The sequence below is a fragment of the Microbacterium sp. genome (assembly GCF_036823965.1).
Taxonomy (GTDB): Bacteria; Actinomycetota; Actinomycetes; order Actinomycetales; family Microbacteriaceae; genus Microbacterium.
Genome location: NZ_DAITBE010000012.1, coordinates 1 through 56,096 on the forward strand (window position 1 = coordinate 1; position 56,096 = coordinate 56,096).

Here is a 56,096-nt window from a genome sequence, read left to right on the forward strand (position 1 = left end):
GCTACCGCGTGGCCGCGTTCGACACCGCCACCGGAGCGCTCATCACCTCCTGGGCCCCAGAGGCCAACGGCCGCATCGACGGCATCGCCGTGACCGATTCGGCCGTGTACCTCGCCGGAGAGTTCACGACGATCAACGGCACGCAGCGCACCAAGGTGGCGGCGGTCACCCCGTCGACCGGCGCGCTCACGCCGTTCGCCGCCGATGTGCAGGGCGGCTACGGCGCGAAGGCCGTCGTCGTGTCCCCTGACCAGTCCAAGGTCGTCATCGCCGGATCGTTCACCTCGGTCAACGGCTCGACCAACCCGGGGCGTGGGATCACCGCGCTGAACGCGAGCACCGGCGCCCTGATGCCCTGGGCGATGAACAGCACCATCCGCAACGGCGACGTCAAAGCCGTGATCTTCTCCCTGTCTTCCGACGGCGAGAGCCTCTACGGGACGGGGACCGCGTACCAGACTCACCCCGCGGGCGTCCTCGAGGGCTCGTTCCGCGCGAACTGGAGCGACGGCAGCCTGCAATGGATCGAGGACTGCGGCGGCGACACCTACGACATAGCGCCCGCCGGTGACGCGATCTACGTCGTCGGTCACCCGTACGACTGCACCTCGGTCGGGGGATTCCCGTACACCGGGCCGTTCAAGAACTCGCTCGCATTCTCCAAGACACCGACCGCGAAGCGCACCTTCGGCGGCACCGCCGCGGCGCCGTCGCTGCTGCACTGGTTCCCGGATTGGACACCCGGCACCTACACGGGTCAGTCGCAGGGCCCATGGCAGATCACCGCTGCAGGCGACTACCTGCTCGTGGGCGGCGAGTTCCTGAAGGTGAACGGCACGGCCCAGCAGGGCATCGTCCGGTTCGGGAAGAAGAACGTCGCACCGAACACGCAGGGACCGCAGGTGCAGGGCGGCGCATGGACCTTGACTGCGGCGCCCTCCAGAGAGGGGAACGTCCTCTCCTGGAACGCGAACTCCGACCGCGACAACCAGAGCCTGCACTACCAGGTCTTCCGTCAGGACAAGGGCATGACGACGCCCCTGTACGAGACCGACCAGTTGTCGAGCTTCTGGAGCAAGCCGGCGATGTCATACCGCGACGCGACGGCAGTGCCGGGAACCACCTACAACTATCGGATCAAGGTCATCGACGCCTTCGGCAACAGCACGCAGGGCGATTGGACGCCCGTCAGGACCGACCCGAACGGCATCGCACCGAACCAGGCGCCGACGTCGGCATTCACACCGACGCTCAGCGGCCTGTCGGTGACCGTCGACGGATCCGCCTCCAGGGACCATGACGGCACGATCCAGTCGTACGCGTGGACGTTCGGGGACGGCGGCACCGCCACCGGCGCGAAGGCATCGCGCACCTACGCCACCGCTGGCACCTATCCGATCACGCTCACCGTGACGGACGACCGCGGTGCCACGACATCGATCACGACGCAGGTCACGGTCTCAGCCGCACCGGCCGCGGGGCCCGTGGTCTCCGATGCCTTCGCCCGCACGGTTCCGGCCGGTGGGTGGGGTTCGGCAGACGTCGGCGGCGCCTGGACGCTCTCTGGCGGTTCCGCTGCGTTCTCCGTCGCAGGCGGCAAGGGCAGCGTGGCGCTCGCACCGTCGTCCACGCGCTCTGCCCGACTGGGCCTCACGACGACGGACGCGGCGATCCGCGTCTCGGTGGCGGCGGATAAGGTCGCGACGGGAGGCGCAGCCACCGCGACCGTCATCGCCCGTCAGGTCGGCGCGAGCACCTACTCCGCCCGCCTTCGGTTCGAGGTGGGCGGCGGCGTGCGGCTGTACCTCCTGCGCGATGAGGTCGCCCTCGGGTCGTACCTGATGCCCGGCGTCACCTACACACCGGGGACTGCGCTGAACCTGGCACTGTCCGTCACCGGCACCGCGCCGACCACCCTCGCCGCCAAGGTCTGGAAGGCCTCCGATGCGGAACCCGTCACCTGGCAGGTCACCGCGACCGACACGACGCCCGCACTGCAGGCGGCCGGGACGATCAGCCTCATGAACACCGTGTCGTCGGCGTCGACCCTCCCGACGACCGTCTTCACCTGGGATGACCTCACCGTCGTCAAGCCCTGACGGATCGGCGAGGAGCGCGGCGGCAGTCGTGGTGGCCGCGCTCAGATCCGGTCGTCCGCAGCCAGGATGTCGACCTGCCATGGACGACTGTCCGGATCGTCGCGGTCATGGGCGTCGACGGCTTCGGTCATCACGTCTTCGATGCGCTCCATCAGCGCGTCGAACTCCGCGCCGGTGAGGCGCACGGAGCGCTGGGAGAAGGTCGCATGGACCTCGGCCGTGCGACCGCTGATGTACTCGGGCGTCCAGGCGACGACGCGGCGCAGCAGTTCCTGATGCTCCTCCGCGATGGCACTGACCATCACGCCGCTGAGCACCTCATCGGTGACGGGACTCTCCGGTCCGCCGAGGCTCAGCGCCTGCCGTCTGGCGACCCACACCCGGTCGCGGCGGTCGCGCGCACGCTCTGGCGCCTCGTCGATCAGTCCGGCATCCGCGAGCACCCGCAGGTGGAAGCTGACGCTGTTCGCGGCCACCCCGAGCTCCTCGGCGATGTCGGCGGCGCGCAGGTGCTCGCGCCGGCGGAACAGCTGGAGGATCTCGCGCCGCAACGGGTGCGTGTACGCCTTGAGCATCGCCGTCGTCATCCAGACCGGATCGGGCCGCTTCTGCTCCTCGCTCATCCCCCGAGTGTATCCGCACCAGAAGTTGCGCAATAAGACTTGCGCAACTTCTCTTGCGCATCTACGCTCGACCCATGAGCACCGGACCTGTGACGACCGCGACCGCGCCCCACCGCCTGTGGCGCAACACCCGCTATGTGACCTGGCTCGTGAGCGACACGAGCAAGGGCCTGGCTGCCGCGCTGTTCGCGTTCGCCGTCCCGCTGCTCGCACTGATCCTGACGAACGACCCTGCCCAGGCAGGGATCATCGGCGGCGCCGGCATGGTCGCCAGGCTGCTCACGACGCTGGTCGGCGGCATCCTCGCCGATCGGCATCCGCGCATCACCCTGATGCTGATCGGATCCGTCGCCGGTGTCACGCTGGCCGGTGTGTTCACCGCGCTCGCACTCTCCGCAACCCTGACGTTCCCCATCCTGCTGCTGCTCAACATCCTGCTCGCGGCACGCAGCGGACTGTTCGACGTGGCCGGCGAGAGCGCCATCAAGGAGATCGTCCCCGAAGACGCCATGGGCCGCGCGCAGGCCGCGAACCAGGGCAGGGATGCCGCGCTGCAGCTCGCCGGCGGACCGCTCGGCGGTCTGCTGCTCGGCGTCGGCGGCTGGCTGGTCGGCGTCGTGATGACCCTCTGTCACGTGGTCGCCGCGGTCACCGCCTGGTTGCTCGGGCGCGGCGCCGATCCGGCCACCGCCCCCGCGACCACCGCATCCACCGCGATCGCCGCACCCACAGTCACAGCCAGGCCGAACGCCTGGCGGGAGATGCGCGAAGGGTTCGCGTGGCTCCTCTCGCGACCCGACCTCGGCGGCGTGCTGCTCATCATCACGATCATCAACCTCGGCTTCAACTCCGCGATCATCACCGTGATCTACTCCCTGCAGCAGGACGGCTACTCGGAGCTGCTGATCGGCACCGTCTCGGCTGCAGCCGGAGTGGCGATGCTGATCGGCGCGTTCGTGGCGCCGCTGCTCGTCCCCCGTGTCGGCGCCGGCGTCCTGGCGATCGTCGGGCTCGCCGCGGCCGCCGCCGGAGCCGCCGCACTCTCGATGGTGACGGTGCCCTGGGCGATCGCGGTGGTGCTGGGCGCCGCAGTCCTGCTGCTGCCAGCGCTCAACGCGGGGATGATGGGCTACTTCATGGTCGCGACGCCGACGCAGCTGCTCGGTCGCGCCAACAGCGCAGCCGGGGTGCTCGGCATGGGGGCGATGCCGCTCGCACCACTGATCGCCGGGTTCGGGCTGACCCTCGTCGGGCGCGAGGGCACGATCCTCGCGTGTGCCGGGCTCTGCCTGCTCGCGGCCGTGCTCGCGGTCGGCAATCGGGCACTGCGCGGACTCCCGGTCGAATCACGGTGGGCCGAGCACGCGAAGCAGTACGAGGTGCGGTGACAGGACCCCGCGCGAGTTAGAGCGCGCCGGTGAGCGCCGCGATGCCGGCCAGCAGCGAGACCAGCGCGAGCACCAGTGCGATGCCGATCAGCACGGCGTGCACCTTCAGGAACGTCGTGGCCTTGCCGTTCGCGTCCTTGGCACGCGGATCCTTCGCGACGCGCTTGTAGAACTGGGGCCAGACGACGGCGTTGAAGACGGCGTTGAGGAACAGCACGATGGCGAGAGGGATCACCCCTCCACGGTATCGGCTGCGGCGGCGGCATCCGTCCGTCCGTTCTTGGACCCGGACATGTATCAGAAACCTCTTGCCGTGCTCCTGGTGGATGTGATCACAATGGGCTTCATGATCGACGGTGCACCCGGCACCGCTCTCGATCCTGCATCGGATGACGGTCCTGCGCGTTGGCTGCGGGCCGCCGATCTCTTCGACGCATGGCGCGAGGGCGATGGTCGCGCGATGGACGAGCTGGTACGGCTGATGACTCCCGTGCTGTGGCACGTCGTGCGCGCCTACGGTCTCGAGCGGACACTCGCCGAGGACGTCGTGCAGACGACCTGGCTCCGACTCGTCCGCGGACGCGGCTCCATCGCCGATGCGCGTGCGGTCTCGGCCTGGCTGACCACGACCGCGCGGCGCGAGGCCTGGCGGGTCGGCAAGGCGAACGGTCGTGTCGACACGACCGAGTCCGACGACCTGGACGTCCTGCTGCCTGAGCAGCCGTCAGCCGAGGAGCACGCCGCGCTCGGCGAGGAGCGGCGTCGACTCTGGCTGGCGGTGCGACGTCTGGCCGAGCGGTGCCAGCGGCTGCTGCGCGTGATCGCCTTCGAGGATCGCCCCGACTATGCGCGTCTCGCCCAGGACCTCGCGATGCCGGTCGGCAGCATCGGACCGACCAGGGCGCGCTGCCTCGCGAAGCTCCGGGAGATGCTCGATGCGCCTCCGGGTCCTCGGCTGGAGGGACGGACATGAGCGACAAGGATGACGCCGCGATGTTCGCGAGCCTTCGGTCGCTCTGGCGCGATGTCGATCCGATGCCGGCAGACCTGATCGACCGCATGGTCGCGGCGGTCGCGGCCGACGGGCTGAATCGCGAATACGCCCTGCTCACGCTGGTCGAGGGCCAGGTCGGGGCGGTCAGGGGAGACGCGGATGCGCTGACGCTGCAGTTCAGCGACGGCAGTACCAGCATCCTGCTGCACGTGACGACCACGGCATCCGGTCGCCGCCGCGTCGACGGGTGGGTCGACACGGCCGCGGCCGAGATCGTGCTGACGCAGGGCGAGCGGGAGCGGACGACCGCGCCGGCCGAGACCGGCCGTTTCGCGTTCGACGATGTGCCACCGGGACTGACGAAGGTGCGTCTGACGACCACGGTCGGCGACGAGCAGCGCACCCTGTCGACGCCGCTGTTCGAGCTGTAGCGGACCCGCCCAGCGGTCCGCACCGGAGAGGATGATCCATGGAGCAACCCAGAGGCTGGAGCTGGCAGGACCGCGCGGAAGGATCGATCCGCCGCGGTTCGGCGCTCGATCCGAGCACGGAACCGGTCGACGGCATCCGCGCCTATCCGACCGCGTACCTGCCGCAGCGCCTGCTGATCGTCCGCGACGAGAAGGATCTCGAGGCGTACGACCAGGAGATCCGCACGCTTCGCGATGCCGCCGACACCTTCGGCTGGCAGCTCGAAGTCGATGACCCCGAGCAGGCGGCGCGCGAGCTGGTGCCCGGCGTGCCCGGATTCCTGCGTGCACGACTCACGACGCCGGACGAACCGGTGCGCGGCGAGTCGCCGGTCGCTCCGGATGCGTGGCGCGTGCTGCAGCGGGCGCGGCGGATGTCGCGGTCGACGATGCCGCGGACGGGCCTCGAGCACGTGCTGTCGATCGACCCGGTCGGACTCAACCCGTTCAGCCGCACCAACCCGTTCAGCCGGACCAATCCCTTCAGCCGCACCAACCCGGTGCGTGGCGAGGGCGCAGGCGGCAGCGACGACTATCTCGAGCCTGGGCGCGGCGCACGGCAGCCGGTCACCTGGATCGGGCCGGCCCCGCGGCGCAGTCCCGCACCGAAGCGAGGTCGCCGCCCGGTGGTCGCGGTGCTCGACACGGGCTGCGGCGTGCACGACTGGTTGCCCGACGACATCGTGACGAGACACGTGACCATCGACGGCGTGCCGGTCGGGCTGACCGACGACGCCGATCCGGAGCGCTACCCCGACCTGTACGGGCAGCTCGACGGCGAGATCGATGCGGTCGCAGGGCATGGCACGTTCATCGCCGGCATCATCAGGCAGACCGCGCCGGACGCCGACATCCTCTCGGTGCGGGTCGCCGGCGCCCTCGGCGTGATCGACGAGGGCACGCTGCTCGGCACGATCGCGCAGGTCGTCGAGCTGCTGCGCCGCTATCGCGAGGACCCGAAGACGGGGCATCCGATCGACGTGCTGAACCTGTCGCTCGGGTACTACCACGAGACCCCGGTCGACGGGCTCTTCAGCCGCACCCTCCACGCGCTGCTCGCGAAGGCGCGAGAACTCGGCTGCGTGGTGGTGTGCTCGGCGGGCAACGATGCGATCGATCGGCCCTCGTTCCCGGCTTCCCTGTGGCCATGGCCCGGGTCCGACAACGGCATCGCGCCGGACGGCGGCGCACCGCATGTCTCGGTCGGCGCCCTGAACCCGTCGTCGCGCTCGGTCGCCCTGTTCTCGAACGTCGGACCGTGGGTGCAGGTCTACGCCCCAGGGGCTGCGATCGTCAGCACCTCGCCCGCCTTCGTCGGCGGCGCGCAGGCCACGACCAGGGCCGACATCGACGGACTCCGCCGCGAGACGATCGACCCGGACGACTACCGCGGCGGCTTCTCGGTCTGGAGCGGCACCTCGTTCGCGGCGCCGTACGTCGCAGGGCGCATCGCGGCGCAGCTCGGCAGCGTCGCGGTCGCCGGAGTCGGAGCGGATGCCGCGGCCGATGCCGTGAGGGCAGTGCTGGAGGGGCTGCCGGCGCCCGTCGAGTAACGGGGCGGCGCGGCATCCGTCGAGTACTGGGCTGCGCTGGATCCATCGGTCTGGTGGGTCGCTCCGGTTCATCCTGCATGGAGATGTGCGGGATGCAGGGAGGATTCGAGGAATCCTCCCTGCGGGACGGGTTTCTCCCTGCAGAACGAACGCACGGGACGACGGATGCCGCAGATCGGCGAGCGCAGCACTTCCGCACGAGTGCGGGGCACGGCATTCTGGGAGGATGCCCCTGTCCGCGAGCGAGCTGCACCGGCGCGGCGTCGAGGCGGCCAACGCACGACGATTCGCGGCTGCGCGGCGTGCGCTCGACACGGCATCCGATCGGACGGACGACCCCGACCTTCGGGCACGCATCGACGGGACCATGGCGTACGTGCTCGCGCAGACCGGACGTCCGACCGAAGCGGAGGCGCTGTGCCGCGGGGCACTCGACCGGCCGGGGCTGAGCACGGAGACCACATCGGTGCTCAACGGGCAGCTGGGCACGCTGCTGATGCACGCCGGGCGGCTGGCCGAGGCCGAGACGGCGCTGACGCAGGCGATCGATGCGATCGGCGAGGAGAGCACCGAGCTCGCGAATCTCCTGATGAACCGTTCGATCGTGCGGATGCAGCAGCACGACCTCGACGCGGGCGTCACCGATCTGCAGCGCGCCGTCGCGGTGTACGAGGCGACGGGCGACGCGGAGCCCCTCGCCGAAGCGCGGCACAACCTCGGCTATGCCGCACTGCTCGGCGGCGACCTGGTCACGGCGCTGGCTCTGATGACCCGATCACGGCCGACGCTCGCCGCGGTCAGCGACCTCGCCGCGGCGATCAGCGACCTCGACCGGGCCGAGGTGCTGCGCGACGCCGGGCTCACCACCGAGGCCGAGGCACTGCTGGCGCAGGTCGCGGTGCAGTTCGGCGCGCAGCGGATGCGACAGGCGCGCGGCGAGGCCGAGTTCCACCTCGCGCGGTCGCTGCTGCGCCACGATGCTCCAGCGGCTGAACGGGTCGCGCGCACGGCCGCCCGCCGGTTCGCCGCACTGGGCAGTGCGGGATGGTCGGCACGCGCCGAGGCGGTGCGGCTCGAGGCCAGAGCACGCGCGAGACCCGAGGCCACGCCGAACCTCGACGAGATCACGCTGGCGGCGTCCGCGCTCGACCAGGGCGGATTCCGCACCGAGGCGACAGCGCTGCGACTGACCGCGCTGCGCACGAGCCAGGGACGGATGCCGCGGATCGCCGACGACGCACCGGCTCCCCTCCGACTGCGCGCCCACGAGGTGCGGGCAGCGCGCGCGGCATCCGCCGGCCGGACCGGCGCCGCGCTCCAGGCCGCGGCATCCGGGCTCGACCTGCTCACGGCCTGGCAGCAGTCGTTCGGCGCCCTCGACCTGCAGGCCTCGCTCGCGATGCACGGCACCGACCTCGTGTTCGCGGGGCTCAGCGCCGCCGCTCGCAGCCGGGATGCTGCCACGCTGTTCGCCTGGTCCGAGCGGGCGAGGCATCTCAGCCAACAGGTGGCGCCGCTGCGTCCTCCGCACGATGCGGAGCTCGCGGCGGACCTGGCCGAGCTGCGGATGCTTCGTGCCGACCTCGCCGGCCACGACTGGACGACCGACGCCCGCGTGCGGGTCCTGCGCGACCGGGTGCGCGAGCGGCAGTGGTCATCGACCGGTACCGGCGGCACGCGGGGCCGTCTCGACCTCGCCGCCGCGATGTCGCAGCTCGACGAGCAGACCGCGGTGCTGTCGTACGTCTACACGGGGTCGGCCCTGCACGGCGTCGTGGTGACGGCATCCGGCGCCGAGATCGTAGACCTCGGCTGGCCCGGCGTGCAGGCCGCGCTCGATGGACTCCGCGCCGATCTCGACATGGCCGCGCTCACCCGCGGCGGGCTGATGTCGACCGTGATCGACCGTTCGCTCGACGCGCGACTGCAGCTGCTCGACGCCGAGCTGCTGGCACCGGCTCGCGCGTGCGCAGGCGCGGCGCGGCGCTTGGTGGTCACGGTGCCGGGGATCCTCGCCGGCGTGCCGTGGGCGATGCTGCCCGGAATGCACGGCACGCCGTTCACGCTCGCGACCTCGGTCTCGCGCTGGGTCGACGACCCGCCGCCGTCGCGGCGGAGCACCGCCACATCGACGACACCGCAGCAGGTCGGCTTCGCCGCAGGACCACGAGTGCCGCGTGCCGACGAGGAGATCCAGCGGGCGGCTGAGGCGTGGAGCGGGTCGACCACCGCGCCACGACTGCTCGACGGCGAACGCGCCACGGTGTCGGCGGTGACCGCGGTGGCGAGCGATGTCGACCTGCTGCACATCGCCGCGCACGGACGTCATGCCGTCGACAACCCCCTGTTCTCGGGATTCGAGCTCGCCGACGGCACCCTGTTCGGCTACGACGTCGACCTGATCCCCCGCACCCCGAGCACGGTGATCCTGTCGGCGTGCGAGCTCGGACGCTCCTCGGTGCGGTGGGGCGAAGAGGCACTGGGGATGACGCGGGTGTGGCTGCACGCCGGCACGAGCTGCGTGATCGCGGCCCCCGTCGTGGTCGCCGACGACGTCGCGTGCGAGCTGCTCGGCGCGGTGCACGACGAACTCGCAGCCGGCGCCGCACCGGCAGAGGCGCTGGCTGCGGCGTCCGTCACCACCGGTCATCGCGCGCCGTTCCAGAGTCACGGCAGCGGATTCTGAACTTTTTCTCCATTCGGTGTATCAGTGGACCTGGTCGCCGCTCCTGATGTTCGGAAGGTGCTGATGCGAAGGGCTTCGGAGGTTTCGAGGCGCGAGGGAGGCGCAGTCGACTGGGGAATCCGCGATCTGGGGAACGCGGGCAGACAACAACACCGACTTCGGAGGGTGGCCGCGGACCGCGGCACTCCGCAGGGCTTCGACGTTATCGGGGGCGTCGGGGCCCTGCGGAGCATCCGTCCGAATCGGACGGATGACGGCGATCAGTCGGCGATCAGGACCTCGTGGCCGGCCGCTCGCAGCGCCGCGATGGCCTCGGCATCCGCCCCGGCATCCGTCAGCACGGTCGGAAAGAGGTCGACACCGCCGACCGCCGCGAAGGCCGCGACACCCAGCTTGCTGCTGTCCGTCACGACCACCGCGCGGCGCGCGCGTTCCGCCATCATGCGGTTCACGGCCGCCTCGCGCTCATCGTGGGTGCTGGCGCCGGAGAGCGCGTCCATGCCGTTCACGCCGATGAAGGCGATGTCCAGGCGCACGCCGCGCAGCAGCTGCTCGACGAATGGGCCGACGAGCTCATAGCTGCGGGAGTGGATCACGCCACCGGTCACGACGACCTTGATCTCAGGGCGGGTGGCGAGCTGGGCGGCGATGTTGACCGCGTTCGTCACGACCGTGATGCCGGCACCTGCCGCCAGATCGTCGCGGGCGGCGAGGGCGGCGGCGATCGCCGTGGTCGTCGTGCCGCCGGAGAGTCCGACCACCATGCCAGGAGCGACGAGGGCGGCAGCGGCCTGGGCGATGCTCTCCTTCTGCTCGGTTCGGAGGTGGCTCTTGTACCGGATCGGCAACTCGTATGCGACGGTCTGCGCGACCGCGCCACCGTGCGTCCTGGTGAGCAGTCGCTGCTCGGCGAGCGTGTCGAGGTCGCGGCGGGTGGTCGCCGGAGACGCCCCGAACCGGGCGACGAGGTCGTCGACCGTGACCTCACCGCCATCGGCGAGGAGGTCAAGGATGGCGTTGAGCCGCGACGCGCGCTTCATCCCGCCACCGTATCGCTCCCGGCAGAGGCGAACAGACGCAGCAGCCGGGCCGCCTCCGCGGCGAGCGCATCGCGCGCGGGAGTGAGGTACTTGCGCGAGTCGACCAGCGTCTCATCGGCGGCGAGCGTCTCGCGGATCGCCCTGGTGAAGAACCCGTTCAGATGCGTCGAGACGTTGATCTTCGTCATGCCGGCACGCACGGCCGCGGCGATCACGTCGTCGGCGACTCCGGACGAACCGTGCAGCACGAGCGGCACCGGGAGCGCCTCGCGCAGCCGGGCGATCAGTTCCAGATCGAGCGAGGCCGTGCGATCGGTCATGGCGTGCGAGGAGCCGACGGCCACCGCGAGCGCATCCACCCCGCTCGCCTCGACGAATGCGCGGGCCTCATCCGGGTCGGTCCGCACCCCTGGGGCGTGCGCGCCGTCCTTGCCGCCGACCTCGCCGAGCTCGCCCTCGATGAAGACGCCGGCCACCCGAGCGCGCGCCGCGACCTCGGCCGTCAAAGCCACGTTCTCGTCATAGGGCAGGGCGCCGCCGTCGAACATCACCGAGCCGAAACCGAGCGCGATCGCCTCATCGACGAGCTCTGGTCGCTCGGCGTGGTCGAGGTGCACGGCGACCGGCGTCTGCGCGCGCCTGGCCACTGCCAGCGTCGCGAGCGCGATCGGCTCGAGGCCACCGTGGTAGTCGGCGCAGTTCTGCGAGATCTGCAGGATCACCGGCAGCCCGGCGAGCTCCGAGGCCCGGACGAGCCCCTCGGCGGTCTCGAGGTGGATCACATTGAAGGCGCCGATGCCCGTGCCGGCCGCAACAGCGGTCGAGACGAGGTCGCGGGCGGAGACGAGGGTCACGCAGGGTCCTTCCGGAAGGCGGCTGGGTCGGGTCGCGAGACGAGCAGTCGCTGCTCGAGCTCGGTCCAGGTGGGGGAGATGTCGCCGGCGAGCGGCATGAGCACCGCTGCCGCGGACCAGGCCGTGGCTCGGCGGAGGATCGTCTCGGGGTCGCGCTGCCCCTGCGCGAACAGGTGGGCGCAGGCGGCGACCGCGGCATCGCCGGCACCGGTCGGGTTGCCGGCAAGGGGCACGTCGAGTCGCGCATGCAGGAGATCGGACGCCGTGACCGCCAGCATCCCCTCGGCACCGAGCGAGAGCAGCACGAGTCCGGCGCCGCGCGCGATGAGCGAGCGCGCAGCCTCGATCGGATCGCCGATGCCGGTGGCCTCGACGAGCTCGGCGCCGTTCGGCTTGAGCACCGAGGCTCCGGCCTCGGCGGCGAGCAGCAGCGCTGGGCCCGAGGTGTCGACGATGACGGATGCTCCGGCGTCCCGCCCGACCCCGATGAGCACCGAGAGGAGCGCTGCGGGTGCCCCCGGCGGGAGGCTGCCGGAGAGCACGAGCACGTCTGCGCTCGGCACCGCATCGACGACCACGGCGACCATCTCGCCCCACTCCGCGTCGCTCGGGTTGACCCCGCGCTCGTTCACGATCGTGGTGTCGCCGAGCTCGGCGTCGACGATCGCGATGCTGCGACGCGTCGCCCCTGCGACGGGTACGAACGAATGCGGCACACCGCTCGCGAGCAGCTCCTCGGCGAACTCCTCGCCGGTGCGGCCGCCGACCGTGGTGATGGCCCTGACAGCGGCGCCCTGCGCGTGCGCGACCCTGGCCACGTTGAGGCCCTTGCCGCCGGCGCGCGCGGCTCCGGCATCCGATCGATGCGTGCCGCCGACGGTGAGCCGGTCGACGTGCCAGGTGAGGTCGAGCGCCGGATTCGGCGTGACGGTGAGGATCATGTGAGCTCCCTGGCGCGCAGCGCGGCACCCATCAGCCCGGCGTTGCCCGAGAGCTCGGCCGGCACAAGCACCGGGAGGCGATGGAAGCTCAGGCGGGCGGCGAGCCGGGTGCGCAGCTCATCGAACAGTGCGTCGCCCGCGCGCGAGAGCCCGCCGCCGATCACGACGGCCTCCGGTGCGAAGACGGCGGTGAGCTGCGCGAGCGAGAGGGTGAGCGCGTCGAGCGCGGAGTTCCAGATGTCGGATGCCGCGGCATCCCCCGCCGCCGCCCTGGCGATCACGTCTCGGGCGCCGTCCGGGGTGATCCCGGTGGCGTCGCGGTAGCGGCGGGCGATCGCGCCGGCCGAGGCGACGGCTTCGAGGCATCCGCGAGCGCCGCACGGACAGATCGGCCCCTCGGCCACCGGCGAATGGCCGATCTCACCCGCATATCCGCCGGCGGTGTACGGCTCACCGCCGACCAGGAGGGCACCGGCGATCCCGGTGCCGATCACGAGCACCACGGAGTTCTCGTAGGCGCGTGCGCCGCCCAGACGATGCTCGGCCCAGCTGGCCGCTCGCACATCGTGGTCGAACGCCACCGGCAGGCCAAGGCGTGCGCTCGCGAGGTCGCGGAGCGGCGAGTCGTGCCACCCGAGGTTGCTCGCGAACACACCGAGTCCGGCATCCGCATCGACGATCCCCGGCACCACGAGACCAGCGGCCAGCGGCTGCACCTCCGGGTGCTCGGCGCGCAGCTCGGCCGCGAGCAGTCCGAGCTGCTCGATCACGGCGTCGGTCCTGTCGCCATCGACCTGCGGCGTGGGCGATCGGCGCAGCCCGAGCACGCGGCCATCGGCGTCGAACAGCCCCGACTTGATGTCGGTGCCGCCCACGTCGAAGGCGAGCACCGGAGCTCCGGCGCCGATCGAGCGCACGGATGCGTGCACTCGCGGCGAGGAGTCGGTCGCACCCGTCACGTCATCAGGCCTGGTCATCAGCGGTCCCGGTGGTGTGTTCGGTCATGCATCCAGGATGACGGACCGCGTGAGGTTGCGGGGCTGGTCGGGGTCGAGCCCGCGGGCGACGGCACGCTCCAGGGCGACCCGGTGCAGGCGCACGAGGTCTGCCAGCGGATCGATCGGATGCTGCACGAACCGGGCACCCGTCGCCTCGACCTGCGCGGCCAGCCCCTCAGGAGCTTCGCCGAACTGCCAGGTCACGCGACCGGGCGCGGCGATCGCGAGCGGACCGTGACGGTACTCCATCGACGGGTACGACTCGGTCCACGACTGCGAGGACTCGCGCATCTTGAGCGCTGCCTCGTGGGCGAGCCCGACCGTCCAGCCGCGTCCGAGGAACGTGTACTGCTCGGCATCCCGCAGCTCGTCGTCGACGTCGGCTTCGAGCACCGCGGCGGCATCGGCGATCGCGCCGCCGAGGTCTTCGCCGAGAGATGCGCGGAACAGCGCGAGCGCGGTCGTCGCGAAGCGGGTCTGCACGACAGACTGCTCATCGGCGAAGGGCAGCAGCACCGCCTCGTCGACGAGCGAGACCAGGGGCGACTCCGGATCACCGATCACGCCGATCGTCGGAACGCGGCCCTTGATGCGGTCGACGAGTTCGAGCACCTCGGTGGTGGTGCCGGAGCGGGTCAGCGCGACGACGGCGTCGTAGCCGCGATCGACGAAGGACTCGGATGCCGCGAAGGCATCCGTCTCGCCCTGACCGGCTGTCTCCCGCAGCGCCGCGTAGGACTGCGCCATGAACCATGAGGTGCCGCAGCCGACGACCGCGACGCGGGCACCGGAGGCGGGCAGCAGGGCCTGCGCATCGCGGAGATCGGCTGCCGCCGCCCAGGTCTCGGGCTGCGAGGTGAGTTCTGCGCGCATGTGCGCTCCGGGCTGCGGTTCGGTCATCGTGACGCCTTTCGAATCAATCTTTGCGCTTTTGTGATTGTTTGAAGCTTGTTTCGATCATAGTATGACGCTTACGAAGATTCACTCAAGGAACTTCTTGATTTGTATATGAGCCTGACAAATAATCAGTACGGTTCCACCACGCACCGTCGCGTGAACTGCTTTGCGACTGTGCACCCGCGCCCTCCCCTCCCCGAACGACGAGCCAGCTCCTCACCGAGTGACACCCGCCGGACGGATCGGCAACACCACACAGTGAGGAATGCAACACCCATGAAGAAGTCACTGCGATTCGGAGCGGCGGTCGCTCTTGCGGCCACCGCCACGCTCACACTCGCCTCGTGCGGATTCGGCGGCTCGTCCGGCGACAGCGGCGGCGACGCCGGAGGTTCGACCACGATCGACCTCCTGGTCCCGAGCTACTCGGACGGCACCAAGGCCAACTGGGAGACCGTGATCACGGGGTTCGAGAAGGCCAACCCCGACATCGACGTCAAGCTCGAGGTGCAGTCCTGGGACAACCTCGAGAAGGTCGTCTCCACGAAGATCCAGGCCGGCGAGGCACCGGACATCTACAACGGCGGACCGTTCGCCGGTTTCGTGGGCGACGAGCTCCTCTACCCGGTGAAGGATGTCGTCTCGGATGACACCTTCTCGGACTTCCAGGAGTCGTTCCTCAAGAACGCCGAGGTCGACGGCACCGCGTACGCGCTGCCGCTGATCGCTTCGGCTCGCGCCCTGTTCGTCAACAACGCGCTGCTCGAGCAGGCCGGCGTCGAGGCGCCGACCGACTGGGACTCGCTGCTGGACGCCGCGACCAAGGTCGGAGCACTCGGTGGCGGTGTGGCCGGATACGGCATGCCGCTCGGATCCGAAGAGGCACAGGCAGAGGCAGCCGTGTGGCTCTGGGGCGGCGGCGGATCGTTCGGCGACGCGTCGGAGATCACGATCGACACCCCGGAGAACCTCGTCGGCGCCGAGCAGATCAAGAAGATGATCGACGCCGGTGCGACGCAGGCCGACCCGGGCTCCACGCAGCGCTCTCCGCTGATGGACATCTTCATCCAGGGCAAGATCGGCATGCAGGTCGGCCTCCCGCCGACAGTGGGCCAGATCGCAGAGGGCAACCCCGACCTGGACTACTCCATCGTCCCGATCCCGACCAAGGACGGCTCGCCGTTCACCCTCGGCGTCATGGACCAGCTGATGGCGTTCCAGAACGACGACGACAAGAAGGAAGCGATCACCAAGTTCTTCGACTACTACTACTCGGCAGACGTCTACGTGCCGTGGGTGCAGGCCGAGGGCTTCCTCCCCGTCACGAAGTCGGGTTCCGAGGCGCTGGCCGGGGATGAGGCGCTCAAGCCCTTCCTCGACGTGCTGCCGGATGCACAGTTCTACCCGTCGACGAACGCCAGCTGGTCGGCTGCCGACGGCGCGTTCAAGTCGCTATTCGGTCAGCTCCAGTCGCAGCCGGCGGCTGACGTGCTGAAGCAGATCCAGGCACAGGTCGACGCGGGCTGACGCCCGCCGACCGGGAAGGTTCGAGAACATCATGAGCCAGACGACAGAGTCCTCGAACCCCGCGGGGGCGGCCACCGGCCGCCCCCGCACCCCGAGCGGTGAAGGTCCGGCGCGCGGCAAGCCCACCGGCGCGCGCGCCAGAGATCTCCTGCAGGCACTCCCGTGGATCGGTCCTGCCGTCCTGCTGATCTTCGGGGTCGTCCTCTTCCCCGCCGGCGTGATGTTCTTCAACTCCACCCGCGACATCTCCCTCTCCGGGCTCGACAAGGGGTCGGTCGGGTTCGACAACTTCGCGACCGTGTTCGCGTTCGCGGAGTTCTGGCCGATCCTGGGCCGCACGGTCATCTGGGTCGTGTCCGTCGTGCTGTTCACGGTCGTGATCTCGCTGGGGCTCGCGCAGATCCTGAACAAGGCGTTCCCCGGACGGCAGATCGTCCGCATGGCCGTCATCATCCCGTGGGCGGCATCCGTCGTGATGACCACGATGGTGTTCTACTACAGCCTCGAGCCGTACTTCGGGGTGTTCAACAAGTTCCTCTACGACATCGGTCTCTCCGATGACTCAGTCGGCTACGGGTGGACGAAGAACCCCGCCACCGCATTCGCGTGGTCGATCGTGATCGCCGTGTTCGTGTCGCTCCCGTTCACGACCTACACGATCCTCGCCGGCCTGCAGTCCGTCCCCGCCGACGCGATCGAGGCCGCGAAGATGGACGGCGCCGGCCCCACCCGCACCTACTGGTCGATCATCCTGCCGCAGCTGCGCAGCGCTCTCGCGGTCGCGATCCTGATCAACATCATCAATGTGTTCAACTCGCTGCCGATCCTGAAGGTGATGACCGGGTCGATCCCCGGCTACGGCGCCGACACGATCATGACCCTGATCTTCAAATACATCGAGCTGCAGAAGAAGGTCGACGTCGCCAGCGCACTCTCCGTCGTCGCGTTCCTGATCGTGATCCTGATCGTCGCGGCCTACGTGAAGATCGTCAAGCCCATGAAGGAGGTCTGATCATGACCGTGACCGAGACCGAGCTCGTGACCACCACCGGTCGTGGCGGACACGCCCTGCCCCCGATCCCCGGCCGCAAGCGCCGCTACACCGAAGACCAGGTCACCCTGCCCCGGGTCATCCTGCGCACCGCCGCCGGCTTCCTCGTCCTCGCGATCTTCGTGCTGCCGTACCTGATCATGTTCTTCGGGTCCGTGAAGACCAAGCCGCAGATCCGCTCCGTCGACCCCACGTACCTCCCCACCGAGTGGCACTGGGAGAACTACATCACCATGTGGTCGACCCCCGAGACGCCCCTCCCCTACAACCTGATCTCGACGATCGTCATCGCGGTCTTCGCGACCCTGCTGGTGCTCGCCGTCTCGCTCCCCGCCGCGTATTACACGGCACGGTTCAAGTTCCCCGGCCGCATGGTGTTCCTGTTCCTCGTGATCGTCACCCAGATGCTGCAGCCGGCCGTGCTCACGTCAGGTCTGTTCCGCCAGTTCACCACCCTCGGCCTCGGCGACACGTGGGTCGCGATGATCTTCATCAACGCCGCCTTCAACCTGTCGTTCGCCGTCTGGATCATGCACTCCTTCTTCGCCGGCATCCCCAAGGAGATCGACGAAGCAGCCCAGATCGACGGCGCCGGACGCTTCACCGTCCTCTTCAAGATCAACCTGCCACTGGTCTGGCCGGGCATCGTCACCGCGATCGTCTTCACCTTCGTCGCCTGCTGGAACGAGTTCGCAGCATCGCTGGTGATCCTGTCGACCGACAAGAACCAGCCGTTGTCCGTCGCGCTGACGAAGTTCGTCGGTCAGTACGAGACGAGCTGGCAGTACGTCTTCGGCGTCTCGATCGTCGCGATCCTCCCCGTGGTCATCCTGTTCATGCTCATCGAGAAGCGCCTCGTCGGCGGCCTCACCGCCGGCAGCGTCAAGTAAGCCGACGGCACGGCGGATGCCGGTGCGCAGTCGGACGAGCGGCGCACCGACGAGCGCCTCAGCGTGACCGGTAGCGGTCGCGGAGGACGCGCTGCATCCACCGGTTCGAGGACTCGGGGTCACGGAGCGGCCGTCGCGACCCCGGCTCGCTCGGCGCGTAGTCGATGGGACCGAACTCCGCGAGGAAGGTGACCGGGCGACCCTCGGACCGCAGTCGATGCACGATGCGATCCCACCATCGCAGGTGCTGCTCGACGACCTCGCACCATTCCGCGGCTTCCGGGTCGTTCACCTGCGGTCCTTGCGGATGACCGATGCGCGCGTGCACGTGGTCGGACCGCGCGATCGCGAGTTCGATCGCGTCCGACTGATCCTCGAGCATCGACTCCGCCACCACCAGCCAGTGCGAGACGTCGAACGTCACCCGGAGGTCGGGATGACGTTCGAGGATGCGTCGTGCCGCATGCGCGGCGTACAGCATCCGGGATCGGTGCAGCTCGACGAGGATGTCCAGCCCCGTGGTCGAGCGGCTCTCCACGATCCGCTCGGCGAGCCGGTCATGGTCGGCGTCGCTCCAGTGGTCCCTGCCCGCGTGCAACGTGACATGCAGCGGGGTGCATCCACTCCGTGAGACGTCGTGGAGCTGCCGCTCGATCTCGGCGATATGGGTCGCCGGGTCGGGATGCGCGCTGCCGACGAGGAGCGACAGCGCAGCACCGGTGCTCGCGACGACACCACCCAGTCGACGCTGCAGCTCCGGATCGCGGGGCCACCAGACCTCCACCCCGTCGTACCCCTGCTCGACGGCGCGGGCGACGAGGTCGCCGACTGGAGCAGCGGCGACCCAGTCCGTCATGAGCACCAGCGGTGCATCGGTCCTCACAGCCTGTCATCCGTCAGCGTGGGCATCCGGCGCTGCTCGCGACGGAACAGGCTCGGCGAGCTTCCCCGACGTTGCGTGAACTGCCGCGAGAAGTACGACGGGTCGTCGAAGCCGACCTGCTGCGCGATCACGCTCACCTCGAGATCGGTCTCGACGAGCAAGGACTGGGCTCGCGCGAGCCGGGACTCGATCAGCAGCTGCAGCGGCGTCAGGCCGGTGGCGGCCAACGTGGCGGAGCGCAGCTGGGGAACGCCCATCCCCAGCTCGTGCGCGCGGGTCTCCATCGACACCTGCCGGGTCGCACCGCGGGTGAACGCGTCGATGAGGTCAGGGGCCGCATCGCGCATGGTCGAGGTCGCGAGCGCGACGATCCAGGCGTAACTCACCGCCGCCGCCCTGAGCGAGCCGATCGAGCCGCTGTCGGCCAGATCCTCCCGGAGATGCGCGAACGTCGTCGTCAGCGTCTCGGGCGTCCGATCGAGCGGAACCACTGGGACCGTGCGCCGCCACGCGCCGAGCTCGTCGAGCGCGCGGGTCGCGACGCCGGAGAACAGGATCCAGTGCTCAGTCCACCCCGACCGATGCGGCCCGTACCCGTGCGCCACACCGGGGAACAGCCACAGCAGCGCGGGCGCCTCGACCCTGATGTCCCCCGTCAGCGGACTCGAGTACCAGCCGGTGCCCTCGCTGATCACGACGACGGCGTGGGAGCGCAGCTGTCGCCCGCGGAATCCTTCGTGGGTGCCGCCGTACTCGCCGGCTCCCACGCAGGCGATCGTGACGTCCGTGAGCGCGCGGGCCGGGTTCGCGTAGATCGCCCAGTTCTCCATGATCGTCCAAGTGTGGCTCGCAGGCCCCGAAAATACAAGCGAGAAGGAGGGAAGTCCATAGACGGATCGTCCTACCCGCATCGACAATGGATGCATGATCACGTCCAACGGCTATGTGCTCGACGAACGTCCTGAGCGGCTCGGCCGACTCGAGGCGGTTCCATTGGCGCTGCGGGACGACAAGGATGCGCTGTGGGAGCGCCTCCGCAGCGACGGGTACCTCTACCTCAGCGATCACCTCGACGCTGAGCTCGTCCGCGACTTCCGGGCCTACTACTTCGGAAAGCTCGCACCCACCGGGCTCGTGCAGCCGGACAGCGCCCGCGAGGGGATCGACTCGAGCGAAGACGTCGACCTCGCTCTGACCCGCCGCGTGCTCTTCGACGACGTCGTCCCGGGCGACCGCTATGCGGCCCTGACCTCACACCCTGCGATCCGCGGATGGTTCCGGTGGTTCCTGGGCGACGACGTGCATCTCCACAAGCGTCGCATCATCCGCCACACCCGCCCCGGCGAGACGGGCATCGGCACCGCCACCCAGGCGCACTACGACCTCGTCTATCTTCGTGAGGGCACCGACCGCGTGCTGTCCATGTGGATCCCGCTCGGCGACTGCTCGGTGGAGAACGGCGGTCTCGCCTACCTGGAGGGGAGCCACCACCGGGTCCTGGCGCAGGAGCGCGCTGGAACGCTGAGGATGCCGGCCGCCTCGATCACGGCCGACCTGCCTGGGCTGGCGGAGGAGTACGACGCCCGCTGGCTGATCAACGACTACCGGGCAGGCGACGTGATGGTGCACTCGGCGCACATCGTGCACGCCTCGACCGACAACGTCGATCCGGAGCGCCGGATCCGTCTGTCGACCGACATCCGCTATCAACGTGTCTCCGACCCCATCGACTGGCGCTGGCAGGAGCACTGGTTCGACGGCGACGGCCTCTGAACCGGCGACTCGACCACGCGACCCTGTCGGCTCAGGGCGCTGGCTGTGAGGCCGAGATGAGCTGCGCCGGGCTCCACCGAACGCCGAGCACTGCGGTCAGCGCCGCCTGCGCAGCGCCTGCCGCCTCGGTCGCACGCGTGTCGGCGTAGCGCACCGGCACGGTCGCCGTGCCGCTGGCCTGGTAGTCGGTCTCGTGCTGCAGCAGCTCGAGGAAACGATCGCCGAGCACCGTCGCCGGCCCTCCGATGACGACCTCGCCGGGATCGAGCAGTGCACTGATGAGCTTGATCGCCCTGGCGAGAGCGCGCGCCCCCGCGGCGAGATCGTGCTCGTCCGCGGCAGCGGCGAGGGCGACGACCGTCTCCGGCTCCATCCCGTCGGCGAAGTCCTCACCGAGCAGCGCGGAGAGCGATGCCGCAGACTCCAGGCAGCCCCGACGACCGCACCGGCACGCCCGTGCGGTGTCGCCGAACTCGACCTGCACGTGGCCGATCTCACCGGCACGGTCTCTCGGTCCAGGCGCGAGCTCGCCGTCGAGGGTGATCGCCGCGCCCACGCCGCCGCCGAGGTGGATGAAGAGCCGGTAGCCAGACGGAGACTCGTCCATGCCGGCTTCCGCGATCGCTTCGGCGTCGACGTCGTTGACCAGCACGACCGGCGCCCCGAGCAGCGGTTCGAGGCGCTCTGCCAGCGGCACATCGTGCCATTCGAGCTGCACGCTCTCGAGCACCGAGCGCCCGTCGGTCGTCCCGGGGAGCTGCACACCGGCTGCCAGCACACGGTCGCCGTACTCCGCGGCGACGGCGACGACAGCGGCGTCGAGCGACGCGTCGCGCGTCGCGGCGGTGTAGGTGATGCGGCGCGTGTCGATCTCCGAGCCGTCGAGCGCGAACAGGGCGACGCGGGCGCTCGTGGGCTGGATCACGAGTCCGAGCAGCAGATGGTGGCCGGCGTCGACGCTCAGGGTCGTCGCGCGCTTGCCGCCGGTGCTCGCGGCCTGTTCGCCGTCGACGACGAGCCGGCTCGCGATGAGTTCGGCGACCAGCGACGATGCGGTGGCTGCGGTGAGTCCCGTCGCGCGCGCGATGCCTGCCCTGGTCTGCGCTCCCGAGCTGCGGAGCACCAGCTGCAGCGCTCGGCGGAGGTTGGCACGACGAACGGAGGCCTGCGTGTCGCGAGCGTCATCGCTGTTCGGCATCGGCTCCCGTTCCTCCACACGTCGGGCGACGTGATCGACCCATCCCGCGCGGAGGCAGACGCTCGCGCGAAGTTCCTTTATTCACTAAACTTAGTGACCAGATCCGGATCTCGTCACCGTATCGCCGCCTGCGAAGGAGCACCGTGCCCTCCACTTCGATCTTAGGACGCCCGGTCACGACGGCTCGGGCCGTCCGACCCGGCCGATGACCCGGCATCCGCTCATGCCTTCCATTCTCTCGACCGACGCATCGCCCGTCTCCCAGCGCGCCCCGCTGACGAACACCCACGCGCGCAGCATCCGCGACCGCAACCGTGGGCTCGTGCTGCGCACCCTGATGCAGCGCTCCGGCGTCAGCCGCGCCGACCTGGCTCGGGTCACCGGTCTCGCCCGGCCGACCATCTCCGAGGTCGTGAAGAGCCTCATCGATGAGGGTGTCATCCGCGAGTCCGGGCAGAGCCAGGACGCGCGCCCCGGCAAGCCTGCGGTGATGCTCGAGTTCGACCAGCGCGCCGTGCAGGTGATCGCGCTCGACCTGAGTGCACCCGACCAGGTGGTCGGCGCCCTCGCCACACCCGACGGCGCCCTCGCGCATCGGCGCGTGCGCCCGACCGACGGGGACGCCGTGCAGGCGGCGGGCGCGATCGTCGCCGAGCTCGCGCTGCTGGCATCCAGCCCTCCGCTCGGAGTCGGCGTCGGGATGCCGAGCGGCTCACCGGCACTCCTCGGCCTCCACGCCCTGCTCGCCCAGACCGTTGACGCGCCCGTGCACCTGTTCGACGATGCGGATCTCGCAGCGGATGCCGAACTGCAGTTCGGCGGCCTCGACAGCGACTTCCTCCTCGTGCGGCTCGGCACACGCATCGGCACCGCCATCCGCGCCTTCGATGACGACGGCGCTCCGGTCGAGCGCTCGACCGGCGCACGAGAGCTCGCTCACGTGATCGCCGGCGGAGACCCGGGTGACGCCTGCCCGTGCGGGCGCATCGGTTGCGTGCACGCGTGGGGATCGGTCCCCGCAGTGTCTCGGCGACTCGACGAGGCGACCGCAGCCGACCGCGGCAGGGTGCTCACTGCGGCAGGGACCCGCCTCGGCACCTCGCTGTCGGTGATCGCCGCGGCGGTCGACCTGCCGACGATCGTGCTGAGCGGACCGCCGACGGTCGTGGGCGACGAGCTGATCGCCGCTGCTGCGGCTGCCGTGCAGGCCGCATCGCACCCGTCGCGCGGTCCGGAGGTGCGCGGCAGCACCCTCGACGACGCCGTGCTGCGCGGAGCCGCGGCACGAGTGGTCTCGCACGCGTTCAGCGCCCGCTGAGCGGGCAGGTCGGGTGGGTTCGCGCCCCCGCCGCCGCGGAGAGTGCGAGACTCGAGGTGGCGTCCGAACGGATGCCGAGGCAGACCGGGAGGACATCATGAAGGCACTCGTCATCGGAGCGACCGGCAGCATCGGCGGCGTGGTCGCCGACGCGCTCGCAGCACGCGGGCACGACGTCATCCGCGCCTCACGCAGCGGCGATGAGGCCGTCGACGTGAACGACGCGGCATCCATCGCCGCCCTGTTCGGTCGAGTCGGCACGGTCGACGCGGTCGTGGTCGCCGTCGGCTCCGTCCCCTTCAAACCGCTCGCCGAGCTCACGCGCGACGATTACGTCGCCGCGTTCAGCGGCAAGACGCTCGCACAGATCGAGGTCGTCCGGCAGGCGCTGCCGCACCTCGCCGACGGCGGATCGATCACCCTGACCAGCGGCGTACTGGCCCGCGAGCCCATCGCCACCGGTGCAGCCGCTGCCATGGCGAACGGCGCGCTCGAGTCGTTCGCGATCACCGCTGCTGCCGAGGCGCCGCGCGGCATCCGCGTCAACGCGATCTCACCCGACGTGCTGGCGAACTCGCCCGGCTATCACGCCTCGTTCCCCGGGCACCGCCCGGTCACCGACGAGGAAGTGGCCACCGCCTATGTGCGCTCGGTGGAGGGCGTCATCACCGGACGCATCCTCGCGGTCTGACCGCGGCGGCGCTCAGCGCCCCTCGGCCGCTTCGGTGTGGTGACGGATGACCTCTGCCACCACGAAGTTGAACCACTTCTCGGCGAACTCCGGATCGAGGTGGGCCTCCTCGGCGAGCGCACGCAGGCGGGAGACCTGCTGCTCCTCGCGACCGGGATCGGATGCCGGCATCTCATGCTCGGCCTTGAGCTGCCCGACCTGCTGCGTGGCACGGAAGCGCTCGGCGAGCATGAAGATCAGCGCGGCGTCGATGTTGTCGATGCTGGCGCGAAGTCGAAGAAGTTCGGCCCGAGGGTCGTCAGCGGCAGTCATGCCACCACTCTAGAGCCGCGAGCGCTCCTGGCACGGCGATCGTCCCCGCTATCGTGAGCACATGAGCAACGACGAGTCGCCGGCATCCCCGCCCGTTGAGCACGCCGACGACCGCCGGGTCGCCACGGCACCCGAACAGGGCGACTCGGACCCCGCCGCCGAGGCATCCGCTGCTGAGGCACCCGTTGCTGAGGCATCCGCGACCCAGGGCACCCGGCCGCGCTCGGTCATCGAGCCGATGGCGCCGAGCCGCTCGTTCTGGACGCGCATCGACAAGCCCTTCGTCTTCGGGTTCCTCGTGACACTCGGCGGTCTCGCGGCGATCCTGCTGGGCCTCGCGCTCTCGAACCTGTCGACCGTCCTCATCTACATCGCACTCGCCCTCTTCGCCGCGCTCGGCCTCGATCCCTCCGTGCGGTTCCTGGAACGCCGCGGCCTGTCGCGGGCGATCTCGGTGGTCGTCGTGATCCTCAGCCTGATCGTCGTGGTCGCGCTCATCCTGTGGACGGTGCTGCCGATCGTGATCGAGCAGATCGCGAGCTTCGTGCGATCCGTCCCCGGGATGATCGCGGACTTCACCCGCACCGACATCTACGCGACGCTCGAGGCGCAGTTCGGCGACCAGTTCGAGTCGCTGGTGGCCGACGTGCAGAAGTTCCTCACCGATCCAGGCAACATCGCAGCGATCGGCGGCGGAGCGCTGCAGGTCGGCGCCTCGATCGCCACCGCGATCTCCGGCGTGATCGTGGTACTCGTGCTCACACTGTACTTCGTCGCGACGCTCCCCAGCATGACGCACGCCCTGCTGCGCCTCGCGCCGGCCCGTGACCGCGCACGCGCCGCCGACATCACCGACCAGATCACCGACTCGGTCGGCGGCTATGTGATGGGCATGGTCGTGCTGGCGTTCTTCAACGCGGTGCTCGCCTTCGCGCTCTACTTCTTCCTCGGACTGCCGTTCCCGCCGCTGATGGCCACGGTCGCGTTCTGCATCACGCTGATCCCGCTCGTCGGCTCGGTGATCTTCTGGGTCATCGGCACCGGTCTCGCGTTGTTCACCGACCCGATCGGCGCGCTGATCTTCGGGATCGTGTACCTGATCTACATGCAGGTCGAGGCGTACGTGATCACGCCGCGCGTGATGAACCGTGCGATCTCGATCCCCGGATCGCTCGTGGTCATCGGCGCCCTCGCGGGTGGCACGCTGCTCGGACTCCTCGGCGCGCTCGTGGCGGTGCCGGTCGCGGCATCCATCCTCATCATCATCAAGCAGGTCCTGGTGCCGCGGCAGGACGCCAGGGTCTAGCCGGCGCTTCGGCGGCTCCCCTCTCGGACCCGCTGACGCTCCTTCCGCTCGCCGCCGGGCGACAGCTGCACGAGAGTCCGACACGTGCAGGACCATCTGGCCGAATCCATCATGCATCCGTCGCTCTCTCGTGCATCCGACGCGGGTGCCGGGATCGGATGCCGCACGGCGGCTCGGGCGCCGCACAGCTGCCGAACGCGAAAGTGCCCGGACCCATACGGGTCCGGGCACTTCACTGAGAGCGACTCAGCCGAAGACGCGACTCAGCCGAGGTCGTTGTCGGCCAGCCACTGCTTGGCGATGTCGGCCGAGGACTTCTGGTCGACGGTGCTGAGCACGTTGAGCGAGACGAGCTCCTCCGCCGTCAGCTTGGCGCTGATGGCGTTGAGCACGTCGGAGACCTCATCGGCGATGTCGCTCGAGACGATCGGCACCACGTTCGACGAGATGATCAGGTTCTTCGGGTCTTCCAGCGCGACGATGTCCTCGGTCTCGAAGGCCGGGTCGGCGGTGTAGATGTCGGCGACCTGGATCTCACCGGCGAGCAGCGACTCGAGCGTGGTCGGGCCGGTGGCCGAGAACGCCAGGTCGACGCCGTAGACCTCCTTGGCGGCAGCCGGGTTGTACGGACGCTGCTCGAACTCCGGCGGTGCGCCGATCGTGACCGTCGAGGTCACGTTCTTGAGGTCTTCGATCGTCTTGAGGTTGTTCTCCTCGGCGAAGCTCTTGAGCACCGTGTAGGTGTCCTGGTCGGATGCCTCGGCGTAGTCGAGGGCAGTCAGGCCATCGGGCAGCGCCTCGGTGAGGGCGGTGTAGACGTCGTCCGGCGAGGTGACGTCGATCTCGTCATCCGAGAGGTACTCCAGCAGGCTGCCGGTGTACTCGGGGAAGACGTTGATCTCGCCGGACTCGACCTCGGGCATGTACGCGTCGCGCTGACCGATGTTGAGCTTCTTCTCGACCGTGAACCCTGCGCCCTCGAGCGCCTGGGCGTAGATCTCGGCGATGATCTCGTTGGAGTAGTACCCCTGCGAGCCGACGACGATCGTGTCGGAGCTGCCCGACCCGGATCCGGTATCGCTCGACGGCTCGTCGAGCGGGTTGCCGCCGCAGGCGGACAGGGCGAGTGTCGCCGCGGCCACCAGGCCGACGGCGAGGACGGAGCGCTTGCCTCGTGCTGTGAACATGGACTTCTCTCTTCTCTGGGACTTCTTGCTGGTGCTGTGCGTGCTGGGACGGAACGGATCAGGCGGTGGATGCCGCCGGCGCCGGTGCTGGCGTGAGCGGACGGGTGCGGCGGCGGGCCGGACGACCCGTGCGGAGCCCGCGTGGGACGGCGGCATGCTGCGCGGCGGCGAGCAGCAGGTCGACGAGCAGCGCGAGCACGGCGACGATGAGCGCGCCGCCGAGCACCTGGTCGAAGCGACGCAGCGGGATGCCCTGGATGATCGGCCAGCCGAGTCCACCGAGGTTGACGTAGGCGGCGATCGTGACGGTCGCGATGACCTGCAGCAGTGCGGAGCGGATACCGCCGACCAGCAGCGGGAGACCGAGGCGCACCTCGACCTTCCAGAAGATCTGCCATTCGGTCATGCCCATGGCCCGCGCCGCATCGATGACGCGACGGTCGATCGCTTCGAGGCCCGTGTACGCGCCGGCGAGGAGCGAGGGGATCGCGAGCAGCACGAACGTGGTGATCGCGGCCTCGGGGACGCGCAGCACCCCGAGCACGAGCACCAGCAGCACCATGAGACCGAAGGCGGGGATGGCGCGCGCCGCGCCGGAGATGGCGACCGCGATCTCGCGCCCACGACCGGTGTGACCGATCAGCCAGCCCAGCGGCAGGGCGATGATCGCGGCGATCAGCACCGAGATCGCGGTCAGGGCGAGATGCTCGGCGAGGAGCTTGGGCAGGGCGTAGTTCCCCGTCCACTGCTCGGGGGCGAGCATCCAGGCGATGGCGTCGGCGAAGAGATTCATGCGGCTGCCCTCACAGGAACGGCGCGGCCCGCGGAGACACGCTTCGCTGCGGTCGTCCACGGCATCAGCGCTCGCCCGATCAGCAGCAGGATCAGGTCGATCACCAGCGCGATGATCACGACCGCGACGACGCCGGCGAGCACCTCGGCGATGATGCGGCGCTCGAGTCCGTTCGTGAACAGGTAGCCGAGGTTCGTGACGCCGATCAGGATGCCGACGGTCGCCAGTGAGATCGTGCTGACCGCGGCGACCCGGAGTCCGGCGAGGATCACGGGGCCGGCGAGCGGGAACTCGACGGCCCAGAAGCGGCGGAACGGCGCGAAGCCGGTGGCGGTGGCCGCCTGACGGACTCCGTCGTCGACCGAGTCGAGCCCGTCCGCGACCGCCCGCACCAGGATCGCCACCGCGTAGATCGTCAGTGCGATCACGAGGTTCGTCTCACTGATCGCGGAGTAGCCCAGCGTGGCCGGCAGCAGGATCAGCAGGGCGAGCGATGGGATCGTGTAGAGCAGCCCGGTGAGCACGATGATCGGACCGCGCACGAGTCGGTAGCGCCAGGCCACCCAGCCGAGCGGCAGCGACAGCACGAACCCGAGCACGATCGGCACGATGCTCTGACGCAGGTGCACCAGCGTCAGCTCGAAGATCAGCCCGAGGTTGTCGGTGACCCAGTTCACGCCGGTCCGTCCTGCCCGGCGGTCGTGGCTGCATCCGTCACGGGTTCTGCGATGATCGCGCCCTGCGTGCGCCCCTCGGAGTCGACGACCACGGTGCCGTGCGGCGTCTCCTTCAGGCGCAGCGCGCGGCGGCCGCGGTCCGCGCCGATGAACGCTGCCACGAAGTCATCCGCGGGGTTCTCGATGATCTCGCTCGGGCTGCCGACCTGCACGACCCGCGCACCCTTGTCGAGGATGACGACCTGGTCGCCGAGCAGGAACGCCTCGTCGATGTCGTGCGTGACGAACACGACCGTCTTGTCGAGCTCGTGCTGCAGTCGCAGCGTCTCCTGCTGCAGGTCGGCGCGGACGATCGGGTCGACGGCGCCGAAGGGCTCGTCCATGAGCAGGATGTTCGGGTCGGCGGCGAGGCCGCGCGCGACACCGACGCGCTGCTGCTGGCCACCGGAGAGCTGGCTCGGGTAGCGATCGGCGAGCGCCTGGTCGAGGCCGACCGTGTCGAGCAGGGTGCGGGCCCGCTTGTGGGCCTCAGGCTTCTTCACGCCCGTGAGGCGGAGCACGGTGGCGACGTTGTCGATGACCGAGAAGTGCGGCATCAGGCCGGAGTTCTGCATCACGTAGCCGATGCGCCGACGCAACTGCACCGGGTCGCCGACCAGGACGTTCTCGCCGTCGATCTCGATGTCCCCCGAGGTCGGCTCGACCATGCGGTTGATCATGCGCAGCAATGTGGTCTTGCCGCAGCCGGAGGAGCCGACGAAGACCGTGGTCTTGCGTGACGGGAGCACCAGGCTGAAGTCGTCGACGGCGACGGTCCCGTCGGGGAACTGCTTGGTGACGTTGCGGAATTCGATCATGGCTGGTCTCCGGTCGGTCGGTCGACGAGTCGTGCGTCAGCGCCGCGACTGCGGCAGACGGAGGTCACTGCGCGATCTCGACACTCGGGTCGAAGGCGACGTAGCCGGAGAAGTCCGTGCCGACGCGGTCGAACGCGGAGGGATAGGGGGTCGGATACGACCAGGCGAGATCCTTGTGGAGCGTGTCGTCGACCTGGATCGAGAAGTACTGGGCATCGCCCTTCCAGGGGCATCGGTAGGCGGTGGGGCTCTCGACGAGCGCGCCCGGGGTGATCGATGCGGGCGGGAAATACCAGTTCCCCTCGATCTTCACGAGATCGCCCTCTGCTGCATCGGCGATGACGGTTCCTGCGAGTACAGCCTTCATGGTCCTGCCTCCTCGGATTCGGGTATGAGCGTATAAGAGGTCGACGACATTCACGTCGGGGTTGCGCGACGTGCCGTCAATGTGAGAAACAATCCGTTCGATCATCCGAGCGCGCAGGAGCATCCTGCACGTCCACCAGCTGTTCGGGGCGGATGCCGGATCGGATGCCGCGTCGCAGCATCCGATCCCGCGACCGCCCGTGCCGGATCATGCCGAGTTCCGTCCGTAGCCCTCCAGCAGTCGCAGCCAGACCTCGCTCACCGTCGGATACGAGGGCACCGCGTGCCAGAGCCGCGCGATCGGGACCTCGCCGACGACCGCGATGGTCGCGGCGTGCACGAGCTCGGCGACTTCCGGTCCGACGAAGGTCGCGCCGAGCACGATGTCGCGCTCGGTGTCGACGACCAGGCGGGCCTGCCCCGCGTAGCCGTCCTCGTACAGGCTCGAGCCGGCGATCGCGCCGAGGTCGTAGTCGACGACCTCGATCGTGCGGCCCGCCTCGCGCGCCGCGCTCTCGGTGAGCCCGACCGATGCGACCTCCGGGATCGAGAACGTCACCTGCGGCACGGCGGCGTGATCCGCCGTCGCGACGTGACGACCCCAGGGGGCGTCATCCACGTCGTCGCCGTTCGCCCGGGCGACGATCACATCGCCGACCGCGCGCGCCTGGTACTTGCCCTGATGCGTGAGGAGCACCCGTCCGTTCACGTCGCCGACCGCGTACAGCCACTCGGAACCGGAGACGCGGAGCGTGTCATCCGTCTCGATCCACGTACCAGGCGTGAGCCCGACGCGCTCGAGCCCGATGTCGCCGCTCCGCGGGGACCGCCCGGTGGCGGCCAGCACCTCGGCCGCGACGATCGTCGACCCGTCGGCGAGGGTGACCGTGACGCCGTCCGTGCCACGGTGCACCGAGGTGGTGCCGGTGCCGGTGTGCACCTCGACGCCGAGCTCGCGCAGGCCGGCGGTGACGAGCTCGCCGGCGAAGGGCTCCATCGAGCCGAGCAGGGAACCGCGGGCGATCAGCGTGACCGTCGATCCGAGGGCCGCGTACGCCGTCGCCATCTCGACCGCGACGACTCCGCCGCCGATGATCGCGAGCGAGTCCGGGAGCTCTTCCGCGCTGGTGGCCTCGCGGCTCGTCCACGGCGAGGACTCGCGCAGTCCGTCGATCGGCGGGATCACGGCATCCGACCCCGTGCTGATCGCGACCGCGTGCCTGGCGCGCAGCACGCGCGTGCCGCCATCGGCGTCGGTGACCGTGACCTCGCGCTCACCGGTCAGTCGGCCATGCCCGCGGGCGAGGTCGATGCCGGCGGAGTCGAGCCACTTCACCTGACCGTCATCCGACCAGTTGCTCGTGAAGGAGTCGCGACGCTCGAACACGGCCCGCACGTCGAGCGTGCCGGTCACCGCCTCCTTCGAACCGGCGACGTGCTGCGCCGCCCGCAACGCCTGCGCCGAACGCAGCAGCGCCTTCGACGGCATGCACGCCCAGTACGAGCACTCCCCGCCGACGAGCTCGCTCTCGACGATGATGGCGGTCAACCCGCCCTGCACCGCGCGATCGGCGACGTTCTCTCCGACGGGACCTGCGCCCACGACGATCAGGTCGTACTCGTTCGTCTTCTCAGCAGTCATGTCCATAGCCTCTCGTCGCCGGCCGCCATGTTCAAGAGCAACGCCGGATGACGGGCCGGATGTTCCCGGCGCGCCGGGGCGGATGTGTCGGTCGCGCGGCGGATGTCTCGGTCGCGGGGCGGATGTGTCGGTCGCGGGGCGGCCGACGTCTCGGTCGCGGGGCGGATGCCAAGGGCAGCGGGGCCCGGTCCCGCCGTGACCTCGCCCGCGACGTGCAGGAGCATCCGCGGGTCGCAGGAAGAATCGCCGCGAATCGCTCCTGCATCCGGCCATTCCTCCTGCACGTCGCAGGGAGATGTTCCGGATGCAGGGAGGATCCTCGGCATCCGTCCTGCAACCTGCACATCTCCCTGCATGGCGCACGGGATCCGGGCATCGTGTGCGGGATCCGGGCATCGAGGGATGCCGGGACGGATGCGGGGGCGGCTACCCCGCCGCCGGGTCCCCGACCGTCGGCGCGCCCGTCTCGGCGACCGCGCTCTCCGCGGCTGCGCACTTCGGCGCGAGCCGGGGTGCCAGTCCGGCAGCTGCGAGGCCGATCACGGCGGCGAGCGTGAACACAGCGGTGAACGGATCGGCGACCGTCGCGAGGCTCGCGAACAGCACACCGGTGATCGCGAGCGCCAGCGCGCTGCCGAACGAGTCGGCGACCGTCATGGCGGAGCTGTTGAAGCCCTGCGTCTCGGGCGTCGACATCGCCAGGGTCAGGGCGCTCGTGCGCGGGCTCATCAGACCCATGCCGACGCCGGCGACGATCCAGGCGGCGATGATCAGTGCGGCATCCGCCTGGAGTGCCGCAGTCGCGAGCGCCAGGCCGATCCCGATGAGCACGAGCACCGTGCCGATGCGCACCGCCGTGACGCTCGACAGCCGCGCGCCCATCCGGCCCTGCACGGTCGCAGCCACCGACCACGCGAGGGCGCCGCCCGTCAACGACAGCCCGGCGAGGGTGGGCGAGACGGCGTAGCGTTCGGTGAGCAGATACGGGATGTACACCTGCGCACCGAAGAACGCGGCGGCCGCGAGCCCGCGCACCAGGATGACGGCGGGCAGTCCACGACGGGCACGCAGGGTTCCGCGCGGCAGCAGCGGTCGCACCGCGACGAGCGCCACGACCACCGCGGCGACCGCGAGCACCGGGCCTGCACCCGGGATGTCGCCGAGCAGGTTGAGTCCGAGCACGGCGAGCGCGGCCAGCACGGACCAGCCGAGGCGTCCGAGCGCCCATGGCGTCGCGGCGTCGCCGTCGTCGTGCGCCAGGCCGCGCAGTGCCGGCACGACCATGAGCAGCGCCACGAGCACCAGCACGACCACCCCGAGGAAGACCCAATGCCAACTCCACAGTTCGGTCACGGCACCGGCGACGGTCGGACCGATCAGCGACGGCACCACCCACGCGGCCGCGAAGCCGGCGAAGATCGCGGGATGCAACGACCGCGGATACACCCGGGCGACCACGACATAGAGCGCGACGGTCAGGGCGCCGCTGCCGAGGCCCTGTGCGAACCGCCCGCCGACGAGCACCTCCATGGTCGGCGCGAAGCCGGCGACGAGGAGTCCGATGACGAAGATGCCGACCGAGGTGTAGAGCGGCTCGACCGGTCCTCGGCGGTCGGCCCAGTTGCCGGCGGCGACCATGCCGATCACGCCGGTCGCGAGCGGACCGGCGAAGGCCAGCGCGTACAGCCGCTCACCGTCGAGGTCGGCGCTCACGGCCGGCATCACGGTCGTCACGGCCAGGGACTCGAACGCCCCGAGGAACACGAGCGCACACGCGCCGATCGTGATCCAGAGGTACGCGCCGCTCAGGATGCCCGGCTCGTTCGCCGTCGTGGCGCGCATCTCGCCTGTTTCTGTGGTCATGAGTTCGACCGTAGAACCTCAACAATGGTTGAGGTCAAGCCGGCCCTGCGGGCCCGCGGCTCAGCGCACGGGCAGAAAGTGCGTCGGCGTCGGCACCTGAGCCTGATGGCGGATGCCGAGGGGCGCCCCGGTGCGCTCGTCGAGGTCGAGCAGGCTGATCGTGTTCGAGCGCTGACCGGCGACCAGCAGCTTGCCCTCGTGCACGAGGTGGTGCCGCGGCCAGTCCACGCCGGAGTCGGCGAGGGCCGTCGGCTCGAGCGACTCGCCACCGCCGCGCACGCGGAGCGCTGCGATCGTGTTGCTGCCGCGCAGCGCGGTGTAGAGGAAGGCCCCGTCGCGCGTCCGGGCGAGCTCTGCGGGGAAGTCGACGCCGATCTCGGCGATCGGGCTCGCGAGCGCCACCGACACGACGTGCCAGGTGCCGTCGACGGCAGCCGCGAGCGTGAAGACCTCGCACGAGTACTCGGTCACGACGTGCAGGTGGCCGCTCGGATGCACGACCATATGCCGTGGCCCGGTGCCCTGCGGCAGCACGACCTCGTGATCGAGGCGGAGTCCGTCGCCGGTCGGTCTCCAGATCCGCACGAGGTCGAACCCGAGGTCGGTCGTCGCGATGCGTCCGTCCGGGAGGAATGCAGCGGAGTGCGCGTGCGACGCACGGTCGGCGTCGTACGGATCGGATGCCGGTGCGCCGACGCCGGCGGGAAGCGGCGCGTCGGCAGCATCCGCCGACTCCGAACCGTCGTCCCCGAACAGCGCCGCCCGAAGCTCGGCCGCCTTGGCTGCACGGTCGCCGGCCGCAGGGACGAGTCCACCGGCGGCATCCAGTCCGATGCGCACGACGCGACCGTCGCCGTAGCAGCTGGCGATCAGCGAGTGCCCGTCGGGCGCGACCGCGAGGTGGCACACGGAGTCGCCCGCCGCGACCGGCTCGCCGAGCGGCGCCAGCGTCTGCTCGCCGGAGCGCGCGAACGCCTGCACTGCAGCATCCCCTTCGAGCGCAGCGTAGACGACGTCGAGTCGCGGATGCGCCGCCAGCCATGAGGGCGACGGCGTCCGGGTGACGGCCCCGCGATACGACAGGCTGTTCGCCTCACGTCCGGAGTCGCCGGCGAGCAGGCCGATGCCCTCGGCCTGCCCATCCATGCCCTCGCCGTAGCCGCCGAGCCAGAACCGCGTCATGGCGGCGGACTCAGTCGAGCAGGTCGTGGCGGACGATGACCTGGTCGCGCTCAGGGCCGACGCCGATCACCGAGATGCGGGTGTTGCTCATGCCCTCGAGCGCCAGCACGTAGTCCTGCGCGTTCTGCGGCAGGTCGTCGAAGGAGCGCGCGGTCGAGATGTCCTCGTTCCAGCCCGGGTAGTACTCCAGGATGGGCGTCGCGTGGTGGAAGTCGGTCTGGTTGACCGGCACCTCGTCGAAGCGCTCGCCGTCGACGTCGTAGGCCACGCAGACCGGGATGCGCTCGAGCCCCGTGAGGATGTCGAGCTTCGTCAGCACCAGGTCGGTGATGCCGTTGACCCGGGTCGCGTAGCGCGTGATGGGGGCGTCGTACCAGCCGACCCGGCGCGGACGGCCGGTCGTGGTGCCGAACTCGAAGCCGGCCGAGCGCAACCACTCGCCCTGCTCGTCGAACAGCTCGGTCGGGAACGGGCCGGAGCCGACACGGGTCGTGTACGCCTTGACGATGCCGACGATGCGGTCGAGCGCGCCGGGCCCGACGCCGGAGCCGGTGGATGCTCCGCCAGCCGTCGCCGACGACGAGGTCACGAACGGGTAGGTGCCGTGGTCGACGTCGAGCATGGTGGCCTGGCCGCCCTCGAACACGACGACCTCGCCGCGGTCGAGTGCCTGCGAGATGAGGTAGCCGGTGTCGGCGACCATCGGGCGCAGCCGCTCGGCGTAGGAGAGCAGGTCCTCCACGATCTCGTCGGCGGTGATGGCGCGACGGTTGAAGATCTTCACCAGCAGGTGGTTCTTCTGGTCGAGGGCGCCTTCGACCTTCTGGCGCAGGATGTTCTCGTCGAAGATGTCCTGCACGCGGATGCCGACGCGGTTGATCTTGTCGGCGTAGGCGGGTCCGATGCCGCGGCCGGTCGTGCCGATCATGCGCTTGCCGAGGAAGCGCTCGGTGACCTTGTCGAGCGTGCGGTGGTACGCCGTGATGATGTGCGCGTTGGCGCTGACGCGCAGCCGCGAGACGTCGATGCCACGGGCGGAGAGCGCCTCGAGCTCGAAGAAGAGCACCTCGAGGTCGATCACGACGCCGTTGCCGATCACCGGGTTCACGCCCGGGGAGAGGATGCCGGATGGCAGCAGGTGCAGCGCGTACTTCTCGTCGCCGACGACGACGGTGTGCCCGGCGTTGTTGCCGCCGTTGAACTTCACCACCCAGTCGGTGCGCTCACCGAGAAGATCGGTGGCCTTGCCTTTTCCTTCGTCGCCCCACTGCACGCCGACGATCACGATTCCTGGCATGGGTGTCCCCCCTGCTTTCGCCGGGTTTGCACCGGCCGATGAGCTGGCCCTCTTCGGGCGCTCCCATCCTATCGGGAGGCCTGATTGCGCCCCTTCGGTCGAGCTCCGGTCGCAGTTGCTGCCGCCCCAGACCCGATGAGGCGGCAGCAAGTGCGACCGGAAGTCTGGCCGGATGGCTCGGCCGCCGACGTGACGGAAAAGCGACGGATGCTGTCACTCCGGACGATCGACCGATGTCGGAGGCCGATGCGAGGATCGGAGGATGTCAGAAGCCGTATCCGGCGACCCGGGCGTCCGCACCCCCGCCGCCGCCTCGAGGACGCAGGGACCCCTCGTCCTGATCGCCGCCCTGGTGACGGTCGTGCTCTGGGCATCCGCGTTCATCGGCATCCGCGGCGCGGGTCCGCACTACGACCCCGGCGCCCTGGCGCTGCTGCGCATGGCGGTCGGCAGCGTGGTGCTCGCGATCATCGCGGTGCGCCACGGCATCCGGCTTCCCGAGCGTCGGCACTGGTGGCTCATCGCCGTGTGGGGCGTCGGCTGGTTCTGCGTCTACAACCTCGCCCTCAACGCCGCAGAGCGCACGCTCGACGCGGGCACGGCTGCGATGGTGGTGAACCTCGCCCCGCTCATGGTCGTGATCTTCAGCGGGCTGTTCCTGCGCGAGGGATTCCCCAAGCCGCTGGTGATCGGCGCACCGATCGCCTTCCTCGGCGTCGTGCTGATCGGCATGAATTCGTCCACGAGCGAAGGCCCCGACATCACCGGCCTGCTGCTCGCCCTCCTCGCCGCTGTCATGTACGCCGGCTGCACCCTGCTGCAGAAGCGCCTGCTCAGCGCCGGGACGGATGCGACGACGCTCACGTTCCTCGGCGCGGTCGCCGGGACCGTCGCCCTGCTGCCGTGGACGGGCAGCCTCATCGGCGCGCTGCAGTCCGCGCCGCTGGACGCCACCCTGTGGGTCGTCTACCTCGGCATCTTCCCCACTGCGATCGCCTTCACCACCTGGGCGTACGTGCTGCAGCGGAGCACCGCCGGTCAGACCTCGGCGACCACGTACGTCGTTCCGGCGATCGCGATCCTGATGTCCTGGGCGATCCTCGGCGAGGTGCCGACGCCGCTGATGTTCCTCGGCGGCGCACTGTGTCTCCTCGGCGTGCTGGTCACCCGACTGCGGTGGCGAGGCCGCGGCTGACCCCGGCTCAGCGCTTGCGCGCGATCGGCCGTGAGAGGCCGATCGCGTTCAGCGCGTCCGCGGCCAGCTTGCGCTTGAGCTCGAGCGCCTCGCCGATCTCGGCCGCGAGCCGTGGACGCGTCTGGATCAGCTGATCGATGATCGCCAGCGGCACTGACAGGACGGTCAGGATGTCGGATGCCACGGCGACCGTCTGCGTGCGCTCCCTGGTCAGCGCGGTGTGCCCGATCATGTCACCGTGCTCCGCGACGGCGAAGTCGACTCGACCACCATCGGCCTCGATGCCGAGCGCGGCACGACCCGAGACCACGATCAGCACGCGGTCAGGCACGACGCCGGAGCCCAGCACGAGCTCACCGACGCCGTATCGCTCGAGCCTGGTGCCGGCGAGGATCGCCTCACGGTCCTCGTCGCGAAGGTGCAGCGTCGGGCCGACCTTCTCGATGGCCTCGGCCAGCCGAGCGGGCTCGGCGATCGGATCGGTCGCGTCGCCGTCGAGCGCGAACCCACGGCGTCGTGACGCGTACCAGAGCCACGACAGGTACAACGAGAGCGCACGCTGCGCCTCCCCCGGGGCGTTCACGGGAATCGTGACCTCGTAGGCGCCCTTGCCGATGTAATCCACCTCGGCGCGTTCCTCCTGCAGGCGCATCGGCAGCGCCTCGGCGACCTCGGCCAGCAGCGCCATGACCTCGTGCGGCGGGTCGTCGGTCGTGAAGGCGACGGTCGTCGTGGCCGAGTAGGTGCCGCTCGGCGCACTCATGTTCGTGAACGATGCACCGGAGAGCGTGGAGTTCGGCACGATCTGGATGCTGTTGCCGGTCTGGATGTGCACGGCGCGCCAGTTCACCTCGACCACGCGCCCCTTCACGCCACCGGTGTCGAGCCAGTCGCCGATCTTGAAGGGCTGTTCGAACAGCAGCAGCAGGCCTGAGATGACACCGCCGACCGCGTTCTGCAGTGCGAGGCCGATCACGATCGACCCGACGCCGAGCGCCGTGAAGAGCCCCCCGACATCGGCCTCCCACACCCAGGAGAACAGCAGCGCGAGGCCGAGAGCCACCAGCACGAGCCGGGCGATCTCGAGGAAGATCGACGGGATGCGCTTGCGCCAGGAGTCGGGCGCCGCATTCGCGAACAGCGCGACGTTGAACGACGAGAGCACCAGCAGGATCACGAGGAAGCCGAACACCGTCGCGACCACTCGGGTCCAGACCTGGTCTGCCGGTGACTGGATCGCGAATGCCAGCAGCGCGAACAGCGCGCCGGCGGGGATCACGCCGTTGCGCAGCAGCCGCAGCGGTCCGGCGATCGGGCTGTTGCGCCGCCGCAGCCCGTTGATCAGCTCGGTGAGGACGACGAGCAGCACCGGCACGCCGACGGCGATCGCGATGACCCACCAGCCCCACCCGTCACGGAAGGCCTCGTCGAGCATGTCAGGCCACCTTCCAGACCGTCTCGGCCTTGCCGTGGGTCTCGATCGTTCCCGCCTCGACGAAGGTGAAGATCTCACGCGAGCGGTCGTACACGGTCTGGCTCACGTAGATGCCGGGTTCTCCTGTGACCGAGCGCACCCGGTAGGCGAGGTTCACGGCGTCGCCCCAGAGGTCGTAGGCGAGACTCGTGCGTCCGACCAGGCCGCTCGTGACCGTGCCGGTGTCGACACCGGCACGGAGGCCGATCGCCGAACCGTTCTGGGCGTTGAACCGCTCGATCACGCCGAGCAGGTTGCGGGCGAAGTCGACGCTGCGCCGCACGTTGTCGACCCGCGGCACGACCAGTCCGGACGACGCGAGGTAGCCGCCGCGGAGCGTGCGGACCTTCTCGACCCCGGCCTTCTCCGCCGCCTCGTCGAAGCCGCGCATCAGCGTGTTCAGATGGCCGATCTCCTGATCGCCGGAGAGTCCGCGGGCGTAGTCGTCGAAGCCGATCAGCTCGGCGAACACGACCGACACGTTCTCGTGCGCCTCGGAGATCGTCTCGTCGCCCTGCTTGTACTTCGTCGCGACGCTCTCGGGCATGAGCGTGAGCAGCAGCTTCTCGTTCTCGGCCTGCTGGTCCTCGATCAGCTCCTGCTTGATGCGCAGGCTCGACGCCATGTCGTTGAACGCGCTGCCGAGGTCGCCGAACTCATCGCGAGAGCCCTGCGGCACCTGCACGTCGAGATCGCCCTCGGCGACACGATGCACGGCGCCGACGAGTCGATGGATGGGCCTCGTGAAGACCTGCGCCAGCAGCAGCGACAGCAGCGAGACGCCGAGCAGGATGCCGAGCAGCGAGAGCAGCACGATCCTCGTGAACTCGCTCACCGGCGCGAAGGCCTCTGCGGAGTCGATGCGCGCGACGATCACCCAATCGAGACCGTCGATCTCCAGGGGTGCATAGGCGGTCACGCTGTCACCGCCGAGATAGTCCCGTCCGGTCGTGGTGCCGCTGCGGCCGGTCTGCGCCTCCGCGACGGCCCTGGTGTTGATCGGCTGGAGCAGCACGCTGCCGCCCACCTCGATGATCCGTTTGGCGACGCTCGGCGGCGTGCCGCCGTTGATCGCGAGCTGTTCGTAGTGCTCCGGGTCCTCGATGAGTCGTCGGGCGTTGCTGCGCATCAGGTCGTCTCGCCCGACCAGGTACACCTCGCCGGTGTCCCCGAGCCCCTGCGCCTTCCAACCCTCCGATCCCGTCGTGAGGTCGTTGATGGTCTCGATCGACACCTGGAACGCCATCACGCCGGTGATCCGGCTGCTGTTGCCGACCGGCGACAGCACCCACATGGTCGGAACGTTGAGCGACGGGATCCAGCGCTCGAAGTCGGTCAGGACGACCGTGCTGACCGAGTTCGTGGCGATCGCATCCACGTACGCCTTCGCCAGGGATGTGTCGCGGTACGGTCCGGCGAGGAGATTGGTGCCGAGCTCGGCGCCCTTGTAGGCGGAGAACACGACGTCGCCGTCGAGATTCATCAGCAGCGCGTCCTCATAGCCCGCTTCGTTGACGAGGCGCGTGTAGTAGTCGCCGTAGCGCTCGCTGGCGATGGCGTAGGCACTGCCGTCACCGGGGTCGTTGTCGTTCAGGAGGGTGTCGTAGTCCTCGTCGAAGTCGGTGTTCTCGACCGTGAACTTCGTCTGCAGGTACTGTCCGGCCGGGGATTCCGGGATGAACGCACTGTCCCCGTACTGGTCGCCGGTGCGGGTCTCGAGCTCCGGGATGAACGTGTCGGTGTAGTACGCCTCGAGCTGCGCTCGCTCCTCGGGCGTCACCTCCCGCTGCTGGAGCTCCTCGAAGCCCGCGTTCACCTCGGTGGACAGTGTCTGCGCGCTGAGGTTGCGCGAGTGCAACGAGGCATCCCGCTTGATGCCCTCGATCGCGTCCGTGATCTCGGCGGCGCGCATCGAGCGGATCGTGATGAGCTGATCGACCGCCGCGTCGTGCAGCGACTGCCGACCGTTCATGAAGCCGATGGCTCCGACGATCACCGACGACACCAGGCTCACCGCCAGGAGCATGATGAGGAGTTTCGACTGGATGCTCAACCCGGCGCGGACCCGCTTCGGTCGCCCTTCGCCAGCGCTCTTCGTGGTGCTCACACCGGTGTCGCTCATCCGCCGCCCTCCGTCGCCACGCCTCGAAGAGGCGCCCCTGGTGAGGAGGCTACCGATATACCGGGCCGTCGATCCAGCGTTCTTCCGAGAATGTCATCGCAGCGACACGAACCGCGATGAATCGACTCAGCCCGGAAGCAGCGCCATGATCTCCCGGTGCACATGCCGGAACCACTGCTCGGCGGCATCCCCATCCCTCGACACCATGGCGGCCCGCATCTGCCGGTAGCACTCGCCGCGTGACTCCGCCGTGCCCAGCATGACGTCGGTGCCACGCAGGTTCCTGGTGACCAGCAGGTCGGCCGCGTACATCCCTGAGACGAAGAGCGGATTGCCGGACTGCCTGGTGAGGAACCCGACGAACATGCGGGCAGAGAGCATGAGGTCGGCCGCGTGATCGACGTCGGATGCCGCGATCATGCGATCGAGCAACGAGACGGCCTCGAGCATCGCGTCGTCATCCATCCGTCGCACTGCGAGTTGGATGGCGACTCCTGCTTGGATGCCGGTGTATTCGAGCGTGTGCGCGATCGTCTCCGCGCTGACCGCGGTGACCTTGGTGAAGCGGTTCGGCGACACCTCGACGAGCCCGAGCCAGGAGAGATGCTGCAGCGCCTCCCGCACCGGAGTGCGGGAGATGTCGAGCGCCTCGGCGATCTCCTTGTCGCTCACCCGCTCTCCGGGGGCGAGCCTCCCGGACACGATCGCATCACTGATCGTCTCGAACACACGGTCGCCGAGCACTGCGCCCTGGCCCAACGGACCCAGCCTCGCCCGCAGGTGCGAATCGACCATGATTCCTGCCTTCCCCGTCATCCGTGCGCCCCCAGAGCGCACCCGAGCCGTCGATGAATCGGGTGATCACGACAGCATCGGGTATGAGCCATGTATAGCGATATGTTGCCGCTTTCGAAAGCGGCATCCGCATCCGAAAACCGCAATCGCATCCCGCGACCGCACCGCTACAGTGGCGACGGAGGCGAAATGAAGACCTGGTGGCCCTACGCCCGCATCGCGGCATCCATCCTCGCACTGGCGGCGATCATCGCCCAGCTGGCGAGATCGATGCAGAACGCGCTCGAGTCGAGCACCGAGTGGGGCTCGCACGTGCCGACGGTCGCGGCGAACTTCCTCAGCTTCTTCACGATCGAGGCGAACCTCCTCGCAGCCATCGTGCTGGCAATCGGTGCGATCTGGGCGCTCCGGCACCGTGGGTCGGACACCCCGGAGCCGCGCTGGTTCGCGATCCTGCTGGTCTGCGTGAGCACCTACATGATCGTCACCGGCATCGTCTACAACATCCTCCTCCGCGGGGTGGAGCTCCCGCAGGGCGCGACCGTGCCGTGGTCGAACGAGGTGCTGCACGTCGTCATCCCGCTGTTCCTGCTCGTCGATGTGCTGTTCGCGCCTCGGCGCAGGGCGCTCGGGTGGAACGCCATCTTCATCACCGCGATCTTCCCGATCGTGTGGGCCGTCTACACGCTCGTCCGCGCGAACCTCATCGTCGCGCCGGCCACCGGCGATCCCTGGTGGTACCCGTATCCCTTCCTCGACCCGCACCGCGTCCCCGGCGGGTATCTCGGCGTCTCCGGCTACATCATCGGCATCGCGATCGCGGTGATCGGCGTCGCGGCCGGCGTCGTCTGGATCGGCCGCCGCCGCGGCACCCGCGCCCCCTGACGCATCCTCCACCCGATCCCGCAGACGGGGGCGGCGGCCGGGCCGACCTCGGAGCCGATGCGGTTACGCTGTTTCCGGGGGCTGGACGTGACGTGCGCCTCCGGAAGATCGAGGGAGCCACCAGATGACCGAGCCCTACGCGTCGGACCAGCAGTCCTCGCAGGCCCCGCCGCCTCCGCCCGCAGCCCAGCGGCCGGTGGCCCCGGCGACTCCGGCACCGGCGAACGGCACCCCGAGCTCCGCGGAGATGGCCAGAGCCGGCGAGGTGCTGTCGATCGTCTCCGACGCGTATTCCGCCAAGATGGTCGGCCAGGAGCGACTCCGCACGAGCCTGCTGGTGTCGCTCATCGCCGGAGGGCACATCCTGCTCGAGAGCGTGCCGGGCCTCGCCAAGACCACGGCGGCGAGCACCCTCGCCGACACCGTGAAGGCGCAGTTCAAGCGCATCCAGTGCACACCGGACCTGCTGCCCAGCGACATCACCGGCAATCAGATCTACGACGCGGCGACCGGATCGTTCCGCACCGTGCTCGGCCCGGTGCACGCCAACTTCGTGCTGCTCGACGAGATCAACCGCTCGAGCGCGAAGACCCAGAGCGCCATGCTCGAGGCGATGCAGGAGCACCAGACCACGATCGGCGGCGAGGTGCACCACCTGCCCAAGCCGTTCCTCGTGATCGCGACGCAGAACCCGATCGAGCAGGAGGGCACCTACGAGCTGCCCGAGGCGCAGATGGACCGCTTCCTGCTCAAGGAGATCGTGGAGTATCCGAGCCCGGCCGAGGAGTTCGAGATCCTCGGACGCATCGACTCCGGCGTGCTCGACCCCGACCGTCACGTCACCAGCGCGATCACGCTCGACGACGTCCGCCTGCTGCAGGACGTCGCGAGCCGCATCTACGTCGACCCCGCGATCCGCAACTACATCGTGTCGATCGCCTATGTGACCAGGAACCCGGCTCCGTACATCGGCGAGGACCGCGCCAGGTTCATCAAGTACGGCGCGAGTCCCCGTGCGAGCATCGCGTTCCTGCAGGCGTCTCGCGCCCTCGCGCTGCTGAAGGGCCGCGCGCACGTGCTGCCGGAGGACATCCGCGAGCTGCGGCACCTCGTGCTGCGCCACCGCGTGCTGCTGACGTTCGAAGCCGATGCTGAGGGCGTCCGCAGCGAGGAGATCATCGACCAGATCTTCGCCTCGGTGCCGACCCCCTGACCCGTCGATCCTTCGACCCTCCGACGAGCTCAGGGACCCATGGCCAGTCTGATCGCGCAGGTGAAGAGCAAGCTCTTCATCCATTCGTCGCGCACCTCGATGCATGCGCTCGACGGCGCCTACGCATCGCTGCTGCACGGGCGCAGTCTCGACTTCGAGGACCTGCGCAAGTACGAGTACGGCGATCAGGTGCGCGACATCGACTGGCGGGCGACCGCGCGGCTCGGCACTCCCCTGGTCAAGCGGCACAGGGCGACCCGCATGCACACCATCCTCTTCGTGGTCGACACCGGCAGGTCGATGGCCGCGCTGGCCGCCGATGAGCAGTCGAAGAAGGACCTGACGATCCTCGCGACAGGTGCCCTCGGCGTGCTGACCCTGCGCCATGGTGACGACTTCACCGCCGTGTACGGAGACGCCGCGCGCGTGCGTCGTCTCGCTCCCGGGCGCAGCGAGGGTGCGCTCGAGCACGCCCTGCGCACGATCGATCGGGCGATCGACGAGAGCTCGCACCCGAGCGACCGCGACGCCCTGCTCTCGTATGTGACCCGCACGATCTCGCGCCGCATGATCGTGGTGGTCGTCACCGACGAGGCGCCGATCACCGACGAGACCGAGCGGATGCTGCGCCGACTGCGCGTGCAGCACGACGTGCTCTGGCTCACGGTCCGCGATGCCGAGCCGGTGCTCGACCACACGACCGACCGCAGCCGCCGAGACGTGGACAGCCGCTGGGAGGTGCCGGACTTCGTGCAGGGCGACCTGGGCATCGTGCAGGAGCTGGCGGCGCAGACCGCGGCGGATGCCGCGCACCTCGCCGAGACGCTGCAGCGCATGGAGATCAGTCACGCCGTGCTCGACGGACAGGCGGATGCGGTGGCGCAGCTGCTGCACCTGCTGAACCGGAGGTCGAATGCCCGGTTCTGACGAGCTGTACCCCCCTGCCCAGTACGGCTGGGGATGGATGCTGCTGGCCATCGGCGTCCTGATCCTGCTGATCACGGCGGCCTGGCTGGTGATCATGCTGACCCGCCCGCGGCGCAGCATGATCATCGCCGATGCCGGGCAGCGGCCGGTGCTCACCACCGATGTGCTCTCGCAGCTGCGGACGGAGTACTTCGAGCGCATCCAGCAGATCGAGACGGACTACCGCGAACGACGGCTGTCGCCCCGCAACGCCAACCTCGAGCTCAGCCGAGTCGTGCGCACCTTCGTCAACGAGTACAGCGGCCTCGAAGCCCCGGTGCTCACGCTCGAAGATCTCAAGGCCCGTGGCGTGCACCCCGCGCTGCTGGATGCGATGGGCCGCCACTACTACCCGAGCATCTTCCGCCAGGGGCCTCCGGTCGACCCGATCGCCGGCGCCGAAGCGGCGCGGACGGTGGTGCGCACATGGCACTAGCGAACCTCTGGGTGCTCCTCGCCGCGATCGGGGTGGCCGTGATCGCGATCGCGCTCGGTCTCGTCCTCGGACTGCGCCGCGGTGGTCACGCCGACCCCGCGGACGCCGCCCGCATCGCTCGCGCCGAACGACTGCGAGCACTCCCCTCCTTCCGCGAGGCACTCGTCCGCCGCACCGTCGCCCTGACCGGCATCCTCGCGATCGGGGTGATCACCGTCATCGCCGCGGGCGTCGTGGCCGCGCGCCCGATGTCGTCGCAGACGATCCAGCCGGTGAACACCAGCCGCGACATCATGCTGTGCCTCGACGTGTCCGGCTCGATGAGCGAGGTCGACGTCGAGGTGCTGAGCGTGTTCGAGGAGCTGCTCGAGGACTTCGAGGGGGAGCGCATCGGGCTGACGATCTTCAACAGCTCGCCGGTGCAGATCTTCCCGCTGACCGATGACTACGACTTCATCCGCGGACACCTCGAGACCATGATGCAGAGCTTCGACTACGTCGACGAGATCCCGGAGCACTGGGTCGGCACGCTGAACGGCAATGGCGCATCGCTGATCGGCGACGGGCTCGCCGCGTGCACGATGGGCTTCGACCGCCCGGACGACCAGCGCTCGCGCTCGGTGATCTTCGCCACCGACAACGAGATCAACGGCGCCTCGATCGTCACGCTCGAGGAGGCAGCCGCGTTCGCCGCCTCGAAGGACGTGCGGGTGTTCGCGTTGAACCCCGTGCAGGGCAAGGATGCCGATGTCAGCGCCGAGCTGACCGCTGCTGCTGAGGCGACCGGGGGTGCGGCCTTCGGACTCCGCGACACGACGACCGTCGCCGACATCGTCGACCAGGTGCAGGAGCAGGAGGCGACGGAACTGCGCGGCGAGGCGCAGATCGTGTGGACCGACACCCCGAACCTCTGGATCGTCGTGCTGATGGCCGGGCTGCTCGCGTTCATCGTGGTGCTGTGGAGGGTGAGACTGTGATCGTCCAGCCCGTCCTGCATCCGCTGCTGCTCCTGCTGCTGTTCGCCCCCGTGATCGCGCTGGTCGTCTGGGTGATCGTGCGACCTTCGCCCCGGAACGCTGCAGCTGGGTCCCTGCGCTCGTCGAAGGGGGCGCACCGCGGGCTCCGCTCGCACCGCACGGTCTGGTCGCTGCGCCTCGTCATGGTGCTCGCCTGCCTGGTGATGCTGCTGCGCCCTGGCATCCCGGGAGGCGCGACGCAGACCCTCGCGACCGACACCGACATCCTGCTGGTCGTCGACACCACATCGAGCATCGTGGCCGAGGACTGGGCCGACGGCCAGCCGCGCCTCGACGGCGTGCGCGACGACGTGGCGGCGTTGATCACCGAATACCCCGGCGCCCGGTTCGCGCTGGTCACCTTCGACGCGGCCGCGCAGCTGCGGATGCCGCTGACCACCGACACGACCGCGCTGGTCGGGTCGCTCGGGGTGCTGCGCCCCGAGGTCACCAGCCGATCGCGAGGCAGCTCGATCGGCATCGCGGCGCCGCTGGTCGCCGAGACGCTGAAGGCCGCGGCCGAATCGTCGCCGGACCGCTCGCGCATGGTGTTCTACTTCGGCGACGGCGAGCAGACCGCGACCTCGACGCCGGAGCCCTTCAGCGCGAGCGCGAAGTACACGGATGCCGGCGCGGTGTTCGGCTACGGCACCGCCGAGGGCGGACCGATGCGGATCACGAGCGGCGGACTCGGCACCGACGACTCCGGCTACATCGAGTACCAGGGCACTGACGCACGCTCGACCATCGACGAGGCGAACCTCGAGGCGGTGGCAGAGCAGCTCGGCGTCGAGTACCAGCACCGCACGGCCGACACCCCGCCGACGCTGCCGGAGGCGCCCTCGACCACGACCAGCTACGCCGAATCCGGCGAGGTCGGCAATGTCACCGAGCTGTACTGGATCGCGGCCCTGCTGATCGTCGCGCTGCTCGGCTTCGAGCTGACGAGAGCGACCATGCTGATCGCCCGGCTGCGCGGGCTTCGCGCGCCGCGCCCTTCGCCCCGGCCGGACGGAGGTGCACGATGAGCCACACCGAACCGAACCCCGCGGCCGCGCTGCTCGCGGCGAACCGTCGGCGCCGGAGCATCCGCCGCTGGATCGCGATCGGCACGCTGCCGCTCACACTCGCCGCCCTGCTGTTCGTCGGCAAGATCCTCAGCATGTACGCCTTCGCCCACCAGGCGATCACCTCCTACGTCGTCGACGACTACGCGGGATCGGAGGCCTCGGCTCGCGGCCAGGAGTTCCTGAACTGGTTCGAGCCGTACAAGGCGCCGTTCAACGTCGGCACAGCGCTGGCCGGAGCCGAGCAGCTGCCGGAGGCCAGGGCCGAACTCGAAGAAGCCCTCGCACTCGCCACGGGACTCGAGGTGTGCGGCGTGCGCATCAACCTCGCCCTCGTGGTCGAGCGGCAGGGCGATGCCGCCAGAGCAGACGGCGACGGGCCCGGTGCCGCGACCCTCTACGGCGAGGCCCTCACGATCACGCTCGAGACCCCTGACGAGTGCCGCAGCGACGAGGCGCAGCAGCAGTCCTCCGACCCGCAGCGCGACATGGGGGACACGCTCGACGACACGGAGCAGCGCCTCACCGAGAAGCAGCAGGATCAGCCGCCGCCGCCGGAGGAGCAGCCGCAGGAGCAGGAGCCGCAGCCGTCCGAGGACAAGCTGCAGGACCTGCAGGACAAGCTCGACCAGGGCACGCAGGAGCGGGACCAGCAGCAGGACGACGACGATCCTGGGAGCTCCGGGACGGACAAGCCATGGTGATGGACCACGAGAAGCAACGAGCGCGCTACGTCGCCGGCACCGAGGGTGCACCGCCTGTGCCGCCTCCCGGTGGGTACCGCGGCGCGCGTCGCGCGGATGCGCCGTCGTCGTGGGTGCCGCCGGTGCCCACGGTCGAGACCCTCGACGCCGAGGAGAAGCGATCTGCGAACGCGATCGGGTGGATCGCACTCGTCGGCAGCATCCTGTTCGTGGTGATCCTGTTCGGCACCCTGATCGCCGGAGCCACCGACGCGCTCTACGGCGTCACCATGCTCGCCCTGCAGCTGCTCGTGGTCGGCGTGATCGTCGCCGCCCTGATCTCCGCACGAGGACGCCGACTGGGCGCGGTCGCGCTGATCGTGACCATCCTGTTCAACGTCGCGACCGTCGGCGGCATGAGCGCGCTGCAGACCTCGGCATCCGGCAACTACGACGGAGCGAAGTCCGACGAGCAGAAGCACGCGGAGGCCTACCCCGGCATCAAGGGCACCAACCCGCAGGATGTGCTCAGCCAGCAGTCGCTGGAAGCGGTGCGGGCGGATGCGGACAGTCTGTTCGCCGACATCCGGGAGCGGCTGACCGACGAGTTCGGCTACACCTGGGTGCAGGTGGGCGACGAGGATCTCCGTCCGGAGCGCAACGGCTACGGCGGCGAGTCGATGCTGTATGAGTACACGTCGGTCGGCTGGGCCACGAACGAGCCGATCCAGGACTACGCCCGCAAGCTCGAGGTCATGCAGGTCATCGACGACGTCATCGCCGAGCACGGGCTCTTCAGCCTCTACAGCTTCAACGAGCCGGCCGTGTCGGGCATCGATCCGACCATGATCGCGAAGCTCTACGGCAGCGACGATCCACGCACCCAGCACACCTGGGAGTACTACACCGAGAACTACCCCGACCCGCTGCGGTTCTACGCGAACATCTACGATCTGTCGAACGATCCGAGCGGCGACTTCCGGGCGAACCGCGAGGCGCAGAGCGCACGCACCGGGGAACCGCTCGAGGGGCTGCAGCTGTCAGTGCTCGGCAGCGCCGTGCTGAGCGAGGCCGATCGCGCCGAGTTCGAGCAGAAGCTCCAGGACTACCCCGGGTTCTGACGCGTTCTTCGGGCAACTGGCCCCCTTCGGGTCGCTCGGCCTCCTCTTCGGGTCGCTGAGTCCCCCTTTGGGTCGCTGAGCCCCCTTGGGTCGCTGAGCCCCCCTCTTTGGGTCGCTGAGCTTGTCGAAGCGTCGGGCCCTTCGACAAGCTCAGGGACCCAGGGGGGCGGCTCAGGGACCCAGGGGGGCGACTCAGGGACCCAGCGGAGGGCGACTCAGGGACCCAGGGGAGGCGACTCGGCGTCAGGGTGCGAGACGCAGCAGCATCCGTGCCACGACGAACCGCGCCTGACCCCGCGAGGTGCGCGGGTCGTAGCCCAACTGCTCGATCAGGGCGGTCAGCCGCTCCTGCACACTGGAGTGATGCCGACCGAGACGCACGGCCGCGGCACGGACGCTCTGCTCGTCGACCACCGCGTCGAGCAGCTCGCGACTGCGATCGTCGAGGGCGGCGAGCGCAGCGGCATCCGGATGCAGTGCTCGTGATTCCGCAGCCTCGGCGATGAGCAGCACGGCGCCGAGATCGTCGGCGCCGACCACCGGTTCCACGGCCGTCGTCAGCCGGACCGCGATGAGCGCTGCCGTCCAGGAATCGGGGAGATGCGCGGCATCCTGCGCCGTCCCGACCCCCACCCGCAGATCGCCGGCGGCGGTCCAGACGTGCTCCTCATCGGTGTCGGCCGGGATGATCGTCGCGCGGGTCAGACCGTGCCTGGTCGCGACCACGGCGGATGGATGCTGCGGCAGTGGCGCCGGGTCAGGTGGCGAGGCGACGACCCGGAGCGCGCCGGCCGACAGCCGGAGCCGCTGGAGTGCGGCCGCCCGTTCCTCCGCACTCGTGAACGTGCTGATCGCGACCTCGACGGCGCTCTCCGCATCGCCGGCACGTCGCGCCCGCAGGATGCCGAGCGCGAGGGTCAGTCGCTCGAGGATCATCGCGTCGTTCGTATGCGGGTCGCCTTCGCGCTCGATCCAGGCGACCGCATCGGGTCCGCTCTCGCGCAGCATCCATCGCCCGCCCGGGTCGACGGGCTCGATCCGGACCCCGTCGGCCCTGACCCGGATGATCCGGCGCGAATCCCGCTGCCCGACGGTCGCTCCGCTGAGCACAGCGGCCCCGCGGAGCATGCTCTCGACGCCGACCGAACGCGCGACCAGCGTGTCGAAGTAGGAGACGACCTTGAGCGTCTCGCTCGCGTCCGGATCGAGGGCGGTGAGCCGCCCCAGCAGATCTTGCATGTCGGGCTCCATCGCACGGGGATTCCACCCTACGGGGTCGGCCGGCGACCGCGAGGGTGGAGCGGATCAGCCGAGCAGGCGGTTGACCCAGTCGTCGCGCGCCGCGACCATTGCCTGCGCGACCGCGGAGTGCGGGGCGAAGCCGTCGAAGCCGTGGAATCCGCCGGCCCACACGTGGAGTTCGGCCTGGACCCCGGCTTCCCAGAGCTTCGAGGCGTAGGCGACGTCCTCGTCACGGAACACCTCGGCGCTGCCGCAGTCGATGAACGCCGGCGGAAGGCCGGAGAGGTCGGTCGCCCGAGCCGGCGCGGCATAGATGGAGACCTCGTCGGTGCCGACCCGATCGCCGAGCAGCGCAGTCCAGCCGGTGACGTTGGAGCCGCGGTCCCACACGCCGATGCCGTCGACCTGCTTCGTGGACACGGTCTCGTCGCGGTCATCGAGCATCGGGTAGATGAGCAGCTGCCCGATCAGCGCCGGGCCCTTGCGGTCACGGGCGAGCAGGGCCGTGCCGGCCGCGAGACCGCCCCCTGCGCTGCCGCCGCCGATCAGGATGCGGCTCGCCTCGATGCCGAGCTCCTGCGCGTGCTCGGCCGTCCAGACGAGGCCCGCGTAGCAGTCCTCGACGGGATACGGGTCGGGGAACTCCGGCGCCAGGCGGTACTCGACCGTGACGATGACGCCGTTGAACCGTTCAGCCCAGTCGAGGAAGCCCGCGACGCCGAGCCAGCGGTTGCCGAGGATCATGCCGCCGCCGTGCGTGTGGAAGAACCCCGGGCCCGTGCCGGTCCGGCCTGCCTTCGCGACCACCGAGACGACGATCTCGTCGCCGTCGTGGCCGGCGATCGTCACGTCCCGACGGGTGAAGCCGCGCTCGTCGAGCAGCGCGAAGACATCCTCCGTTCCTGTCACCGGCGATTGCCGCAGCAGTGGGATCATCTCGGGCGTGAGGGTCGACGGCATCTGGTCGCCGATGAGGGCGAGGGCTGCTTCCAGCTCCGGGTCGAACGGCGGGCAGGCCAGGGTCGTTTCAGCCATCAGAACTCCTTTGTTCTCGTGTTCTCGCCGTCTGCGTGGCGGCGTCCCGCCAGCATCCTGCACGTCCAAGTCGAGCGTAACCCGCCGCCCGGTACCGCTTCGGCGCGGTTCATCCGCCGGTTGGCGGGCTCACGGTGTCCCCTCGTTCCGGTCGCAGTTCGTGCTCCCCCGCTCCGTTCCGGTCGCAGTTGATGTCGCCCCGGCGCGGATCAGGCGGCACGAAGTGCGACCGGAACACCTTCGACAGGCTCAGGGACCCAGCCAACCCAACCGCCCAGCCGGCTCGGGGAAGCGACGAGCTCAGGAGGCGAGCGACAGGCCAGCGGCGAGCGCGAAGCCGAGCACGGTGGCGAGGCCGGTGGACTCCTTGGCCTTGGACTGCGCCTCGGGGATCATCGAGTCGACGAGCATCACGAGCAGGGCGCCCGCTGCGAAGCCGCTCGCCGCCGCCCGGAAGTCATCGCCGGTCGCGCTGGCGAGCAGGAAGCCGGCGACCGTGGCGAGCGCGCAGATCACGGCGACCCCGGCCCACAGGAGCAGCACGCGCGACTTCGCCATGCCGCCGTCCAGCAGATCGGATGCCGAGCCGATCGACTCCGGCAGGTTCGAGACGAGGATCGCGATCACCAGCGCGACGCTGACCGGTTCACCGGAGGCCAGGCCGATGCCGAGCACCAGCTGCTCGGGGATGCCGTCGAGCAGCGCGCCGACCGCGAGCTGTCCGCCGCCGGCCTGCGACTTCTTCTTCGCGGCCCGAGCGTCGAGGATGCGAGCGGCGATGTAGTAGCTGAGCGCGCCGGCTGCGACCCCGCCGACGAGCGGGATGGGCCCTGCGAGGTCGAGACCCTCTTCCCACAGCTCGAAGGCGATCGACGCCATGAGCGCACCGGCGCCGAAGCCGAGCACGATGCCCAGCCAGCGCGGCGGCCACTTCCGAAGGAGCGCGAGCACCGCGCCGACGAACAGGGGAGCCGCGGCCACCGTCCCCCACAGCACTGCGTCGCCCATGCGCACCTCCGTCTCGCGACCACTCTCCCACTCCTGCGCGAGAACCCGATTGCCGACCCGCCCCTTTGTGTGCGAGCCACCCCGTTGCATACGTCGCACACGGGCCGGCTCGCGGGCAAAGGGGCCGCTCGGCGCGGATGTGCTCGCGCCGCCCGCGGATAGACTGGGAACCATGTCCAAGGTCCTCCAGTCTCTTCCCGTCGGCGAGCGCGTCGGCATCGCCTTCTCCGGAGGACTCGACACCTCCGTCGCCGTCGCCTGGATGCGCGAGAAGGGTGCGGTGCCCTTCACGTACACCGGCGATCTCGGCCAGTACGACGAAGACGACATCGCGTCGATCCCCGGCCGCGCGCTCGAGTACGGGGCCGAGGCATCCCGCCTGGTCGACTGCAGGACCGCCCTGGTCGAAGAGGGCCTGGTCGCCCTCTCCTGCGGCGCCTTCCACATCCGCTCCGGCGGCAAGACGTACTTCAACACGACACCCCTCGGCCGCGCGGTCACCGGCACGATGCTGGTGCGCGCGATGAAGGAGGACGGTGTCGACATCTGGGGCGACGGCTCCACCTACAAGGGCAACGACATCGAGCGGTTCTACCGCTACGGCCTGCTCGCCAACCCGCGCCTCCGCGTGTACAAGCCGTGGCTCGACGCCGACTTCGTCACCGAGCTCGGCGGCCGCAAGGAGATGAGCGACTGGCTCGTCGCCCGCGACTTCCCGTACCGCGACTCCGCCGAGAAGGCCTACTCGACCGACGCGAACATCTGGGGTGCGACGCACGAGGCCAAGACGCTCGAGCACCTCGACGTCTCGCTCGAGACCGTCGATCCGATCATGGGCGTGAAGTTCTGGGATCCCTCCGTCGCGATCGAGACCGAGGACGTCACCGTGACCTTCGAGGCGGGTCGCCCCGTCGCGATCAACGGCGTCGAGTACAGCGACCCGGTGGCGCTCGTCATGGAGGCGAACACGATCGGCGGACGCCACGGCCTCGGCATGAGCGACCAGATCGAGAACCGCATCATCGAGGCGAAGTCGCGCGGCATCTACGAGGCACCTGCCATGGCGCTGCTGTTCATCGCGTACGAGCGTCTCGTCAACGGCATCCTCAACGAGGACACCCTCGCGACCTACCACGAGCAGGGCCGCCGCCTCGGCCGCCTCATGTACGAGGGACGCTGGCTCGAGCCGCAGTCGCTCATGCTGCGCGAGTCGATCCAGCGCTGGGTCGGCCTCACGATCTCGGGCACGGTCACCATCCGCCTGCGCCGTGGCGACGACTGGACGATCCTCGACACCGTCTCCCCGAACCTCTCGTACGGCCCGGAGAAGCTGTCGATGGAGCGCGTCGGCGACGCCGCCTTCGGCCCGGTCGACCGCATCGGCCAGCTCACCATGCGCAACCTCGACATCGCGGACTCCCGCTCGCGCCTCGAGCAGTACGCGGGCCTCGGACTCATCGGCGGAGCGACCGGCGAGCTCGTCGGTCGCGTGACCGCCGGGGAGTCCGGCGAGATCACCGGCGCGGTCGAAGACGTCAACGAGCAGCTCGCGGATGCCGTCGACACGGCTTCCGAGCGGGCTGCGTTCGACTCCGGCACGGACTGATCCTTCGGCAGCTCGGGAACCATCGAGCAGAAGGGGCGGATGCTGCGGCATCCGCCCCTTCTGCGTTCCCGGGCGACGCGAGAGGATGCTGTGAGTCCTCCGAGTTATCTTGCACACTACTGTGCATGATACGTACGATGGAGGCATGACCTCCCGTGCACCCCGCCGTGACGCCGTCGAGAACCGGATCGGCATCCTGTCTGCGGCCCGCTCCGCGCTCGCGGTCGATCCGCACGCCTCGATCGACACGATCGCCCGCAGCGCCGGGCTCTCACGGCGAACCCTCTACGGGCACTTCGGCGACCGCGAGGCCCTGATCCGCGAGCTCATCGCGCACGGGGCGCAGCGCTTCAACGCGATCGCCGCATCGGTGACTGACCCCGATGCCCGGATCGCCCTCGCCCGCCTCGCCGCTCGGCTGTGGCAGGAGACCGCGCACGTGCAGGTCACCGCCGCCCTCGCGCTCGACGAATCGCACGTGGACCACACCGCTGAGGCGCTCGCTCCGCTGCGCCGCACCGTCGCCGATCTCACACGACGCGGGCAGGACGAGGGCGTCTTCCGCACCGACATCGCCGCGCCGACACTCGCCCGACTGATCGAGGAGATGGCGCGCGTCGTCGTGTCGCGCACCGACGCATCGCTGCCGGATGCCGCGAACGTCGCCGTCAGCGCTGTGCTCTCGGTCGCCGGACTCTCCTGGCGAGAGGCCGACGAACTGCTGCGGACGCATCCCGAGATCCTGTCCCCCGAGACCATGGAGGCGCACGCATGAGGATCACTCTGCATGAGGTGAGCAAGGGGCGCGGCGGGCAGGCCCTCCCCACGACGAGCCTCGAGTTCCACACCGGAGCCGTCCGGTTCGCGATCGCGGAGACCGAGCAGCGCCCGACCGTGCTCGGCCTGATCGCGAGTGGGCGGATGCGGCCGGAGACCGGCCGGGTGACCATCGACGGCGTCCCGAAGACCAAGGAGATCCGCCGACGCGTCGCGCTGGTCGATGCGCCGGATGTCAGTGATCCGCACGCCGACATCACACTCGCCGGCGTCGTCGGCGAGGAGCTCATGTTCGCAGGCGTCGGCGCGACCCCGCTGCACGCGCGGCGCTGGCTCACGCAGCTCGGCTTCCACGAACTCGCCTCGGTTCCGATCGGTAACATCGACCCCGCCGCTCGAGTGCGCATCCTGTGCGAGCTGGCGGTGCTCCGCGAGGGCGTCGACGGCGTCGTGCTCGTCTCGCCCGACCGTCACGGCGGCAGTCCGGACGGGTGGTGGCGCATCGCAGGCGAGTTCGCCGACCGCGGCTACGCGATGCTCGTGATCGTCGGCGGCTCGGCTGCCGTTGCGCTGGAGCGGATGCAGGAGCTCGGCGCCATCAACGCCTCCGGCCCGATCGAGCCGCTCGTGCTGCCGGACGAGCCCGAGGCGGATGACGCCGGCGCAGACACCGATGACGACTCTCTCCGCCCTTCGACGGACTCAGGGACCGACGCTGACGAATTCGCCCCCGCGACGGTCGAGGACACCCCCGACCCCTCGGATGCTGCGCCCGACCCCGGGGTTGCTGCGCCCGACCCCTCGGATGCGGCGCCCGACCCCTGGGTTGCTGAGCCTGTCGAAGCACCCGATACCGAAGCACCCGATACCGACCCGGCCGAGACCGACACCACCGAGAACGGAGCCACGCGATGAAGGTTCCCTCCATGATCGCCGCCGAGCTGCGGCGACTCACCGCGAGCAGGATGGGCGTGATCGCGCTCATCGCACTCGTGTGCGTGCCGATCCTCTACGGCGGCCTCTACCTGTGGGCGAATCAGGACCCGTACGCGAAGTTCCCCGACGTCCCGGTGGCGCTCGTCGTGGCCGACGAGGGCGCCCCGACGCCGACGACCGGCAACGAGGCTCCGACCGGCGAGACCGTGAACTACGGCGAGGATGTCGCCGAGAACCTCATCGAGGGCAACGCCTTCGACTGGCAGCGGATGACGGCAGACGAGGCATCCGACGCGCTCCGCGATGGCACCGTCGACTTCACCGTGACGGTCCCGACCGACTTCTCGGCTGCGCTCACCTCGGCGGCGGGCGATGCCCCGCACCAAGCCCGCATCGAGCTCGAGACCAACGACGCGAACAACTACCTCGCATCGTCGATGGGCACGCAGGCCGTCGAGAAGATCCGCAGTTCGGTGGCCGAGATGGTCGGCAGCGAGGCGGCCGAACGACTGCTCACCGGATTGAGCGATGTGCGCGACAACCTGGTGACGGCCGTGGACGGCGTGACGCAGCTGACGGACGGCGCGAACACCGCGGCATCCGGCAGCACCACGCTCGCCGACGGCACGGCGCAGCTCGCCGACGGCACAGCGCAGCTCGCGACCGGCGCACAGACCCTCGCAAGCGGAGCGCAGACGCTCGCGGGCGGCGCGCAGCAGGTCAGCGACGGCAACCGTCAGCTCGCCGACGTCGCCGACCGTGCCGGCGATGCGGTCCAGCAGGCTGCGAACGCCCTGCCCCAGGTGCGCACCGACATCGCGAATGCGCTGACCGAGCAGGGCCTCACCCCCGAGGAGGTCGACCAGGTCCTCGCGAAGCTCGACCCCCTCGGTGCCCGCCTGCAGGAGGGCAACGCACAGGTGCAGGGTGCCGTCGGCAAGGTCGACCAGCTCGCCGCCGGCGCGGCATCCCTCGCCTCGGGCGCCACCGAACTCGCATCGGGCGCCGGCACGCTCGCATCCGGCGCCGGCACCGTCGCGACCGGAGCCGCCTCCGCGAACGCGGGTGCGGCGCAGTTGCGGGACGGACTGCAGACCCTGGCATCGGGCACGGCCGAGCTGCGCGACGGACTCTCGAGCGGCGTCGATGCCATCCCGGCATCC

52 protein-coding genes (1 of these 52 running past the window's edge) are annotated in these 56,096 nt (G+C 69.7%); 26 read left to right on the forward strand and 26 right to left on the reverse strand.

The features are described from left to right. On the forward strand, positions 1-2,099 hold a 2,099-nt coding region (locus V7Z82_RS16340), incomplete at its 5' end, for a PKD domain-containing protein (protein WP_334152743.1). Positions 2,100-2,140: 41 nt separating this feature from the next. On the opposite strand, the gene V7Z82_RS16345 is transcribed toward V7Z82_RS16340, so the two are convergent. Beyond that, positions 2,141-2,722, reverse strand: a complete 582-nt coding sequence (locus tag V7Z82_RS16345) for a helix-turn-helix domain-containing protein (protein WP_334152745.1) — start codon at positions 2,720-2,722, stop codon at positions 2,141-2,143. A gap of 74 nt (positions 2,723-2,796) precedes the next feature. Here V7Z82_RS16345 and V7Z82_RS16350 point away from each other — a divergent pair, with 74 nt between their 5' ends. Further along, positions 2,797-4,110, forward strand: a complete 1,314-nt coding sequence (locus tag V7Z82_RS16350) for an MFS transporter (RefSeq protein WP_334152746.1) — start codon at positions 2,797-2,799, stop codon at positions 4,108-4,110. 16 nt (positions 4,111-4,126) lie between these two features. Here the strand turns inward: V7Z82_RS16350 and V7Z82_RS16355 are convergent, their stop codons facing one another. Continuing rightward, positions 4,127-4,345 (reverse strand): SCO4848 family membrane protein, encoded by a 219-nt coding sequence (locus V7Z82_RS16355; RefSeq protein WP_334152747.1) that lies wholly within the window; start codon positions 4,343-4,345, stop codon positions 4,127-4,129. Between the two features lie 111 nt (positions 4,346-4,456). Here V7Z82_RS16355 and V7Z82_RS16360 point away from each other — a divergent pair, with 111 nt between their 5' ends. The 4 genes from V7Z82_RS16360 (at position 4,457) to V7Z82_RS16375 (ending at position 9,813) form a co-directional block, all read left to right on the forward strand. Beyond that, positions 4,457-5,083 (forward strand): RNA polymerase sigma factor, encoded by a 627-nt coding sequence (locus tag V7Z82_RS16360; RefSeq protein WP_334152748.1) that lies wholly within the window; start codon positions 4,457-4,459, stop codon positions 5,081-5,083. After that, positions 5,080-5,535, forward strand: a complete 456-nt coding sequence (locus V7Z82_RS16365) for a hypothetical protein (protein ID WP_334152750.1) — start codon at positions 5,080-5,082, stop codon at positions 5,533-5,535. Before V7Z82_RS16360 ends, V7Z82_RS16365 begins: the two co-directional genes overlap by 4 nt. A gap of 38 nt (positions 5,536-5,573) precedes the next feature. Then, positions 5,574-7,127 carry a S8 family peptidase gene (locus V7Z82_RS16370; RefSeq protein ID WP_334152751.1) on the forward strand — a complete coding sequence of 518 codons (1,554 nt, stop codon included), beginning with the start codon at positions 5,574-5,576 and terminating at the stop codon, positions 7,125-7,127. Positions 7,128-7,353: 226 nt separating this feature from the next. After that, entirely contained in the window at positions 7,354-9,813 is a 2,460-nt protein-coding gene (locus tag V7Z82_RS16375) for a CHAT domain-containing protein (RefSeq protein WP_334152752.1), read from the forward strand. A gap of 260 nt (positions 9,814-10,073) precedes the next feature. Here V7Z82_RS16375 and V7Z82_RS16380 read toward each other — a convergent pair whose 3' ends face one another. The 5 genes from V7Z82_RS16380 to V7Z82_RS16400 are packed head-to-tail and all read right to left on the reverse strand — an operon-like array spanning position 10,074 to position 14,546. Beyond that, positions 10,074-10,853: a DeoR/GlpR family DNA-binding transcription regulator gene (locus tag V7Z82_RS16380; protein ID WP_334152753.1), complete on the reverse strand. Its 780-nt coding sequence runs from the start codon at positions 10,851-10,853 to the stop codon at positions 10,074-10,076. After that, positions 10,850-11,707 (reverse strand): class II fructose-bisphosphate aldolase, encoded by an 858-nt coding sequence (locus V7Z82_RS16385; RefSeq protein ID WP_334152756.1) that lies wholly within the window; start codon positions 11,705-11,707, stop codon positions 10,850-10,852. Before V7Z82_RS16385 ends, V7Z82_RS16380 begins: the two co-directional genes overlap by 4 nt. Beyond that, on the reverse strand, positions 11,704-12,648 hold the full coding sequence (locus tag V7Z82_RS16390) for a 1-phosphofructokinase family hexose kinase (protein WP_334152757.1): 945 nt from the start codon (positions 12,646-12,648) through the stop codon (positions 11,704-11,706). The genes V7Z82_RS16385 and V7Z82_RS16390 overlap by 4 nt, the downstream gene beginning before the upstream one ends. After that, positions 12,645-13,625 (reverse strand): ROK family protein, encoded by a 981-nt coding sequence (locus tag V7Z82_RS16395; RefSeq protein ID WP_334152758.1) that lies wholly within the window; start codon positions 13,623-13,625, stop codon positions 12,645-12,647. The genes V7Z82_RS16390 and V7Z82_RS16395 overlap by 4 nt, the downstream gene beginning before the upstream one ends. Before the next feature lie 24 nt (positions 13,626-13,649). Continuing rightward, positions 13,650-14,546, reverse strand: coding sequence for an SIS domain-containing protein (locus V7Z82_RS16400; RefSeq protein ID WP_334152760.1), 897 nt, complete (start codon positions 14,544-14,546; stop codon positions 13,650-13,652). Positions 14,547-14,819: 273 nt separating this feature from the next. Between V7Z82_RS16400 and V7Z82_RS16405 the strand changes: the two genes are divergently transcribed. Genes V7Z82_RS16405 through V7Z82_RS16415 form a run of 3 tightly spaced genes read left to right on the forward strand, consistent with a single transcriptional unit; the run spans position 14,820 to position 18,011 of the window. Further along, positions 14,820-16,070: an extracellular solute-binding protein gene (locus V7Z82_RS16405; RefSeq protein ID WP_334152761.1), complete on the forward strand. Its 1,251-nt coding sequence runs from the start codon at positions 14,820-14,822 to the stop codon at positions 16,068-16,070. Positions 16,071-16,101: 31 nt separating this feature from the next. After that, positions 16,102-17,082, forward strand: coding sequence for a carbohydrate ABC transporter permease (locus V7Z82_RS16410; RefSeq protein ID WP_334152763.1), 981 nt, complete (start codon positions 16,102-16,104; stop codon positions 17,080-17,082). 2 nt (positions 17,083-17,084) lie between these two features. Further along, a complete protein-coding gene (locus V7Z82_RS16415; RefSeq protein WP_334152765.1) occupies positions 17,085-18,011 on the forward strand; it encodes a carbohydrate ABC transporter permease in 927 nt (308 codons plus the stop codon). Between the two features lie 58 nt (positions 18,012-18,069). Here V7Z82_RS16415 and V7Z82_RS16420 read toward each other — a convergent pair whose 3' ends face one another. Beyond that, positions 18,070-18,894: a sugar phosphate isomerase/epimerase family protein gene (locus V7Z82_RS16420; RefSeq protein WP_334152766.1), complete on the reverse strand. Its 825-nt coding sequence runs from the start codon at positions 18,892-18,894 to the stop codon at positions 18,070-18,072. After that, a complete protein-coding gene (locus tag V7Z82_RS16425; RefSeq protein ID WP_334152767.1) occupies positions 18,891-19,724 on the reverse strand; it encodes a helix-turn-helix transcriptional regulator in 834 nt (277 codons plus the stop codon). The genes V7Z82_RS16420 and V7Z82_RS16425 overlap by 4 nt, the downstream gene beginning before the upstream one ends. Positions 19,725-19,818: 94 nt before the next feature. Between V7Z82_RS16425 and V7Z82_RS16430 the strand changes: the two genes are divergently transcribed. Further along, complete coding sequence (locus V7Z82_RS16430; protein WP_334152769.1) at positions 19,819-20,667, forward strand: phytanoyl-CoA dioxygenase family protein; 849 nt, start codon at positions 19,819-19,821, stop codon at positions 20,665-20,667. Positions 20,668-20,698: 31 nt separating this feature from the next. On the opposite strand, the gene V7Z82_RS16435 is transcribed toward V7Z82_RS16430, so the two are convergent. Then, a complete protein-coding gene (locus V7Z82_RS16435; protein WP_334152771.1) occupies positions 20,699-21,865 on the reverse strand; it encodes an ROK family protein in 1,167 nt (388 codons plus the stop codon). 223 nt (positions 21,866-22,088) lie between these two features. Here V7Z82_RS16435 and V7Z82_RS16440 point away from each other — a divergent pair, with 223 nt between their 5' ends. Then, complete coding sequence (locus V7Z82_RS16440; protein ID WP_334152773.1) at positions 22,089-23,183, forward strand: ROK family transcriptional regulator; 1,095 nt, start codon at positions 22,089-22,091, stop codon at positions 23,181-23,183. A 97-nt stretch (positions 23,184-23,280) separates the two neighbouring features. Further along, complete coding sequence (locus V7Z82_RS16445) at positions 23,281-23,874, forward strand: short chain dehydrogenase (protein WP_334152775.1); 594 nt, start codon at positions 23,281-23,283, stop codon at positions 23,872-23,874. Positions 23,875-23,886: 12 nt separating this feature from the next. Here V7Z82_RS16445 and V7Z82_RS16450 read toward each other — a convergent pair whose 3' ends face one another. Continuing rightward, positions 23,887-24,186: a chorismate mutase gene (locus V7Z82_RS16450; protein ID WP_334152776.1), complete on the reverse strand. Its 300-nt coding sequence runs from the start codon at positions 24,184-24,186 to the stop codon at positions 23,887-23,889. 61 nt (positions 24,187-24,247) lie between these two features. On the opposite strand from V7Z82_RS16450, the gene V7Z82_RS16455 reads away from it, so the two are divergent. Further along, positions 24,248-25,492 carry an AI-2E family transporter gene (locus tag V7Z82_RS16455; protein ID WP_334152777.1) on the forward strand — a complete coding sequence of 415 codons (1,245 nt, stop codon included), beginning with the start codon at positions 24,248-24,250 and terminating at the stop codon, positions 25,490-25,492. A 263-nt stretch (positions 25,493-25,755) separates the two neighbouring features. Here the strand turns inward: V7Z82_RS16455 and V7Z82_RS16460 are convergent, their stop codons facing one another. The 9 genes from V7Z82_RS16460 to V7Z82_RS16500 all read right to left on the reverse strand — a co-directional run bounded on the left by V7Z82_RS16460 (position 25,756) and on the right by V7Z82_RS16500 (position 35,356). Further along, the gene (locus tag V7Z82_RS16460) at positions 25,756-26,679 is read right to left on the reverse strand and encodes an ABC transporter substrate-binding protein (RefSeq protein ID WP_334152779.1); all 924 of its coding nucleotides are present in this window, start codon (positions 26,677-26,679) and stop codon (positions 25,756-25,758) included. 58 nt (positions 26,680-26,737) lie between these two features. After that, entirely contained in the window at positions 26,738-27,472 is a 735-nt protein-coding gene (locus V7Z82_RS16465; RefSeq protein ID WP_334152781.1) for an ABC transporter permease, read from the reverse strand. After that, positions 27,469-28,149, reverse strand: a complete 681-nt coding sequence (locus V7Z82_RS16470) for an ABC transporter permease (protein ID WP_334152783.1) — start codon at positions 28,147-28,149, stop codon at positions 27,469-27,471. Before V7Z82_RS16470 ends, V7Z82_RS16465 begins: the two co-directional genes overlap by 4 nt. Next, entirely contained in the window at positions 28,146-29,006 is an 861-nt protein-coding gene (locus tag V7Z82_RS16475; protein WP_334152785.1) for an ABC transporter ATP-binding protein, read from the reverse strand. Before V7Z82_RS16475 ends, V7Z82_RS16470 begins: the two co-directional genes overlap by 4 nt. A gap of 64 nt (positions 29,007-29,070) precedes the next feature. Beyond that, the gene (locus V7Z82_RS16480; protein WP_334152787.1) at positions 29,071-29,373 is read right to left on the reverse strand and encodes a DUF427 domain-containing protein; all 303 of its coding nucleotides are present in this window, start codon (positions 29,371-29,373) and stop codon (positions 29,071-29,073) included. 207 nt (positions 29,374-29,580) lie between these two features. Further along, positions 29,581-31,014 carry a dihydrolipoyl dehydrogenase family protein gene (locus V7Z82_RS16485; protein ID WP_334152788.1) on the reverse strand — a complete coding sequence of 478 codons (1,434 nt, stop codon included), beginning with the start codon at positions 31,012-31,014 and terminating at the stop codon, positions 29,581-29,583. Between the two features lie 426 nt (positions 31,015-31,440). Then, on the reverse strand, positions 31,441-32,877 hold the full coding sequence (locus V7Z82_RS16490) for an MFS transporter (protein WP_334152789.1): 1,437 nt from the start codon (positions 32,875-32,877) through the stop codon (positions 31,441-31,443). A gap of 60 nt (positions 32,878-32,937) precedes the next feature. Further along, the gene (locus V7Z82_RS16495) at positions 32,938-34,059 is read right to left on the reverse strand and encodes a lactonase family protein (RefSeq protein WP_334152790.1); all 1,122 of its coding nucleotides are present in this window, start codon (positions 34,057-34,059) and stop codon (positions 32,938-32,940) included. Between the two features lie 10 nt (positions 34,060-34,069). Next, the gene (locus tag V7Z82_RS16500) at positions 34,070-35,356 is read right to left on the reverse strand and encodes an adenylosuccinate synthase (protein WP_334152791.1); all 1,287 of its coding nucleotides are present in this window, start codon (positions 35,354-35,356) and stop codon (positions 34,070-34,072) included. A gap of 262 nt (positions 35,357-35,618) precedes the next feature. Here V7Z82_RS16500 and V7Z82_RS16505 point away from each other — a divergent pair, with 262 nt between their 5' ends. Next, entirely contained in the window at positions 35,619-36,551 is a 933-nt protein-coding gene (locus V7Z82_RS16505) for a DMT family transporter (RefSeq protein WP_334152792.1), read from the forward strand. A gap of 7 nt (positions 36,552-36,558) precedes the next feature. On the opposite strand, the gene V7Z82_RS16510 is transcribed toward V7Z82_RS16505, so the two are convergent. The 3 genes from V7Z82_RS16510 to V7Z82_RS16520 all read right to left on the reverse strand — a co-directional run bounded on the left by V7Z82_RS16510 (position 36,559) and on the right by V7Z82_RS16520 (position 40,942). Continuing rightward, positions 36,559-37,986 (reverse strand): mechanosensitive ion channel family protein, encoded by a 1,428-nt coding sequence (locus V7Z82_RS16510; RefSeq protein ID WP_334152793.1) that lies wholly within the window; start codon positions 37,984-37,986, stop codon positions 36,559-36,561. Between the two features lies 1 nt (position 37,987). Then, the gene (locus V7Z82_RS16515; RefSeq protein ID WP_334152795.1) at positions 37,988-40,147 is read right to left on the reverse strand and encodes an adenylate/guanylate cyclase domain-containing protein; all 2,160 of its coding nucleotides are present in this window, start codon (positions 40,145-40,147) and stop codon (positions 37,988-37,990) included. A gap of 126 nt (positions 40,148-40,273) precedes the next feature. Beyond that, positions 40,274-40,942, reverse strand: a complete 669-nt coding sequence (locus V7Z82_RS16520; RefSeq protein WP_334152796.1) for a GntR family transcriptional regulator — start codon at positions 40,940-40,942, stop codon at positions 40,274-40,276. Between the two features lie 189 nt (positions 40,943-41,131). Here V7Z82_RS16520 and V7Z82_RS16525 point away from each other — a divergent pair, with 189 nt between their 5' ends. The 8 genes from V7Z82_RS16525 to V7Z82_RS16560 all read left to right on the forward strand — a co-directional run bounded on the left by V7Z82_RS16525 (position 41,132) and on the right by V7Z82_RS16560 (position 48,329). After that, a complete protein-coding gene (locus V7Z82_RS16525) occupies positions 41,132-41,827 on the forward strand; it encodes a Pr6Pr family membrane protein (RefSeq protein WP_334152798.1) in 696 nt (231 codons plus the stop codon). A 124-nt stretch (positions 41,828-41,951) separates the two neighbouring features. After that, positions 41,952-43,040: an AAA family ATPase gene (locus V7Z82_RS16530; RefSeq protein ID WP_442927648.1), complete on the forward strand. Its 1,089-nt coding sequence runs from the start codon at positions 41,952-41,954 to the stop codon at positions 43,038-43,040. Between the two features lie 39 nt (positions 43,041-43,079). Next, positions 43,080-43,967 (forward strand): DUF58 domain-containing protein, encoded by an 888-nt coding sequence (locus tag V7Z82_RS16535; protein ID WP_334152799.1) that lies wholly within the window; start codon positions 43,080-43,082, stop codon positions 43,965-43,967. Further along, positions 43,954-44,442, forward strand: a complete 489-nt coding sequence (locus tag V7Z82_RS16540) for a hypothetical protein (protein ID WP_334152801.1) — start codon at positions 43,954-43,956, stop codon at positions 44,440-44,442. Before V7Z82_RS16535 ends, V7Z82_RS16540 begins: the two co-directional genes overlap by 14 nt. Further along, complete coding sequence (locus V7Z82_RS16545; protein ID WP_334152802.1) at positions 44,433-45,419, forward strand: VWA domain-containing protein; 987 nt, start codon at positions 44,433-44,435, stop codon at positions 45,417-45,419. Before V7Z82_RS16540 ends, V7Z82_RS16545 begins: the two co-directional genes overlap by 10 nt. Further along, entirely contained in the window at positions 45,416-46,486 is a 1,071-nt protein-coding gene (locus V7Z82_RS16550) for a vWA domain-containing protein (RefSeq protein WP_334152804.1), read from the forward strand. The genes V7Z82_RS16545 and V7Z82_RS16550 overlap by 4 nt, the downstream gene beginning before the upstream one ends. Next, entirely contained in the window at positions 46,483-47,229 is a 747-nt protein-coding gene (locus V7Z82_RS16555; RefSeq protein ID WP_334152806.1) for a hypothetical protein, read from the forward strand. Before V7Z82_RS16550 ends, V7Z82_RS16555 begins: the two co-directional genes overlap by 4 nt. Next, a complete protein-coding gene (locus V7Z82_RS16560; RefSeq protein ID WP_334152807.1) occupies positions 47,223-48,329 on the forward strand; it encodes a hypothetical protein in 1,107 nt (368 codons plus the stop codon). The genes V7Z82_RS16555 and V7Z82_RS16560 overlap by 7 nt, the downstream gene beginning before the upstream one ends. A 243-nt stretch (positions 48,330-48,572) precedes the next feature. Here the strand turns inward: V7Z82_RS16560 and V7Z82_RS16565 are convergent, their stop codons facing one another. The 3 genes from V7Z82_RS16565 to V7Z82_RS16575 form a co-directional block, all read right to left on the reverse strand. Continuing rightward, the gene (locus V7Z82_RS16565) at positions 48,573-49,568 is read right to left on the reverse strand and encodes a hypothetical protein (protein WP_334152808.1); all 996 of its coding nucleotides are present in this window, start codon (positions 49,566-49,568) and stop codon (positions 48,573-48,575) included. 66 nt (positions 49,569-49,634) lie between these two features. Next, positions 49,635-50,606: an alpha/beta hydrolase gene (locus tag V7Z82_RS16570; protein WP_334152810.1), complete on the reverse strand. Its 972-nt coding sequence runs from the start codon at positions 50,604-50,606 to the stop codon at positions 49,635-49,637. Between the two features lie 300 nt (positions 50,607-50,906). Next, a complete protein-coding gene (locus V7Z82_RS16575; RefSeq protein ID WP_334152811.1) occupies positions 50,907-51,614 on the reverse strand; it encodes a ZIP family metal transporter in 708 nt (235 codons plus the stop codon). Positions 51,615-51,786: 172 nt separating this feature from the next. On the opposite strand from V7Z82_RS16575, the gene argG reads away from it, so the two are divergent. The 4 genes from argG to V7Z82_RS16595 form a co-directional block, all read left to right on the forward strand. After that, positions 51,787-53,220, forward strand: coding sequence for an argininosuccinate synthase (gene argG, locus V7Z82_RS16580; protein WP_334152812.1), 1,434 nt, complete (start codon positions 51,787-51,789; stop codon positions 53,218-53,220). Between the two features lie 145 nt (positions 53,221-53,365). Next, positions 53,366-53,995: a TetR/AcrR family transcriptional regulator gene (locus V7Z82_RS16585; protein ID WP_334152814.1), complete on the forward strand. Its 630-nt coding sequence runs from the start codon at positions 53,366-53,368 to the stop codon at positions 53,993-53,995. Continuing rightward, entirely contained in the window at positions 53,992-54,912 is a 921-nt protein-coding gene (locus tag V7Z82_RS16590; RefSeq protein WP_334152815.1) for a hypothetical protein, read from the forward strand. The genes V7Z82_RS16585 and V7Z82_RS16590 overlap by 4 nt, the downstream gene beginning before the upstream one ends. Continuing rightward, positions 54,909-56,096, forward strand: partial view of a YhgE/Pip domain-containing protein gene (locus V7Z82_RS16595; protein ID WP_334152816.1) — the 5' portion only. Its footprint extends 690 nt past the window's final position; the window shows 1,188 of its 1,878 coding nt (coding positions 1-1,188); its start codon is at positions 54,909-54,911; its stop codon lies off the right edge, out of view. The genes V7Z82_RS16590 and V7Z82_RS16595 overlap by 4 nt, the downstream gene beginning before the upstream one ends.

Bases quoted from the DNA above. Each gene is read 5' to 3' on its own strand.
- V7Z82_RS16345 (WP_334152745.1), bottom strand. From the start codon at position 2,722: ATGAGCGAGGAGCAGAAGCGGCCCGATCCGGTCTGGATGACGACGGCG.
- V7Z82_RS16350 (WP_334152746.1), top strand. From the start codon at position 2,797: ATGAGCACCGGACCTGTGACGACCGCGACCGCGCCCCACCGCCTGTGG.
- V7Z82_RS16360 (WP_334152748.1), top strand. From the start codon at position 4,457: ATGATCGACGGTGCACCCGGCACCGCTCTCGATCCTGCATCGGATGAC.
- V7Z82_RS16365 (WP_334152750.1), top strand. From the start codon at position 5,080: ATGAGCGACAAGGATGACGCCGCGATGTTCGCGAGCCTTCGGTCGCTC.
- V7Z82_RS16370 (WP_334152751.1), top strand. From the start codon at position 5,574: ATGGAGCAACCCAGAGGCTGGAGCTGGCAGGACCGCGCGGAAGGATCG.
- V7Z82_RS16375 (WP_334152752.1), top strand. From the start codon at position 7,354: ATGCCCCTGTCCGCGAGCGAGCTGCACCGGCGCGGCGTCGAGGCGGCC.
- V7Z82_RS16380 (WP_334152753.1), bottom strand. From the start codon at position 10,853: ATGAAGCGCGCGTCGCGGCTCAACGCCATCCTTGACCTCCTCGCCGAT.
- V7Z82_RS16390 (WP_334152757.1), bottom strand. From the start codon at position 12,648: ATGATCCTCACCGTCACGCCGAATCCGGCGCTCGACCTCACCTGGCAC.
- V7Z82_RS16395 (WP_334152758.1), bottom strand. From the start codon at position 13,625: ATGACCAGGCCTGATGACGTGACGGGTGCGACCGACTCCTCGCCGCGA.
- V7Z82_RS16400 (WP_334152760.1), bottom strand. From the start codon at position 14,546: ATGACCGAACCGCAGCCCGGAGCGCACATGCGCGCAGAACTCACCTCG.
- V7Z82_RS16405 (WP_334152761.1), top strand. From the start codon at position 14,820: ATGAAGAAGTCACTGCGATTCGGAGCGGCGGTCGCTCTTGCGGCCACC.
- V7Z82_RS16410 (WP_334152763.1), top strand. From the start codon at position 16,102: ATGAGCCAGACGACAGAGTCCTCGAACCCCGCGGGGGCGGCCACCGGC.
- V7Z82_RS16415 (WP_334152765.1), top strand. From the start codon at position 17,085: ATGACCGTGACCGAGACCGAGCTCGTGACCACCACCGGTCGTGGCGGA.
- V7Z82_RS16425 (WP_334152767.1), bottom strand. From the start codon at position 19,724: ATGGAGAACTGGGCGATCTACGCGAACCCGGCCCGCGCGCTCACGGAC.
- V7Z82_RS16430 (WP_334152769.1), top strand. From the start codon at position 19,819: ATGATCACGTCCAACGGCTATGTGCTCGACGAACGTCCTGAGCGGCTC.
- V7Z82_RS16435 (WP_334152771.1), bottom strand. From the start codon at position 21,865: ATGCCGAACAGCGATGACGCTCGCGACACGCAGGCCTCCGTTCGTCGT.
- V7Z82_RS16440 (WP_334152773.1), top strand. From the start codon at position 22,089: ATGCCTTCCATTCTCTCGACCGACGCATCGCCCGTCTCCCAGCGCGCC.
- V7Z82_RS16445 (WP_334152775.1), top strand. From the start codon at position 23,281: ATGAAGGCACTCGTCATCGGAGCGACCGGCAGCATCGGCGGCGTGGTC.
- V7Z82_RS16450 (WP_334152776.1), bottom strand. From the start codon at position 24,186: ATGACTGCCGCTGACGACCCTCGGGCCGAACTTCTTCGACTTCGCGCC.
- V7Z82_RS16455 (WP_334152777.1), top strand. From the start codon at position 24,248: ATGAGCAACGACGAGTCGCCGGCATCCCCGCCCGTTGAGCACGCCGAC.
- V7Z82_RS16460 (WP_334152779.1), bottom strand. From the start codon at position 26,679: ATGTTCACAGCACGAGGCAAGCGCTCCGTCCTCGCCGTCGGCCTGGTG.
- V7Z82_RS16465 (WP_334152781.1), bottom strand. From the start codon at position 27,472: ATGAATCTCTTCGCCGACGCCATCGCCTGGATGCTCGCCCCCGAGCAG.
- V7Z82_RS16475 (WP_334152785.1), bottom strand. From the start codon at position 29,006: ATGATCGAATTCCGCAACGTCACCAAGCAGTTCCCCGACGGGACCGTC.
- V7Z82_RS16480 (WP_334152787.1), bottom strand. From the start codon at position 29,373: ATGAAGGCTGTACTCGCAGGAACCGTCATCGCCGATGCAGCAGAGGGC.
- V7Z82_RS16485 (WP_334152788.1), bottom strand. From the start codon at position 31,014: ATGACTGCTGAGAAGACGAACGAGTACGACCTGATCGTCGTGGGCGCA.
- V7Z82_RS16490 (WP_334152789.1), bottom strand. From the start codon at position 32,877: ATGACCACAGAAACAGGCGAGATGCGCGCCACGACGGCGAACGAGCCG.
- V7Z82_RS16495 (WP_334152790.1), bottom strand. From the start codon at position 34,059: ATGACGCGGTTCTGGCTCGGCGGCTACGGCGAGGGCATGGATGGGCAG.
- V7Z82_RS16500 (WP_334152791.1), bottom strand. From the start codon at position 35,356: ATGCCAGGAATCGTGATCGTCGGCGTGCAGTGGGGCGACGAAGGAAAA.
- V7Z82_RS16505 (WP_334152792.1), top strand. From the start codon at position 35,619: ATGTCAGAAGCCGTATCCGGCGACCCGGGCGTCCGCACCCCCGCCGCC.
- V7Z82_RS16510 (WP_334152793.1), bottom strand. From the start codon at position 37,986: ATGCTCGACGAGGCCTTCCGTGACGGGTGGGGCTGGTGGGTCATCGCG.
- V7Z82_RS16515 (WP_334152795.1), bottom strand. From the start codon at position 40,147: ATGAGCGACACCGGTGTGAGCACCACGAAGAGCGCTGGCGAAGGGCGA.
- V7Z82_RS16520 (WP_334152796.1), bottom strand. From the start codon at position 40,942: ATGGTCGATTCGCACCTGCGGGCGAGGCTGGGTCCGTTGGGCCAGGGC.
- V7Z82_RS16525 (WP_334152798.1), top strand. From the start codon at position 41,132: ATGAAGACCTGGTGGCCCTACGCCCGCATCGCGGCATCCATCCTCGCA.
- V7Z82_RS16530 (WP_442927648.1), top strand. From the start codon at position 41,952: ATGACCGAGCCCTACGCGTCGGACCAGCAGTCCTCGCAGGCCCCGCCG.
- V7Z82_RS16535 (WP_334152799.1), top strand. From the start codon at position 43,080: ATGGCCAGTCTGATCGCGCAGGTGAAGAGCAAGCTCTTCATCCATTCG.
- V7Z82_RS16540 (WP_334152801.1), top strand. From the start codon at position 43,954: ATGCCCGGTTCTGACGAGCTGTACCCCCCTGCCCAGTACGGCTGGGGA.
- V7Z82_RS16545 (WP_334152802.1), top strand. From the start codon at position 44,433: ATGGCACTAGCGAACCTCTGGGTGCTCCTCGCCGCGATCGGGGTGGCC.
- V7Z82_RS16555 (WP_334152806.1), top strand. From the start codon at position 46,483: ATGAGCCACACCGAACCGAACCCCGCGGCCGCGCTGCTCGCGGCGAAC.
- V7Z82_RS16560 (WP_334152807.1), top strand. From the start codon at position 47,223: ATGGTGATGGACCACGAGAAGCAACGAGCGCGCTACGTCGCCGGCACC.
- V7Z82_RS16565 (WP_334152808.1), bottom strand. From the start codon at position 49,568: ATGCAAGATCTGCTGGGGCGGCTCACCGCCCTCGATCCGGACGCGAGC.
- V7Z82_RS16570 (WP_334152810.1), bottom strand. From the start codon at position 50,606: ATGGCTGAAACGACCCTGGCCTGCCCGCCGTTCGACCCGGAGCTGGAA.
- V7Z82_RS16575 (WP_334152811.1), bottom strand. From the start codon at position 51,614: ATGGGCGACGCAGTGCTGTGGGGGACGGTGGCCGCGGCTCCCCTGTTC.
- argG (WP_334152812.1), top strand. From the start codon at position 51,787: ATGTCCAAGGTCCTCCAGTCTCTTCCCGTCGGCGAGCGCGTCGGCATC.
- V7Z82_RS16585 (WP_334152814.1), top strand. From the start codon at position 53,366: ATGACCTCCCGTGCACCCCGCCGTGACGCCGTCGAGAACCGGATCGGC.
- V7Z82_RS16590 (WP_334152815.1), top strand. From the start codon at position 53,992: ATGAGGATCACTCTGCATGAGGTGAGCAAGGGGCGCGGCGGGCAGGCC.